This is a genomic window from Blastococcus brunescens, from assembly GCF_035320885.1.
Taxonomy (GTDB): Bacteria; Actinomycetota; Actinomycetes; order Mycobacteriales; family Geodermatophilaceae; genus Blastococcus_B; species Blastococcus_B brunescens.
Genome location: NZ_CP141261.1, coordinates 2,626,585 through 2,680,631, shown reverse-complemented (window position 1 = coordinate 2,680,631; position 54,047 = coordinate 2,626,585). Strand labels below are relative to the sequence as shown.

Sequence of the window (54,047 nt, the reverse complement as noted above, 5' to 3'; positions counted from 1 at the left end):
GCGCCCGCGCCGACCAGGTGCCCGAGCGGCTCTCCGGCGGCGAGCAGCAGCGGGTGGCCATCGCGCGCGCCCTCGTCCGGGGGCCCCGCGTCGTCCTGGCCGACGAGCCCACCGGCGCCCTCGACGTCGAGACCGGCGCCCAGGTCATGGCCCTGCTCGCGCAGGCCACCGCCGAGAACGGCGCCGCGCTGGTCACCATCACCCACGACCTGTCCGTGGCCGCGCTGGCCGCCCGCCGGTTCCGGCTGGACCGGGGTGTGCTCGCCGCTGGTCGCCGCGGGCGCGCTCGGGGCGGCGACGTCGGACCGGGGGCCGGCATGACCGGCGTCCTGGGCACCCTCGCCGAGGCGTGGGACGAGGTCCGGGTGCACAAGACCCGGGTGCTGCTGTCGCTGGTCGGCGTCTTCCTGGCGGTCTTCGCGATGACCAGCGTGACCGCCCTCGGACTCATGGTCGCCCAGGTCCAGCAGGAGGTCGGCGAGCGCTCCGGCGGCCGGGCGGCGACGGTCGCCGTCAGCGCGTACGACCCGATGACCGGCATGCCGCCCGACGCGGCCCGGTGGGATGCCGCCGTCGCCGACCTGGTCGAGCGGTACGACATCGCGACGGCGGCCACGATCGCCTGGGGCGAGACGCGCTTCCGCATGCCCGGCGGCACGATGGCCGTGCAGACCCGCCGCGTCTCCCCGAACTACGGCGACCTGCACCGCATCGAGCCGATCGAGGGCCGCTGGCTCCGCGACGGCGACCGGCAGAGCCTCTCGCCCGCCGTCGTGGTCAACGAGGCGTTCATGAGCGCGCTCGGTGCGCCGGACCTGGCCGCGCGGCCGACCGTCGTGATCGGCGGGCCGACCCCGTGACCGCGACCATCGTCGGCGTCGTCCGCGAGGGCTACGGGGAGGAGCTCGTGGCCTACCGGGTGGACCGCTCGGCCGGGCCCTGGGACGCCGCCGTGGCCGTGGACCCGGCGACGGCGATGTACGCGGGACCGAGCACCCTCGAGCTCTGGGTGCCGGCGGACCAGGCCGACCAGGTGATGGAGACGGTCGCGCACGACCTCGGTCTCGCCCTCGGCGGCCTGCAGGTCGACACCTACCGCGCCGATCCGCAGGGGGCCGAGGAGACCATCGCGATGCTGCGGCTCGCCATCCGCGGCGCCGGGGTGGTGGTGCTCGTCCTCGGTGGGCTCGGCGTGCTCAACATCGGCCTGGTCACCGTCCGGCAGCGGATCCGCGAGATCGGCGTCCGCCGCAGCTTCGGCGCGACGTCGGGCCGCATCTTCTCCGCGGTGATGCTGGAGAGCGTCTGCGCCACCGCGCTGGCCGGGCTGCTGGCGGTCGGGGCGGCGATCGTGCTGGTCCGCAACCTGCCGCTGGAGCAGCTGCTGAACAACGGCATCCCGATCGCGGACATGCCGGGCTTCCCGGTCGCCGCCGCGGTCGAGGGCATGATCGCCGCGACCGCCGTCGGGGCGCTGGCCGGCCTGCTGCCCGCGATCATCGCCGTCCGCGCCAAGGTGATCGACGCGATCCGCTTCTGACCCCGCGGGCGACGGTGGGCGCGGATGTGCAGCTCCCGGGTCGGGACGTGTGCATCCGCGCCCACTGTCGGGGCGACCGGTGGGGTTACACGGTCAGCGTCTGGCCCACCTGGATCAGGTCCGGGTCGGCCACGGTGTCGCGGTTGAGGGCCCAGAGGGCCTCCCAGCCGCCGGCGACGCCCTGAGCGGCGGCGATCCTCGACAGGGTGTCACCCGGCTTGACGGTGTAGCTCGCGCCCGTCGACGGCGCCGCGGCAGCCGGTGCCGGTGCCGGGGCCGGGGCGGGCGCCGGTGCCGCGGCTGCGGGGGTCGTTCCGGGGCGGAGGAGCGTGCCGCAGGTAGGCCAGGCGCCGGCACCCTGGGTGAGCAGGACCCGCTCCGCGACCGCGATCTGCTGCGCGGGCGTGGCCAGGTCGGCGCGCGGAGCGAACTCCGCCCCGCCGTGGCCCAGCCAGGTGGGGGAGCTGAACTGCAGGCCGCCGTAGTAACCGTTGCCGGTGTTGATGCTCCAGTTGCCGCTGGATTCGCACTGGGCGACTGCGGACCAGTCGTAGTGGTCCGCGGAGGCCGGCGTGGCCAGGGCGCCGACGCCGATTGCAGCGGCGCCGATGACGACGGCGCTCCCGCGGAGGGCCTCGGCTGCGGACGCGCGTCGTCGAGGGTGCGTGGACATGGGTGATCCTCCGATCACCGCCGGCGAGGTGAGCTGTCGGGTTCGGGCGAATCGGTGCCCGGCCGCCGTGCCTGTGTGCTGCACGCGCGGCTTCACCCCGAGGCGCGCGTACGCGCCGGGACGTGGGTCCCCCGCCCCCGTCCTGGGTGGGTCGGAGTCAGGCGCCGGCGGACGGGGTTGGGCGGTCCGGTGCCTCGCGCCCGGCCGGGCAGGCCCGGACGCCCGGACGACGTTAGGTCGCGAGCGGGCGAGCCGCGCGCCCAACGGAACGAGTTCGGGCGTTTTCCTCGCACGGGCGCCGCCACGCCGGACCACGACCCCGGGGCGTCCCCGTCCGACCGCGCTCCGTCGGCGTCATGAGAGACCGGCGGGCTCAGGCGCGGACGAGCAGGGCCACGGGCAGGCGGGTCAGCAGGGCCTCGACGGCGACGCCGCCCATGTCGGAGACGGCCCGCTCGCCGGTGAGCAGGTCGCGCCAGGCACCGGTGAGCAGCTTCAGGGCCGTGTCGCCCCAGCCGTCCGCGGCGAGTCCGGCCGGCAGGCGGGTCGCCACCGCGACGACGCCCCCACGGTCGAAGGCGACGACGTGCTCGGCGGCCGACCCGGTGGCCTCGACGGGGTCGTACCCGGCGAACCACTCGGGGTGGTCTCGGCGGGCCCGCAGCACCCGCGAGACCACGAGCAGCTTGGCGGCGCCGGTCTCGTCGACCGCGGGGATCTCCCCGCCGTCGATCGCCGCGAGCAACGTCCGGCGCAGCGCGTAGTCGACCGGTCGGCGGTTGTCCGGGTCGACGAGGAGAAGTCCCAGAGCTCGGTGCCCTGGTAGACGTCCGGGACGCCGGGCATCGTCAGCTGCAGCTGCTTCTGGCTCAGCGAGTTCGACCAGCCGAACGGGGCGATCCGCTCGACGAGCTCCTGGATCCGGGCCGCCGTCGCCTCGTCGTCGAAGGCGGCGTCGACGAGGGCGTGCAGCCGGCCCTCGAACTCCTCGTCCGGGGCGGTCCAGGTGGTCGACGTCCCCGCCTCACGGGCCGCCTTCTCGACGTAGGCGTGCGCGCGCTCCGCGACAGCGGCCACGCCCCGACCAGGTTCTGCCACACCAGGTGCGCCAGCGGTCGATCGGCCAGCGGGTGCCGGGAGAGCAGGAAGCGGACCAGGTCCGCCCACTCGGTCGGGATCTCGGCGAGCACCGCGAGCCGGGCCCGCACGTCCTCGCTGCGCTTGGTGTCGTGCGTCGACAGCGTCGTCATCGACTCGGGGTAGCGCTCGGCACGGCGCCGCTGGGCGGCGTGGAACTCCTCGACCGTGCTGCCGAAGCGCGCCGGGTCGCCGCCCACCTCGTTGAGCGCCACGAACCGCGCCCACCGGTAGTAGGCGCTGTCCTCGACGCCCTTGGCCATGACCGGCCCGCTGGTCTGCTCGAACCGGGTCGCCGCTTCTGACCCCGAGGCCGACAGCACCGAGTGCAGGGCGTCGACCGCGGGAACGAGGTCGGGACGCCGGGTACGGACGGCGGTCACGGTGGCGTCAAGGTGCTCGCGGCCGTCGGGCAGGTAGCTGCGGTAGACGGGGAACGTGGCCAGGAGCTCGGCCAGCGCCTCGGTCTGCTGCGTGGCGTCGATGCCGGGGAGCTCCCCGATCACCCGGACCAGGCGGGCGACCTCGGAGCCGAGCATCCCGTCGGTGACCTCGCGCTTGCAGTCGTGGACGAGCTGTTCGTAGTCGACGGCCTTGCCGGTCAGCTCGGTGTCCAGCGCGGTGAGCGGGCCCGCGCCGGCGGGGTCGACGAGCACCTCGTCCACCTCGGACAGCGCGTCGTAGCCCGTCGTCCCGGCGGTCCGCCACGACTGGGGCAGGTCCTCGCCGGGCTCGAGGATCTTCTCGACGACGGTCCAGCTGTTCCCGGAGGCGTCCGCGAGCCGGTCGAGGTAGCCCTTCGGGTCGGCCAGGCCGTCGGGGTGGTCGATCCGCAGACCGTCGACCACGCCGTCCCGGACCAGCTGGAGGACCAGCTCGTGCGTGGCGTCGAAGATCGCCGGGTCCTCGACGCGCAGCCCGGCGAGGGTGTTGATCGCGAAGAAGCGGCGGTAGTTGAGGTCGCCGTCGGCGCGCCGCCAGTCGACCAGCTCGTAGTGCTGACGGGCGTGCACCTCCTGCGGGGTGCCGTCGCCGGTGCCCGGCGCGATGGGGAAGCGGTTGTCGTGGTACCGCAGCTCGGCGCCGTCCGGTCCGTCCACGATCTCGAGCTCCTGGACGTCGTCGGCGGCTCCGAGGACCGGGATGCGCACCTTGCCGCCCCCGAAGTCCCAGTCGATGTCGAACGCTCGGGAATGAGCGCTGGTGGGCCCATGCTGCAGGACGTCCCACCACCACGGGGCGGCCGACGGGTCGTCCACGCCCATGTGGTTGGGCACCAGGTCGAGCACGAGACCCAGACCGTGCTGGTGCAGCGCGGCGACGAACCGGTCGAGACCCGCGCGGCCGCCTCGGGCCTCGTCGATGTGGGCGTGGTCGACGGTGTCGTAGCCGTGGTTGCTGCCCTCGGCCGAGCGCAGCAGCGGGGACGAGTAGGCGTGGGTCACCCCGAGGTCGGCCAGGTAGTCCGCTACCTCGGCGGCGTCCTGGAGCCGGAAGCCGGCATGCACCTGCAGCCGGTAGGTGGCGGCCGGCACCGGCCGGCGGTCGGGCGTGGTCACCGGGCGGGTCCGGTGAGGACGACGATCGAGCGCCCCTGGACCGTCACCGTGTCGCCCGGCTTCACCTCGACCGGCTCCACCTCGTTCATCTCCGCCGTGTCGAGGACCGTCGTCCAGCTCTGCGAGTAGTCGTCGCTGGGCAGGGTGAACTCGAGCGGCTCGTGGGAGGCGTTGTAGGCCAGGTAGAAGTGGTCGTCGGTGACGTACTCACCCCGTTCGTCCATCTCCCGGATGCCGACGCCGTTGAGGTACACGGCCAGGGACTTGGCGTAGGCGGAGCCCCAGTCCTCGTCGGCCATCTCCTCGCCGGCCGGGGTCAGCCAGGCGATGTCGGGCACCGGGTCGCCCAGGCCGCGGCGCACCGGACGGCCGTGGAAGAACCGGCGACGGCGGAACGTCGGGTGGTCGCAGCGGAGCCTGGTGACCTTCTTCGTGAACTCCAGCAGCCCCTCGTCGACGTTCTCCCAGTCGATCCAGGTGAGCTCGGAGTCCTGGCAGTAGCCGTTGTTGTTGCCGCGCTGCGTCCGCCCCAGCTCGTCGCCGTGCAGGAGCATCGGCACGCCCTGGCTGAGCATCATCGTGGCGATGAAGTTGCGCCGCTGCTGAGCGCGCAGCTGCAGGACCTCCGGGTCGTCGGTCTCGCCCTCGACGCCGTGGTTCCAGCTGCGGTTGTGGCTCTCGCCGTCGTTGTTGCCCTCGCCGTTGGCCTCGTTGTGCTTCTCGTTGTAGGAGACCAGGTCGTTGAGGGTGAAGCCGTCGTGCGCGGTGACGAAGTTGATGCTCGCCACCGGACGGCGGCCGGAGTGCTGGTACAGGTCGGCCGAGCCGGTGATCCGGCTGGCGAACTCACCCACGGTGGCGTCCTCGCCCCGCCAGAAGTCGCGGACGGTGTCGCGGTACTTGCCGTTCCACTCGGTCCACAGGGCCGGGAAGTTCCCCACCTGGTAGCCGCCCTCGCCGACGTCCCACGGCTCGGCGATCAGCTTCACCTGGCTGACGACCGGGTCCTGGTGGACGAGGTCGAAGAAGGTCGCCAGCCGGTCGACGGCGTGCAGCTCGCGGGCCAGCGCGGAGGCGAGGTCGAAGCGGAAGCCGTCGACGTGCATCTCGGTGACCCAGTAGCGCAGCGAGTCCATGATCAGTTGCAGCGACTGCGGCGTCCGGACGTTGAGGGTGTTCCCGGTGCCGGTGAAGTCCATGTAGTACCGCTCGTCGCCCTCGACGAGCTTGTAGTACGTGCGGTTGTCGATGCCGCGGAAGGACAGCGTCGGGCCGTTGTGGTTGCCCTCGGCGGTGTGGTTGTAGACGACGTCGAGGATGACCTCGATGCCCGCCTCGTGCAGCGCCCGCACCATCCCCTTGAACTCCTGGACGTGCTGCCCGGCCGTGGTGTTGCTGGCGTACTCGCCGTGCGGGGCGAAGAAGCCGATCGTGTTGTAGCCCCAGTAGTTGCGCAGGCCCTTCTGCTGCAGGGTGTCGTCCTGCACGAACTGGTGCACCGGGAGCAGCTCGATGGCGGTGATGCCCAGGTCGGTGAGGTGCTCGATCGTCGCCGGGTGCGCGATGCCGGCGTAGGTGCCGCGCAGCTCCTCGGGGATGCGCGGGTTGGTCATCGTCAGGCCCTTGACGTGGGCCTCGTAGATGACCGTCTTGTTGTAGGGCGTCTTCGGCGGCCGGTCCACGCCCCAGTCGAAGAACGGGTTGACGACGACGGACTTGGGCATGTGCGCCGCGGAGTCCCCGTCGTTGCGCTCCTTGGTCTCGAAGTCGTAGCCGAAGACCGACGGGTCCCAGGTGATCTGCCCGTCGATGGCCTTCGCGTACGGGTCCAGGAGCAGCTTGTTCGGGTTGCAGCGCAGGCCCTGGGCCGGGTCGTAGGGCCCGTGCACCCGGAAGCCGTACTTCTGCCCGGGGTGGATCCCGGGAGGAAGGCGTGCCAGACGTAGCCGTCCATCTCGGGGAGCCGGATGCGCTCCTCGTTGCCGGCCTCGTCGAAGAGGCACAGCTCGACCTTCTCGGCGACCTCGCTGAAGATCGCGAAGTTCGTGCCGGTGCCGTCGTACGTGGCCCCGAGGGGATAGGCACTGCCGGGCCAGACCTGCGTCATGCTGGGAATTCCTCCTGCGCTGTGCCCCGATCCCCGGGGCAGGGGTGCATCTCCGGCGATCTTCGCGGAGGACGTCGTCTGCTGCGACCGTGGACGGGTGCCCGGGGAGAACCTCTCGCACACGTGACTTCGATGTGAGTCCGGCCGCCTCGCGCGGACCGCGTGCGGCAACGACGACGCCCCCGTGGCGGACCGCGGGGGCGTCGTGCGCAGGCCCCGGGCCCGAGTCCGCGGCGGGCGGCCAGGCACCGGGCGGTGTGCGATGGGCGACCCTGGTGGGGGCCGGACCCGCGATCCGGGGTCCGACCTCGCCCGGGAGTCCGGGTGGCGCTGGTCCCCGGTGCGGAACCGCTCCTGCGACCAGGCACGCTAGGCGGGGGCACCGTCGAGGACAAGTAGCGGATGCGTTCCGTTCTCCCCGGGTTCACCAGTCGGCCCATCCGGCCGCTCGGGCCCGTTCTGTCACACCGCCGTCGTACCGTTCTCCCGTGCCCACATCCACGGAGATCCGGCCCACGCAGGGCCGGTTCGAGGTCGTCAGCGAGTTCGAGCCCTCGGGCGACCAGCCCGCGGCGATCACGGCCCTCGCCGAGAAGGTCAACTCGGGGAGAAGGACGTCGTCCTGCTCGGTGCCACCGGTACCGGCAAGTCGGCGACGACGGCCTGGCTGATCGAGCAGGTGCAGCGCCCCACCCTGGTGATGGCGCCCAACAAGACCCTCGCGGCGCAGCTGGCGAACGAGTTCCGCGAGCTGCTGCCGAACAACGCCGTCGAGTACTTCGTCTCCTACTACGACTACTACCAGCCCGAGGCCTACGTCCCGCAGACGGACACCTACATCGAGAAGGACTCGTCGGTCAACGACGAGGTCGAGCGCCTCCGGCACTCCGCCACCAACAGCCTGCTCACCCGGCGCGACGTCGTGGTCGTGGCCACCGTCTCCTGCATCTACGGCCTGGGCACGCCGCAGGAGTACGTGGAGCGGGCGCTGAAGATCAAGCTGGGGAGACCCGCGACCGGGACGACCTGCTGCGCACCCTGGTCACCGAGCAGTACACCCGCAACGACCTGTCCTTCACGCGTGGCACCTTCCGGGTACGGGGCGACACGATCGAGGTCTTCCCGGTCTACGAAGAGCTGGCCTGCCGGATCGAGATGTTCGGTGACGAGGTCGAGCGGCTGTACTACCTGCACCCGCTCACCGGCGAGGTGGTCCGCGAGGTCGAGGAGCTGTTCGTCTTCCCGGCCAGCCACTACGTCGCCGGCCCCGACCGGATGGAGCGCGCGATCCGCGGCATCGAGGCGGAGCTCGAGGGGCGGCTGGCGGAGCTGGAGCGCCAGGGAAGCTGCTGGAGGCCCAGCGGCTGCGCATGCGCACGACCTACGACATCGAGATGATGCGCCAGGTCGGGTTCTGCTCCGGCATCGAGAACTACTCGAGGCACATCGACGGCCGTGCCCCCGGCAGCGCCGGCAGCTGCCTCATCGACTACTTCCCGGACGACTTCATGCTCGTCATCGACGAGTCGCACGTGACCGTGCCGCAGATCGGCGGCATGTACGAGGGCGACATGAGCCGCAAGCGGACCCTGGTCGACCACGGCTTCCGGCTGCCCTCGGCGATGGACAACCGCCCGCTGAAGTGGGAGGAGTTCACCGACCGCATCGGCCAGACCGTCTACCTGTCGGCCACGCCGGGGAAGTACGAACTCGGCCGCACCGGGGGCGAGTTCGTCGAGCAGGTCATCCGGCCGACCGGCCTGGTCGACCCGGAGGTCGTGGTGAAGCCCACCAAGGGCCAGATCGACGACCTGGTGCACGAGATCCGCATCCGGACGGAGAAGGACGAGCGGATCCTGGTCACCACGTTGACCAAGAAGATGGCCGAGGACCTCACCGACTACCTGCTCGAGCTCGGCATCAAGGTCCGGTACCTGCACTCGGAGGTCGACACCCTGCGCCGCGTGGAGCTGCTGCGCGAGCTGCGGCAGGGCGAGTACGACGTGCTGGTCGGCATCAACCTGCTGCGCGAGGGTCTCGACCTGCCCGAGGTCTCCCTGGTCGCCATCCTCGACGCCGACAAGGAGGGCTTCCTCCGGTCCGGGACGTCGCTGATCCAGACCATCGGCCGGGCGGCGCGCAACGTCTCCGGCCAGGTGCACATGTACGCGGACAAGATCACCCCGTCGATGGCCCAGGCGATCGAGGAGACCGACCGGCGCCGCGAGAAGCAGGTCGCCTACAACCTCGAGCGCGGGGTCGACCCGCAGCCGCTGCGCAAGAAGATCGTCGACATCCTGGAGGGCATCTACCGCGAGGCGGAGGACTCCGACGCCGCGGAACTCATCGGTGGGTCCGGTCGGCAGCAGTCGCGGGGCAAGGCGCCGGTGCCGGGGCTGTCCTCGAAGAAGAAGCCCGGCAAGGCCGGCGCGATCGACACCGAGGGTCTGCCGCGCAACGAGCTGGCCGACCTGATCACCCAGATGAACGACCAGATGCTCGCCGCCGCCCGGGAGCTGCAGTTCGAGGTCGCCGCCCGGCTGCGCGACGAGCTGAGCGAGCTGAAGAAGGAGCTGCGCCAGCTCGACGCCGCGCACGCCTGACGCGCGCCGGCGATGTGCGGCCCTGGTGCCTTTGCGACACGGAACGTGCCACCACTGCACATGGCCGTCGCCGGAAGCCGGAATCACGCCGAGCCGGAGGGACGGCCGGTACGGCTGGAACTCCGTCGACTGGACCGGTCCGGTGCCCGACGACGAGGTCCGCGAGCTGACCGACGCCTCCTACGACGCCGCCCTCACCGCGTTGCCGAAGAGCCGCCGTCCCGGCTGAGGGTCGGTCGGTGTGACGCCCGTCTCCACGACGATGGCAGCACCCGGGAACTCCTCGTCGGCCAGAGCCGTTGCACCGGACGGACCACGCGACCCGGCGACGGGCACGTGGTCCTGCTGTGGAGGGAGTATCCCGCCGCGGCAGCGTCGTCAGTACGGGGTCCCCACGGACCTCCGGCGCTGCCGGTCGCCACGCCAGGCGATGGGAGAGACCTCCGGATCCGACCCTGTGCGGCGCCGCGTGCGCCGCCGAGTCTCCGGAGGACTGAACCCTTGGACGTGCCCTTCTGGGTGTGGGCTGTCACGGTCGCCGCGATCGTCGGCATGCTCGTCTTCGATCTCGTCGGTCACGTGCGCACGCCGCACGCACCGACGCTCCGCGAGTCCGCGATGTGGTCGGCGGCCTACGTCGGCATCGCGATCGTCTTCGGCTTCCTCGTCTGGTGGGGCTGGGGAGCCGGCTTCGCCGGCGAGTACTTCGCCGGGTACGTCACCGAGAAGAGCCTGTCGGTCGACAACCTCTTCGTCTTCGTGCTGATCATGGCCGCCTTCGGCGTCCCGCGGGAGCTGCAGCAGAAGGTGCTGCTCTTCGGCATCACGTTCGCGCTGGTCCTGCGGACGGTCTTCATCCTCGTCGGCGCGGCGGCCATCGCGAACTTCAGCTGGGTCTTCTACCTGTTCGGCGCGATCCTCATCTACACCGCCTGGGTGCAGGCCCGCAGCGGCGGCCACGAGGACGAGGACGACTACAAGGAGAACGCCGTCCTCCGGTTCGCCCGCAAGCGCCTGCGGACGACGGACGAGTACCACTCCGACCGGATGACCGTGACGCTGGACGGCAAGCGGTTCCTCACCCCGCTGGCCATCGCGCTCATCGCGATCGGCACGGCCGACGTCATCTTCGCCGTCGACTCCATCCCGGCGATCTTCGGCCTGACCCAGGAGACGTTCCTGGTGTTCGCCGCCAACGCGTTCTCCCTGCTGGGGCTGCGGCAGCTGTTCTTCCTCATCGACGGGCTGCTCGACCGGCTGGTGTACCTGTCCTACGGCCTGGCCGTGATCCTCGGCTTCATCGGCGTCAAGCTCGTCATCCACGCCCTGCACGAGAACGAGCTGCCCTTCATCAACGGTGGTGAGCACGTCACCGTGATCCCCGAGGTGCCCATCACCGTCTCCCTGCTGGTCATCCTCGCCACACTGGTGGTGACGACGCTGGCCAGCCTCTGGCGGGTGCGCCGCGACCGGCGCGAGCACCTCGCCGCCGAGGCGGCAGCGACCGACCCGACCTCGCTGTCGGCCGGCGACGGGACGCCGGCGGACGTCGTCCCGACGTCCAACGCGTCCGACGCCGACCGAGCAGGTAGCGTGAGCGCCGCGAACCCGGGCCGACGCGAACACTGACGATCGCGGCCGCCGGGGGATGCGAAGGAGGGAGTATCCCCCGCGGCAGCGTCGTCATCACGAGGTCCCATGGCCTCCGGTGCTGCCGGTCGTGCGCCTGCCGGCGTGCGGTGGGAGAGACCTCCGGTGCTGAGACTTGCTTGTCCCCCGGAGGAAACCGCCGCATGGAGCTACCCGTCTGGTTCGAGATCACGACGTTCGTGGGGCTCACGGTCCTGCTGCTCGCGGATCTCGCCATCGTCGCTCGTCGCCCCCACGAGCCCTCCATCAAGGAGGCCAGTCTCTGGGTCGGCTTCTACGTGAGCCTGGCGCTGATCTTCGGCGTGCTGATGCTGGCGTTCACCAACGGCACCTACGCCACGGAGTTCTACGCGGGCTGGCTCACCGAGTACTCGCTCTCGGTCGACAACCTCTTCGTCTTCGTGATCATCATGGCGCGCTTCCAGGTGCCACGGAAGTATCAGCAGGAAGCGCTGATGATCGGCATCATCATCGCCCTGGTCCTGCGCGGGATCTTCATCCTGATCGGCGCCGTGGTCATCGAGCGGTTCGTCTGGGTCTTCTACATCTTCGGCGTCTTCCTGATCTACACCGCGATCAACCTCGTCAAGCACCGCGGCGAGGACGAGGACTACGAGGAGAACGCCTTCATCCGGCGGATGCGCAAGATCCTGCCGATCACGAAGGACTACCACGGCGCGAAGATCCGGGTCAGCGAGAACGGCAAGAAGATGTGGACGCCGATGATCGTGGTGATCCTCGCTCTCGGCACGACGGACCTGATCTTCGCGTTGGACAGCATCCCGGCGATCTTCGGCCTGACCCGGGAGCCGTTCATCGTCTTCACGGCGAACGTCTTCGCCCTCATGGGTCTGCGCCAGCTCTACTTCCTGCTCGGCGGCCTGCTGAAGCGGCTGGTGTACCTCTCCCTCGGGCTGGCGGTCATCCTGGCCTTCATCGGCGTCAAGCTGATCCTCGAGGCGCTGCACGAGAACCAGCTGCCGTTCGCGGGCGAGCGCGAGCCCATCGACAGCATCCCCGAGATCCCGATCTGGCTCTCGCTGTCGATCATCCTGGGCGTGCTGGTCGTCGCCACGGTGGCCAGCCTGGTGAAGACCCGTGGTCAGTTCGCCGCCCCCGGGCCGCCGGACGTCGACGCCGAGACGGCGAAGTCGGTCCCCACGGGTGGGCCCGAGGCGGCGGCCGCCGCCGAGGCGCGGATCGCCGAGGAGTCGGACGAGGATTCCGCCCGCCGCTGACGGACGGCGGAACAGACGGCGACGCCGCCCGGTTGAGCCCCTTCGTGGGGGAGCAGACGGACGCCGGGCGCGTCGCCGGGCTCGTCGGGCTGCTCTTCGGCCTCGCCGGGATGGGGAGCGCGGCCGTGGCGGTCACGCTGCCGTCGATCGCGGCCGACCTGGACCTCACCACCGGTGGGGTCTCGTGGGTCATCAGCCTCTACGCCCTGATGCTCGCGGTGGCGACCGCGGTCTACGGCCGGGCCGCCGACCTGGCGGGCATCCGCCTCCCCTGCTCGTGGGGGTGGGCCTGATGGCCGGCAGCGCCGTCCTCGGCGGCTTCGCACCCAGCGTCGAGGTGCTGCTGGCGGCCCGGGTGCTGCAGGGCATGGGAGCGGCCGCGGTGCCGGTCCTCGGCATGGCCATCGTCAGCGCCCGCTACGAGGGCGCCGTCCGCACCACCGCTCTCGGGCAGGTGGCCGGCACGGCGGCCGCCGTGAGCGCCCTCGGGCCGCTCGCGGGCGGCCTGGTGGCCGACCTGGCCGGCTGGCGGGCGGTCGTCGCGCTCCCCGCACTCGGGCTCCTGGTGGTCCCCGCGCTGTGGCGGGCGCTGCCGACGCAGGGAACCGGCGCCCGGCTCGACGTCCTGGGCGCGGTGCTCGTGGCCGCCACGGCGGCTGGGCTGGTACTGCTCGTGCAGTCGCCGGCCTCCGGTGTCCTGGTGGCGACGGCGGGCGCCCTGCTGCTCGGTCTCGGCGTCCCCGCCGTCGCGGCGCGGGTGCGCCGCCGCCCGGAGGGGTTCCTCCCGCGCAGGGTCATCCGCAACTCCGTCGTCGTCCGCAGCGCGCTGGCCGCGTCCGCCGTGCCGGCGGCCTGGTTCGCCCTGCTGATCGCCGTCCCGGCCGTCCTCGCCATCCGCGGGTGGACGCCGCTGGAGGTCGGCCTGGCCCTCGTACCGAGTGCCGTCACCGGCTTTCTCGCCCCGCGTCTCGCGGGTCCGCTCCTCGCGCGGCTCGGCCCGGGCCGGTCCTCGTGGTCTCCGACGCGACGGCAGCGGTGGCGCTGGTCGTCGCCGCGGTGGGAGCGGCGCGCGGTTCCGCGGCCGTGCTCGTGACGGCGGTCGTCCTCGTCACCCTGGCCTTCGGCCTCGGCCAGCCGGCCCTCATGGCCGCGGTGGGCGGTGCCGTCCCGGCGGACGTCCGAGGCGTGGCACTGGGCATCGCCACGCTGGTCTTCCTCGTCGGCGGGGTGTGGGCTCCGCCGTCGTCGGTGGGATGGGCGAGGTGCTGGGCCTCGATCGGAGCCTGGTGATCCTCGCGGGGCTGCCCCTGCTGGGCAGCCTGGCGCTGGTGAGCACGATCCGCCGGCGGACGATCGCGGCCTGAGCGCACGGGTGCGGCTCCGGAGGGCACGGCCCGGCCCGCGCCCCGGACGGACTAGCGTCGCAGGCCATGCGCCCTGACGATCTCGCGCTCCTGCGCACGCCCGGCGCGCCGACGGTGTCGCCGGACGGCCGGATGGCCGTCGTCGCGGTCGCCCGGCCGGACGTCGAGGCCGACGAGTACCGCAGCCAGCTGTGGGCCGTGCCGACCGACGGCTCGGCGCCGGCGCGTCCGGTGACCTCCGGTTCCCGCGACAGCGCCCCGGCCTACTCGCCGGACGGCCGCTGGCTGGCCTTCCTCAGCGCCGAGCCCGGCGGGCGGCCGCAGGTCGCGCTGCTGCCGACGGCGGGAGGGGAGCCGCGCACGCTCACCGGCCACCGCCTGGGCGCGGGCGCGCCGGTCTGGTCCCCGGACTCCCGGCGCCTGGCCTACGTCGCGCGGGTTCCCGAGCAGGGGCGGTACGGCACCGTCGACGGCGTGGGTGCCGAGGCGGAACCGCCCCGGCTGATCACGTCGCTGCAGTACCGGCGCGACGGCGTCGGCTTCCTGGCCGACAAGCCCAGCCAGGTGTTCGTGCTGGACCTGCCGGCGGACTTCGCCGACGACACCGCGCCGCTGCCGGAACCGGAGCAGGTGACCACCGGCGACGCGGACTGCGAGGACGTCGCCTGGGGACCGGACGGCGAGGAGCTCGTGTTCGTGTCCGCGCGCCACCCCGGGCCGACCGGGATCTCGTGCGGGACGTGTACGCGGTCCGCCCGGACGGCTCCGGGCTGCGGCGGGTGACCGCGTCCCGGGGGACTGCGCGCAGCCGGCGTACGCCGGCGACGAGCTGTACGTCACCGGTGTGCCGGACCTCGGTCCCGAGGGGACCGACTTCGTCGCCCGGCAGACGGTGCCCTGCCGGGTCGCCGGCGACGGCGTCCTGGAGCCGTTGCTCGATCCGGAGGAGCACCACCGCGGGGACGGGACACCGGCCACGGTGGTCGTGGACGGTGCGGTGCTGGTCGGCGTCGAACGGCGTGGCAGCGTCGAGCTGCTGCGGGTGCCGCTGGACGGCGGCGCCCCGGAAGTCCTGATCGGCGGGCCGTTCGCCGTCCACGCCGTCGCGGCCGCCGGGGAGTGGTCGTCGCCGTCGTCGCGCACGACCGGTCGGCGGGCGAGTTGCTCGCGCTCACCCAGGGACGGCGCCGGCTGCTCACCGCGTTCGGGCGACCGCTCGGGGAGACCGGCCGGGTGCACCGGATGGCGGAGCGGACGGCCGCGGCCCCGGACGGCCATCCCGTGCACGGCTGGATCACGACGCCGCCGGGTCCGGGCCCGCACCCCGTGCTGCTGACCATCCACGGCGGGCCGTTCGCGCAGTACGGCTGGTCGCTGTTCGACGAGACGCAGGTCTACGTCTCCGCGGGCTACGCGGTCGTCCAGTGCAATCCGCGTGGATCCTCCGGCTACGGGGCCGAGCACGGTCGGGCGATCCGCGGCGAATGGGGCGGGCACGACGCCGACGACGTCCTGGCCTTCCTCGACGCGGCGCTCCAGGATCCCGCGCTCGACGCCGACCGGGTCGGGGTCATGGGGGCTCCTACGGCGGGTACCTCACCGCCCTGCTCCTCGGGCGGACGAGCCGGTTCGCCGCGGCCGTCGTCGAGCGGGCCCTGACCGATCCGGTGAGCTTCGTCGGGTCCTCCGACATCGGCTGGGCCTTTCCCGACCAGTACCTCGGCACCGATCCGCAGCGGCTGGCCGCACAGAGCCCGATGACCCGCGCGTCCGAGATCACCACGCCGACCCTCGTCGTCCACTCCGAGGAGGACTGGCGCTGCCCGGTCGAGCAGGGCGCCCGGCTCTACGTCGAGCTCAAGCGTCGCGGCGTCCCCTCGGAGCTGCTGCTCTTCCCGGGTGAGGGCCACGAACTGAGCCGCACGGGACGGCCCCGGCACCGGCTGGCGCGCTTCGAGCACATCCTCCGCTGGTGGGCGCGGTGGCTGCCGACGCAGGAGAACCCCGGAGCAGGAGTGGCCGAACTGGTCGAGACCGAGCCGACCGCGGCGGACGGCCCCGGCCCGGCCGTGCTTCCCGCCGCGGCGGAGCCGCTCGCCGTGCGGTCCACCCGCGTCGGCTGACGGGGCGGCGCGGTCGCCGCCGGACGCTCCGTGGCCCTAGCGTGCTGCCATGGTGCTCATCTACCCCGTGCAGGCCGACGCCGCCGACTCCGACGACGACGCCGAACCGGCGTTCGCCGAACTCGCGGCGGACCTGTCCGACCAGTGGCTCGTCGAGGTCGACGTCGGCGAGGACGGCGACGACGGCTGCTTCGGCCCGCTGACCGCACGCGCGGCCTGGGACCTCGCCGTCGCCGTCGACGCCCGGCGACCGGAGTGGATGGTGTCGGTGGTCCCGCTGTACCTCCCGGGTACCGCCGACGAGGTGGTCGAGCTCTTCGACGACGAGTAGCGACGGGACGTCACCAGCCGCGGGCGCGCCACTCGTCCAGGTGGGGTCGTTCGGCACCGATGGTGGTGTCCTTGCCATGGCCGGGGTAGACCCACGCCTCGTCGGGAAGTGCGGCGAAGAGACGCTCCTCGACGTCGTCGATCAGGCTGCTGAACCGCGCCGGGTCCTGCTGGGTGCTGCCGACGCCGCCCGGGAGGGCGCGCACGGGGAGAAGTCGCAAGCTCGCTGTCTTGCGGGCCTCGAGAGATCCCTCACCGACACTGCCTCCGGGTCCGCGTACGGTTCGGCGCCAAGAGCACGGGCCTGCTGAGATATCCGGGCGTCGGTGGAGCAGCCTTGTGTCCCATCCGCGGCACACAGGGCACGCGTCATCCCGCCCCGCTTTTCGGATGACGGCGTTGCAGGGGGCCGCCTGAACCCCTCGCGCCGGCTGCGCGGGACTCCATCCAACTCGGCGACACGCGCGAGACCGGAGAGGATGAGCGCGTGCAGTACGGGCTGAACAGCCTCGGCCCGCAGCAGTTCGAGGACATGGTCCGTGCGCTCTGCCTCCACGAGTTCGGCCCAGGCGCCACCGTCTGCGGACGGGGCCGTGACGGGGGCGGGGAGGTGGCCTACAACGGCGAGCTGCGCATGGGCTCGGGGAGACCTGGACGGGCGTCCAGTCCGACCTGCAGCCGCTGTCGACCTGGCTGGTCGCGCCGACGTCCACCTCGGCACGAGCGGCCACCCACGGCGCACGCGCCACCGGATGACCCTTTCGGCGTCCCAGACTGCCCGTGCCGCAGAGCGTAGACCGGACTCGCGCCGTCAGCCTCGGCTCGCGGCGTCCCGCCCGGCTGCGATGCGCTCAGCCACCCGCCAGGCATTTGCCATGATGGTCAGCGTCGGGTTCGCGCCGGTACCAGTCGGGAACGGGCCGCCGTCGACGACGAACAGGTTGCTCACGGTGTGCGCCCGGCAGCCGCGGTCGAGCACCGAGGTGGCCGGGTCGTCGCCCATGCGTGTGGTCCCGTGCTGGTGGGAGCAGTTGCCGGTGATCCGGTCGGGGTAGACCTTCTGCACGCTGGTCGCGCCGGCCGCCTCGAGGATCTCCGCGCTGCGGTCGATGAGGAACCGTCCCATCGCGAGGTCATTCTCGTGAGGGGTGAGGGTGATCCGCGCAACGGGCAGTCCCCAGTCGTCGACGACGGTGTCGTCCAGGTCGACGCGGTTGTCGTGCTGGGGAGGTCGTGCAACACCATCGATGCTGCCATCGAGTGGTTGAAGAACGCTCGGTCGATGCGCTTGGCCTCCGCCCCCAGGTCGGACGGTCCGGCAGGGACCAGTTGATCGGCAGTGGGATGCCGACTCCGGACGTCGCCATGTGACCGCCGCCCGCGAACCCGCGGCTGTCGTCGTGGCCGTAGAACTCGAAGGAGCTCGCGCTGACGTAGCCGCCTCCCGCCCACGCGTAGATCGGGTCGTCGAAGATGCCTACGGCTGAGCTGAACTCGTGGAAGGTGACGTTGCGGCCGACGAGGTCGTTCTCGTTGGCCAGGCCGTGAGGATGCCGGGCCGAGGTGGACAGCAGCATCAGCCGCGCGGTCTCAACCGCGCCGCAGGCCAGGATGACGACATCGGCCTCCTGCTCGTGGAGCCGGCCGTCAGCGTCCTCGTAGACCGCACCCTTGGCTCGGCCGCGCTCGTCGGCGGTGATCTCCCGGACATAGCTATCCGGGCGCAGGTCGTACCGGCCGGTCGCGACCGCCTGGGGCACGAAGACGTTGAGGGCGCTCGACCGGGTGCCGGTCGGGTCGCCGTGCTGCTGCGCGAATGCGCTGATCACTGTCGCAGGCCGGCCGTCGAAGGGCTGGGAGAGGGCGGCCTGCGGGGTCGGGAACGAGTTCCAGCCCAGAGCCGACGCACCGGCGTGGTACTTCTCCGCGTACCGCGACATGGGCATCGGCGGGCACGGGTAGCCCTTGGACCGGAACGACTCGTAGCGGTTGGCCCCACCCTTGCCGGAGACACCGAAGGCCCATTCGACGGCTGTGTAGTACGGCTCGAGCTCGGCGTAGGTGATCGGCCAGTCGGCCAGAGAGGCGCCCGGGACGTCTCCCACGACGGTGTGGAAGCGGAAGTCATCCTCGGTGAAGCGGGGCAGCCAGCCCTGCCAGTGCACGGTGCCGCCGCCGACCATCTGCGGCACGGGGCAGAACAGCTCGGTGGTGGCCGGCCGGTCGACGGCCGTGCGGTGCGTCCGGGGGTTCAGCAGCGGGTCCGGCCAGAGGTCGTATCGGTTGATGCTGGCGAGCTCGTCACCGCCAAACGTCTCCTTGGTGCGCCACGGCCCCTTCTCGAGCGCTACGACTCGCAACCCCGCTCGGTGAGCACTTTCGCGGCCGTCGCGCCCGAGGCGCCGGCGCCGATGATGAGGACGTCCGTGCGATCGCGGCCGGTGGTCGTGGTCATGTCAGTCCTCCGTCCCGGGGTGCACCGGGTTCTCGGCGAAGTAGTCGATCGTCGTGTAGCGGCCCTGGTGCACCTCGGCGAGGCTGGCCGGCCCTGGGAAGCCGATGACCTGCCAGCCGATGTGGTCGCGGTTGCCGCCGTAGACCGGGTCGGCGTAGAAGCCCTGGCGGGTGTGCAGGGCGAGAAGCGGGATGAACCCGAGGTCGAGCTCGGCGTTGGTCTGCTGCAGGGCGGTTTCGACCGGGGCGCCGTACAGGGTCACTCGGCTGCGGGCAAGATCGGCTTCCTGCGAGCGACCCTCGGGACGCTCGAGCTCCCGGAGGACGTCGTCCCGGGCGTCAGCGTCGAGGCTGACGAAATCCGCCCCGCGCTTGCGGGCTGCGGCGTCCAGCGCCCGGACGCCGGCGACGTACCGTTCCCGGATCAGCTCGAGGCGGCGCGTCCAGGCGGCGAGCCGTCGCCCGGTCAGGGCCTCGAAGCCGCTGCCGTCCGGGCTCGCGTAGACATACCCAGGACCAGACAGATACCGCTCGAGGAAGTCGATCGTCCCGGCTTCCGCTGCGCCGGGCGCATCGTCTGTGGGAATCATCCGGGCCATCGCCGCGGCGATGGTCGCTCGCTGGTGCGCGTCGAAGAACGTGTCGCCGGTCATGCGGGTACCCCACCCAGGTCCGGGTGCGCGACGAGCGCAGCACCGCGTCGGTGATCCGAGCAGCGCGTGCGCCGTCGGCGAACGTCGGCAGGCCGGCTACGTGCTCCCCGCGGACCGAGCGTGAGACATCGAGGACGAAGGCGTCGAAGCTGTCCTGGTAGCCCTGCGGGTGCCCGGCCGGGACGACGGCGTAGCCGGCGGCTGCCGGGTCGAGCGCGGCGGGGTCGCGCAGGACTGTGCGGTTCCCGTCCGTGCCGCCGATCCACAGCTCCTCCGGCTGCTCCTGATTGAACGCCAAGGACGCGACCGTTCCGTCGAAGGAGAATGCCAGGCGGTTCTTGCGGCCGGGCGAAGCCTGGGACACGACGAGGGAGCCGGTGGCTCCCGGTCGGTCTCGAACACCACCGAGGCGCCGTCCTCCGTGGTCACCGCCTGACCTGCCCGCTCCGGGTGCACGACCGCTGTCCGTGCCGAAAGGGCGGTGATGCGGTGCCCTGTGACGAACTCCATGAGGTCGCACCAGTGGATGCCGACGTCACCGAACGCGCGGGACTCCCCGCCCCGTGCGGCGTCCACCCGCCAGTTCGTCCCGTCGGCAGCGGCAAGCCAGTCCTGCAGATAGGAGCCGTGCAGCAGCCACAACGTGCCTGCCTCGCCGCGGGCCACCATCGCGCGGGCGTGCCGGACGGTGGGGTAGAAGCGATAGACGAACGGGACGGCGGCAACCACGTTCGCCGCGGAGGCGAGCTCCGCGAGCGCGGAGGCCTCAGCCGGGTCGGTCGCGAGCGGCTTCTCGCACACGACGTGCTTGCCGGCCTCGAGCGCCAGGCGCGCGAGGGTCGCGTGGGTGTCGTTCGGCGTGCAGATGTGCACGACGTCGACCTCCGGCGAGGTCACGACCTCCGCCGCGTGCCCCGCCGCCGCCTCGGCGCCGAGGGACGCGAGAGCGGCCTGTCCGCGTTCCGGTGTGCTGCCCGCCACCAGGGCGACGACCGAGCCCGCCCGCCGCACCGCGCGGGCGTGCACGGTCGCCATGAATCCCGTGCCGACGATCCCGTGTCGCAGCGGCGCGTCGGTCACTTCCGCCTCGCCAGTGCGACGGCGAGAATGATGATCACGCCTCGGACGACTTGCTGCTGGCTGGTGTCCAGCCCGGCGAGCACCAGCCCGTTGTTGATGAGTCCGATGAGCAGAGCGCCCACCAGGGTGCCGACGACCGATCCGGCGCCTCCGAACAGGCTGGTGCCACCGAGGATCACCGCGGCGATCGCCGAGAGCTCGTCGCCAGTGCCCCACTGGAAGCGCCCCGACTCCAGCCGACCGGCGTAGAGCATGCCCGCCAGGGCGGCCAGCACGGACGAGATCACCAGGACCTGGAACTTGATCCGGCGGGTGTTGACCCCGGTGAAGTCCGCGGCCATGCGATTGCCGCCGGTGGCGAGGACCTGGCGCCCGAAGCGGGTCTTCGCCAGACCCACGGCACCGATGACGACGACGATGGCCATCCAGACGAGCAGGCCGGGGATCGGCCCGAAATTGCCGCCGCCGAAGACGAGGTTGTACGTCGGGTCGAGGATCGGCTGCGGCGCGGAGTCGGTGATCCACTGTGCGACCCCGACAGCGATACCGAGCATGCCGAGCGTGACCAGGAAGGACGGGATGTTGAGCATGCTCACCAACGCGCCGTTGATCGACCCCACCACGATGCCGACCAGGAGGCCCCCGGCGATGCCGGCCAGGAGGCCGTAGTTCGAGATCGCCATCGCGGTGATCACGCTGGCCAGGCCGGCGGTCGATCCCACGGACAGATCGATCTCCGCACAGGCGATGACGTACGTCATGCCGACGGCGATGATCGCGATGATCGCCGACTGCCGGACGATGTTGAGCAGGTTGTTCGCGGTGAGGAAGCCGTTGTCGCCGAGGGCCGCCGCGAAGGCGATGAAGACCAGGACAAAGCCGATGTAGATGATGTACCGGCGCCAGTCGAGCCCCGAGAGGAAGGAGCTGCGGCTCGCGCTGCCGCTGCCCATGTCGGCCGGAGGGGACGTGCTCATGGCCATGGGTCAGGCTCCTTGCACGGCTAGTTGGAGGGACTGCTCGTCGGGGATGTCGGCCCGCGCGAGGACGCGGTGCACCGCGCCGTTGCGCAGCACGACGACGCGATCGCTCACGGCGAGCAGCTCGGGGTACTCGGAAGAGATGACGAGGACCCCCATGCCCTCGTCGGCGAGACCGCGGATGGTGTCCAGGATCTCGGTCTTGGTGCCGATGTCGACCCCAGCCGTTGGCTCGTCCATGATCAGGACCGCGGGGTCGGTTCCCAGCCACTTGGCGATGACGACCTTCTGCTGGTTGCCCCCGAGAGCCGGCGGACGGCCTTGGCGTCGTCGGCCACCTTGACGCGGAACCGCTGGATGAGATCCCGGGCGACCCTTCGCGCTGCGCGGTCGTCGACGAGCGGGCCCCGCCGGAACCGTCGCAGCACCGGCAGCAGGAGGTTGTCCCGCACCGAGTGGTCGAGGACGAGTCCCTGGGCGCGCCGGTCCTCCGGGATCATCGCGATCCCGGCGGCGATGGCCTGCTTGGGGCTGGCGAGGCGTACGGCGCGGCCGTGGACGAGTACCTCGCCGGCTGTGATGGGGTCGATGCCGAAAAGCGCTCGGGCCAACTCCGTCCGCCCACTGCCCATCAGCCCCGCGAGCCCGACGATCTCCCGGGGGCGATGGAGAAGGAGATGCCCTGGACCCGTGGGCCAGCGGTCACGCCGCGCAGGTCGAGCACCGGGGCGACGTCGGCCCCGCCGCCCGCGGGCTCCCCTGAGCGGTGCGTTGCTTGTACTCCATTCCTCCTTCGATCTCCTGGCCGACGATCCCCTCCACCACCTGCGCCGGGGTGAGGTTGCTCAATCGCTCGGTGAGCAGACGACGGCCGTCACGCAGGATGGTGATGCGGTCGGCGATCCTGAAGACCTCGTCCATCCGGTGAGAGATGTAGACCACCGAGATCCCCTGCGCCTTGAGGCGTCCGACGAGCTCGAAGAGGTTGTCGGCCTCGTGCTTGGCCAGGCTGGCCGTGGGCTCGTCCATGATGAGGACGCGGGCGTCCTGAGCGAGCGCCTTGGCGATTTCCGTCAGTTGCCAGTACGCCGTGCCGAGCCGGCCGACGGTGGCGGTCGGGTCGACGTCGACGTCCATCTGTGCGAAGACGTCACGTGCCAGGGCGACGGCCTGCTTGTCCCGGATGAGTCCGGATGCGAGTGGCTCGACACCGAGGAAGATGTTCTGCGCCACCGTCAGGGTCGGGACCAGGCTGAACTCCTGGAACACCATGCCGATGCCCACGGCCCGCGCGTCGTGGGTGTTGGTCAGCTCGACCGTGCGTCCGTCCACCTCGATCTCGCCCGCGTCCTTGCCGTAGACGCCCTGCAGGATCTTCATCAGCGTCGACTTGCCGGCCCCGTTCCCCCGGCGAGGGCATGGATCTCGCCTCGCCGCACCTCGAAGTCGACGTCGGTCAGGACACGGACTCCGTCGAAGGACTTGGTGACCCCGTGCATCCGTACCGCAGGTGCTCCGGCGGCCGTGCCGCCTTCGCTGCCTCGGCTCATGTCGCTCCTTCGCGTCTGGGCCGTGCGTCGGTCGGGGTCGTCAGTCGACGTACGAGTCGACGAGCTCGGCGGGCGGGTCCTCTCCGTAGACCGTCTCCCACGCCTCCAGGACGTTCTCGTGCGAGACGCCGAGCGAGGGCAGGGCCACGTAGGCGGGGTCTCCTCGCCCAGCAACGCCAGGGCGGCCAGCCGGGCCTCGGTGACACCCTGCTGATAGGGCCGCTGGGCACCGAGCCCGACGACGTTCTCGTCCTGGGCCAGAGAGATGGCTACGTTCAGCCCGAGGTCCTGTGTCGCAACCTTGAGGTCGTCGCGTCCAGCGGCCCGCGCCGCGGCCAGCACGCCCTCGGCGGGGACGTCCCACACCGCCCACAGACCGTCGAGATCCGGGTTCTGGCTCAGCATCGCGTTGGCCGCCGTCTGCGCGTCCCCGGCGAAGTCCGGACCGGCGATGCCCTGCTCCTCGGCGATCTCGATGTCGGGGTATTCCTGCTCGATGGTCTGCTTGAAGCCGTCATACCGCTGCTGCGTCACGAAGAAGTCGGCCTCGTGGAAGATCAGGCCGATGGTGCCCTGACCGCCGAGCGACCGGGCCATCAGGTGCGCCGAGATGACGCCGTTGCCGAAGTTGTCCGCCGAGACCGCCGAGACGTAGTCCTCTCCGGCGACGAAACCTTCCGGGACGTTGTCCATGAACACGAGCTTCGTGCCTGCCTCGACCGCCGTCCGGTAGGCGCCTGCCGTCGCCACTGGGTCGGTGGGCAGCGAGACGATGACGTCGGGCTGCTGGGTGAGCGCGTTCTCGATGTCGGACACCTGCTGGGCCGGGTCGAAGTCGGCGTCCGTGACGGAGACGACCTCGATGCCGAGGCGCCCGAACTCGTCTCGCAGGCCCTCGATCTGCGAGGTGGACCAGTCGTCTCCCGCGTAGTGCATGACGACGGCCGCGCTCGCTCCGAGGGCCTGGACCCGCTCGACCTGCTCGTCCGTGAGCTCCGCCGCGTCCGCGGACTCGGGCTCCTCACCGTTCGGTCCGGTGCTGAGCACCTGCGACTCCACCTCAGCGAGCGCCGCGTCGACCTGCTCGAGGAAGGCGTCGTCGACCTCGCCCTCAGGGTCGGAGGCGCCCCCACCTGGAGCGGTGCAGGCCGTGAGGGCGAAGCAGAGCGTGGCGGGCACCGCGAGCAGACGGACGACGAAGCTGCGGCGGCCTGACAGGACTGACCTGGGCATGGAGAGACCTTTCGAAAGGGTTTCTGACGAGGGCTGGATCGAGCGCAGGAGGTAGTGCGTCAAGACGCGCCGACGAGCAGGTCGCGCAGGTACCCGAGGCTCGCCGCAGCGGCATCCCGGGGGCGCCCTCGCTGGAGTCGAGCTCGACGACGAGCCAGCTGTCGTAGCCGGCTTCCGCGACGGCACCGAGGATGTCGCCGAAGTCCAGGTCGCCCTGCCCGAGCGGCAGAAAGGTGCCCGTGGCGAGGTCGATGTCCTTCAGGTGGACGTGCTGTAGGCGCTCGGGATAGCGGCGGATCAACATGGCCGGGTCCCGCCGCCGGCGGCGAGGTGAGCGGTGTCCGGGCAGAAGCCGATGCGGGTCCGGGTCATGAGCCGGTCGAGCTCGTCCGGGGACTCCACGATGGTCGACAGGTGAGGGTGGTAGCTGGCTTCCAGCCCGTGCTCGGCCGCGAGGTCGACCACCGCGTCAAGTGCCGCGCCGAGCCGACCGTAGTCCCCTCCGGGGTGCCCATGGCCCGGCGCGCACCGCCGCCGACAACGAGGCGCGAGGCCCCGAACTGACGCGCCAACTCGCACGCCCTGCGCAGGCGCGCCATCTCATCGGGCAGCACGTCGGCGTACACGAAGTTGGCACCCGAGTAGACGCTGACCAGCTCCACGCCCGTCGCGGCGAGCGTGTCGAGGAAGGGCTGCGGGTCGTCGGCGATCGCGGCGAGGTTTCCGTCGAATACCTCGGTCCCCTCGTAGCCGACGGCGCCAATGTCCCGCACCGCCTCGATGATCGAGCCGTGGGACCGGTAGTAGAGGTCCTTGATGCTGGTCACTCCGGTGGGGTCCCCGACGACCCCGCCCCAGGTGATCGTGTGGTGAGCGATCCGCATCGTTGCGTCCTTCCACGTGTTGCGCTGCACAACTGCTCAGTCGTGATGTCGATTGACTCTTCGTCGCCCTGCGCGGCTAGCGGAGGGCTCGTTCTCTACCTGTCGACGACTTCCGGCCATCTCCAGCGGGCCGAGATCGTCGGCCACCGCCTCTGCCGCGCGAGGGCCGTCATGCGCAGGGTTGCGACCGGTCCGAGAGCAAGGACGCGCGATCTCAGCACGCCTGCGGACGCCCTTCGTGTCATGAATCCCTCGGGCCCGCGTTCCTCGGCAGGGTTGATGCAGCTCGACATGGACGGGCACGGCTGGCTGGTGCATCAGCCGAGCGAAATCCGGCCAGGTCTGCGCAAGATCGCAGATAGGTGCGTGTGCCCGACCCGCCTTGCACCTCCCGTTGCCGCCAGTCTGTGGGGCTAGTCACAGGGAGTGTGAACGTTCGCCCTAGAAGGCGTCAAGGGTTTGAGGCGAACGTTCGCCCAGCGATCGTGGCGTGGCCACCGACGGGCCCGTCAACTGCTGCTCGGTACCGGATCCGTGGTCAGCGGTGCGCGGTCGATCCCCGGACGATCAATTGGGGAATGGCGGGCGTCGTATCGACGTCTTCTCCCGCGATGAGACCGAGCAGGATCTCCATGCAGCGCGCGCCGACGGTCTGGAACGACTGCCGGACCGTGGTCAGTGGCGGATGCACCTGAGGCGCGAACTCGTTGTCGTCGAAGCCGACCACGGAGATGTCTCGAGGAACAGAGGCTCCGGCCTCGTACAGCGCGCGTAGGAAACCCAGGGCCATGAGGTCCGACGCGATGAAGATCGACGTCGGGAGGCCCTCGACAACCATCTCCTGGCCGATCCGGTACGCGCTCTCCCCAGACCAGTCGCAGTACCGGATGGGGCCGGGCCGGAGCCTGTGGGCCTCGAGCTCGGCCTGCCAGCCACGCAGCCGGACCTGACCGTCGAGCCACTCCTGGCTGCCGGCCAGGTGGGCGATCTCCCGGTGGCCCAGGCGGACGAGGTGACGGACCGCAAGGCGGGCTCCGAACTCCTGGTCCTCGAAGAAGACGGTGATCCCGGCGTGACTGGCCTCGCCCGGCGACAGCATCACCACGGGGAGGTCCGCGGAAGTCTCCTGGGCAACGTGAGCCATCGGCACGCGCGGAGCGATGACGACGATCCCCTCCACGCCGCGCTCGGTGAACTTGCCCAACGTGTCGGTCAACAGCTCCGGACCGGGGTTGCTCATCGTCGCCACCAGCGCCGAGTAGCCCGCCTTCCGGGCCGCCGATTCCACGGCGGCGAGTGTGCTCACCGGCCCGAATCGCGGCGAGGCGTCCGCGATCACGCCGATCGTGCGCGACCGGCTCGTCAGGAGCGCACGGGCGGCGTCGTTACGCCGGTAGCCCAGTTCGGCGATCACCGCCAGGACGCGGTCCCGGGTCGCGACGGAGACCCGGGGCCCGTTGTTGATGACGCGGGAGACCGTCTGGTGCGAGACCCCCGCCTCCCGGGCGACGTCCTTCAGCGACGGTGGCCTTACCCTGGACCTCACGCTGCTCCTCTGACCGCTCGACTGGCGAGGCGAGACTCGGGCAAGGATATCGGTACAGGTCAGCGCCGCTTCGCGGTCCAGCGCATCCGCGGTAGGCGGTCAGGGAGGGAGTCCCCTGGGGTGCTCGGATCAGGCCCGGGTGATCGTCGGTCACCGACGTGGTGGGCCACCGCGTGAGGCTTCGCGAGAACCCGCCGACTCGCAGAGGAGGACGCACATGATGGACGCGCCACGACCTCCCTGCGATTCCCGTCGATGGCCTCGACGCTCTCACCAACCTCGTGCGCGCCACTCGGGGATGTTCGGGCGTTCAGCGCCGAGGGTCGAGTCCTTTCCGTGGCCGGGGTAGAACCAGGTCTCGTCGTCCAGTCGACCGAAGATCCGCTCCTCCAGGTCGTCCATCAGTGACGTGAAGTCGGTGGGATCAGTTGTCCTCCCAGGACCGCCGGGGAAGAGGGAGTCGCCGGTGAACACGTGCACGCCGGCGTCCTCCGGACCACGCCAGACCAGCGCGATGCTGCCGGGCGTGTGGCCGCGCAGGTGCACCACCTCGAGGGTCTGGTCGCCGACCCGCACGGTGTCGCCGTGCTCGACGGTGCGCTGCACCGGCACCGGCAGATCCGCTGCGTCCGCGGTGCCGGCGACGGTGGTGGCGCCGGTGGCCGCGACGACCTCGGGGAGGGCCCGGTGGTGGTCCCAGTGCCCGTGCGTGGTGACGACGGTCCGCACCCCGCCGTCCCCGACGAGCGCCAGCAGGGCCCCGGGCTCGGCGGCCGCGTCGACGAGCAGCCCTCGCCGGTCGCCGTGCAGCGCAGGAGGTAGGCGTTGTTCGCCATCTCGCTGACCGCCAGCTTGCTGATGGTCAGCCCCGGAAGTTCGCGCACGTCGGCGGGGCCGCCGACCTCCACGTCGCCGGTGTAGGGCCGGTCCCCAGTCGGGGAGAGCTGGTCATCGGGACTCCGATCGGAAAGTGTCAGCGGCCGCCGTTACGGTCGGTGTCATGGACGCTAGCGGAGCTCTCGACAGTGACCGGCCCGCTCCGATGAGCCCAGCCGCCACCGTCGGGCTGCCGGCCACCGAGATCGCGACGCTGGTCCGCTCCGGGAGGTGACGGCGGTCGACGTCGTCCGCGCCCATCTCGACCACATCGACGCCGTCGACGCCCGCGTGGGTGCCTTCCGGGTGGTGCGCCGGGAGGCCGCGCTCGCCGAGGCACACGCGATCGACACGGCCCTCACCCGCTTCGCGCTGCCGCTGGCGGGCGTCCCGATCGCGGTCAAGGACAACGTCGCCGTCGCCGGCGAGGTGTGCACCGACGGCTCCCCGGCGTGCCGGTCGGGCCCCGAGCCCCGGGACCATCCGGTCGTGGCCAGGCTGCGCAAGGCCGGCGCGATCGTCGTGGGCATCACCCGCGCCCCCGAGCTGTGCCTCTACGGGACGACCGACGGCCCCGGCACGGTCAGCCGCAACCCCTGGGACACCGCACGGTCGCCGGCCGGGAGCTCGGGCGGCAGCGCTGCGGCCGTCGCATCGGGTTCGGTTCCGCTGGCGCACGGGAACGACGGCATGGGCTCCTCCGGCTGCCCGCCGCGGCGTGCGGGCTGGTCACGCTGAAGCCGGGAACGGGCGTGGTGCCGGCCGACATCGGGGCCGACAGTTGGTCGGGGATGGCGGTGAACGGCGCCCTCGCGACCACCGTGGCCGATCTGGTCGTCGCGCACTCGGTCATGGCGGGGGAGGAGCCGGTCCCTCCGGGCGCTCCCGACCGGCCGCTGCGCATCGCCCTCTCGACCCGCTCGCCCGTGCCCGGCGTGCGCGCCGACGCGGCCACCCGCGCGGCCGTGGACGACGTCGTCGCCCGCCTGCGGGCCGCGGGCCACACGGTGGTGCGCCGGGATCCGCCCATCTCGCTGGGCGCGGCCGCCGGCGCGCTGACCCGCTGGATGGTCGGCGCGCACGACGACGCCGAGCACCTGGGTCTCGACCGCCACGCCCTCCAGGCGCGCAGCCGCACCCACGCCCGCATCGGCCGCCTCGTGCGGCGGGCCGGGTTGGTGCGGCCGCGCACGGCGGTGCGGTTCCGCGAGCGGATGGAGGGCTTCTTCGGCGACGTCGACGTGCTGCTGAGCCCCGTGACCACCGGCCCGCCGCTGGCCGCCCGGCCGTGGCACGAGCGCGGGTTCCTGGCCAACATCACGGCGAACGCGCGCTGGGCGCCGTGGACGGCGGCCTGGAATTTGGCCGGCCTGCCGGCGAGCGTCGTCCCGGCCGGGATCCGGCCCGACGGACTGCCGGCGGCCGTCCAGTTCGTCGGTCCCCCGGCGCCGAAGGGCGACTACTCTGGCTGGCCGGAGAGCTGGAGCGTCTGCAGCCCTGGCGGCGCTACGCGCCCGTCTTCGACCCCACCGCACCCACCGATGCCGAGGCCCCTGCCTGAGCTCCGGTCCATGGCGGCCGGCGCCGCTCCCGGTGCGTGACGGGGGCGACAGCCGTGGCACGCCGGGGGACGGGAACAGCGACCCGAACCGGGGCCTTGGCCTCGATTGATGCACCTAGCCACAGCGACCGACAGGGATCACATGGACCGGCTCGTCGTCCGCGGCGCCCGCGAGCACAACCTCAAGGACGTCCACCTCGACCTGCCCCGTGACGCGCTGATCGTCTTCACGGGACTCTCCGGCTCGGGCAAGTCCAGCCTCGCCTTCGACACGATCTTCGCGGAGGGGCAGCGCCGCTACGTCGAGTCGCTGTCGGCCTACGCGCGCCAGTTCCTGGGGCAGATGGACAAGCCCGACGTCGACTTCATCGAGGGGCTGTCGCCGGCCGTCTCCATCGACCAGAAGTCGACCAACCGCAACCCCCGGTCCACGGTCGGCACGATCACCGAGGTCTACGACTACCTGCGGCTGCTCTACGCGCGGGCGGGCCAGCCGCACTGCCCGAACTGCGGCAAGCCGATCTCCCGGCAGACGCCCCAGCAGATCGTCGACCAGGTGCTCGGCATGGAGGAGGGCACCCGGTTCCAGGTGCTCGCGCCGGTCGTCCGCGCCCGCAAGGGCGAGTACGTCGACCTGTTCAGCTCGCTGCAGACCCAGGGCTTCTCCCGTGTCCGCGTCGACGGCGTCGTGCACCCGCTGACCGAGCCCCGAAGCTCAAGAAGCAGGAGAAGCACACGATCGAGGTGATCATCGACCGCCTCACCGTCAAGGAGAGCGCCAAGCGCCGGCTGACCGACTCGGTGGAGACCGCGCTCGGTCTGGCGGGCGGTCTCGTCGTGCTCGACTTCGTCGACCTGGACGAGAACGACCCGCTCCGCGAGCGCACCTTCTCCGAGCACCTGGCCTGCGTCGACGACGGGCTCTCGTTCGAGGCGCTCGAGCCGCGGTCCTTCTCGTTCAACTCGCCCTTCGGCGCCTGCCCCGAGTGCACCGGCATCGGCACCCGCAAGGAGGTGGACCCCGAGCTGGTCATCCCCGACCCGGAGAAGAGCCTCGGGCAGGGCGCGGTGGCGCCGTGGGCCGGGTCGATGAGCAACGAGTACTTCACCCGGCTGCTCACCGGCCTCTCGCAGATGCTCGGCTTCTCGATGGACACCCCGTGGGAGGACCTGCCGGCCAAGGTGCAGAAGGCCGTCCTGCACGGGTCCCCGGACCAGGTGCACGTCCGCTACAAGAACCGCTACGGCCGCGAGCGCAGCTACTACGCCGCGTTCGAGGGCGTGCTGCCGTTCCTGGAGCGCCGGCACGAGGACACCGACAGCGAGTACATGCGGGACAAGTACGAGGGCTACATGCGCGACGTGCCCTGCCCCGTCTGCCACGGCACGCGCCTCAAGCCCGAGATCCTCGCCGTCAAGCTCAACAGCCGTTCGATCGCCGACGTCACCAACCTGTCCATCGGCGAGGCGTCGGAGTGGCTGAACAGCCTCGAGCTGGGCGAGCGGGAGCGGGCCATCGCCGACCGCGTGCTCCGGGAGATCCAGGCCCGGCTCTCGTTCCTGGTCGACGTCGGCCTGGACTACCTCTCCCTCGACCGGCCGGCGGCGACCTCGCCGGCGGCGAGGCCCAGCGGATCCGGCTGGCCACGCAGATCGGATCCGGGCTGGTCGGCGTCCTCTACGTGCTGGACGAGCCCTCGATCGGGCTGCACCAGCGGGACAACACGCGGCTGATCGAGACCCTCGTGCGGCTGCGCGACATGGGCAACACGCTGATCGTGGTCGAGCACGACGAGGACACGATCAAGGTCGCCGACTGGATCGTCGACATCGGTCCCGGCGCGGGCGAGCACGGTGGCGAGATCGTGGTCAGCGGCAGCCTCGAGGACCTGATGGCGAGCGAGCGCTCCCTCACCGGCGCCTACCTGTCCGGGCGCATGGCCATCGAGATCCCGAAGGTCCGTCGCGAGCTCACACCGGGCCGCGAACTGGTCGTCAAGGGCGCCCGCGAGCACAACCTCAAGGGCGTCGACGTCACGTTCCCGCTCGGCTGCCTGGTCGCCGTCACCGGGGTGTCCGGGTCCGGCAAGTCCAGCCTGGTCAACGACATCCTCTACACGACCCTGGCCAACCAGTTGAACCGCGCCCGCATGGTTCCGGGCCGGCACCGCACCATCACCGGCCTGGAGCACCTGGACAAGGTGGTGCACGTCGACCAGTCGCCGATCGGCCGCACCCCGCGGTCGAACCCGGCCACCTACACCGGCGTCTGGGACCACGTCCGCAAGCTGTTCGCCAGCACCACCGAGGCGAAGATGCGGGGCTACCTGCCCGGCCGCTTCTCCTTCAACGTCAAGGGCGGCCGCTGCGAGGCGTGCTCCGGCGACGGCACGCTGAAGATCGAGATGAACTTCCTGCCGGACGTCTACGTCCCGTGCGAGGTGTGCAAGGGCGCCCGGTTCAACCGGGAGACCCTCGAGGTGCACTACAAGGGCAAGACCGTCGCCGAGGTCCTCGACATGCCGATCGAGGAGGCCGCGGACTTCTTCGCCGCCATCCCGGCGATCGCCCGCTACCTGCGCACGCTCACCGAGGTGGGGCTGGGCTACGTCCGGCTCGGCCAGCCGGCAACGACGCTCTCCGGCGGTGAGGCGCAGCGGGTGAAGCTGGCCAGCGAGCTGCAGAAGCGGTCCAACGGCCGCAGCATCTACGTCCTCGACGAGCCGACCACCGGCCTGCACTTCGAGGACATCCGCAAGCTGCTGCTGGTTCTGCAGGGTCTGGTCGACAAGGGCAACTCGGTCATCGTCATCGAGCACAACCTCGACGTCATCAAGAGCGCCGACTGGCTCATCGACATGGGCCCCGAGGGTGGCTTCCGCGGCGGGACGGTCGTGGCGGAGGGCCCGCCGGAGTTCCTCGCCACGGTCCCCGAGAGCCACACCGGCCGCTACCTGGCGACGATCCTCGACCCGGACGCCGTCGCGGCCGCGGCGGCCCCGAAGAAGCGGACCCGCAAGAAGGCCAGCTGACCGGTCGGCGGGCGGGATCGCCCGTCGACCGCAGGTGTCAGGCTGTCGGAGAGGGGCTGGGCCGTCCTGGTCGCCCGCCCAGTCGATCCGCGCGGCCTGGGCGCGCAGGCGCGTGCCGAAGGCCGGGTCGACCGAGGCCGCCCACGCCACCCGGCCGAGCACATGGTCGCGGAAGGTCGACGGGTCGCGGTCGCGCACCTGGGTGGCCCAGCCGTGCGTCGCGCAGTTGTGCAGCAGGGCGCGGAGGGCGTCCCGCTCCGGACGCGGCAGGGTCGGCCGGACGTTCACCACGGTCCCGAGCACCGACTGGCGCCGGGCCGACGACGTCGACCGCGTCTTCGGCTGGTTCAGCGCGAACCCCTCCTCGGCGACGATCTCCGCGGCCAGCCGCTCGAACCGGCCCCGGTCGATCCCCGGGTTCCCGCTGAAGGTCAGGTCGTCCACGTAGCGGGTGTAGGCGGCTCCGAACGACGCCGCCAGTCCGTCGAGGCGGCGGTCCAGCCGGAAGCACACCAGGTTCGCCAGGGCCGGTGAGGTGGGCGCCCCTGGGGCAGGTGCGGCACCGCCAGCCGCCGGCCCAGGCGGTGGTGCCGGTCGACAGCATCGGGCACATCGCCCGGCACCGGCATCCGCTGCCACACCGAGTGCGGCACGACGGTGGTCACCAGGCCGGTCACCGTGCGCGCCACCGGCTCGGGGAGTCCCCCACCGACCGCAACAGCGCGTGCACCCGTTCGGCGGCGATGCTCGCGAAGAACGACTCCAGGTCCAGTTGCAGCACCCGGGCGGCCCCGGCGTGCGGGATCACCGCCGTGCGCACCGATCGCCCCGGCACGGACCCGTGGGCCGACTCGTGCACCGGCAGGGGTCCGATCACGTGCCGCAGCAGCCGCCGCTGCGCCTCCTTGAGCCGCGGCTTGGGCGCCGCGAGCAGTCGGCCTCCGACCGCCGTCCACCGGTAGTGCCGCAGCGGCTCGGGCACCGTGCGCTCGAGCCGGTGGGTGTCGGCGAACCAGGCCAGCTCGCCGGCGTCCAGGTCGAGCAGCCGGGCCAGCGCCGCCGGGTCGGGGAGGTCGGCGACCCCGTACGGGCGGCGGACGGCCGCGGTGGGAGTCGGCTGCCAGCGGACGATCCGCGGCTGAGGGACGACGGTCCACCCGCGCGCCCACCCTCCGTCGTCCGGACGAAGCCGGCGAGCTCCCGCGGCCGGTCCACCGGCGCGTCGCGGTAGGCGGCCAACACCTCGCCGACCAGCGTGCCCACCCAGCGAGGGGCCCGGGCCAGCCCGAGGGCGACCGCCGTGCGGCGGACCATCTCCTTGCGGCGCCAGCGTCCCGCCAGCAGCGCGGTGGCGATGCCCGCTGCCGTTCCGGCGGCCCGTCGCTCGGTCGGTGCGGTCACCGGGAACGTGCGCGGCGGAGCGGGCAGCCAGCCCCTGATCGAGGCGCCATCAGGTGCGCGGAGCGCACGGCCTGGCGGTTGACGAGATGCTCGGGAACAGTGCGATCCCCGGGGTTGCCCCGGGTGAACCGGTCTTCACCGGTCGTCCTGCCCGCCCCGCCGCGCACCCGGCCACCGTAGGGGTTCGGCCCTGCTGTCCGCAGCCACCGTGGGCGGCGGTGCGATGGCCCGTACGGGCGAGCTCTTGAGCTGCGACCGGTCGGACGCCTATGGTCGTGTGACCGACATCACCCTGGGTCGCCGACCGGTGGCCGTGAGGAGGCAGCTCATGACCGCGCTCACGCCCGGCTGCGACCCCGACATGTCGGTCACCGGAGCGCCCTTCGGACCGGTGTCCGGTGGCGGTCCGCGCCTGCGCTCCGGAGTGGTCCTGCTCGCCGCCGTCGGCGTCGCCGTCCTCGTCGCCCTCACCGATGCGGTGCCCGGGCTGATCGCCGTCCCGCTGCTGGTCGTCGGGGTGCTCTGCGCGGTGGCCCTGGTGGCGCGAGGGGTCCGGCTCGGGCAGCGCGCCGGCTCGGCCGCCGCGTCCTCGGCCGCGCGGGCGCTGCACCGCCCACGTCCGCTGCCCACCGCGGTGCCCTGACCCGCGACGGATCGCACGCCCCGTCGCCGGCGCTGAGGCGGACGCGTCCGGTGCCCGACGGCCTGTCGGTGCCGCGACCTAATGTGGGGGCATGGCCGATCCGTCCACGTACCGCCCGGCGGTCGGCAGCATCCCCGAGTCCCCGGGTGTGTACCGGTTCCGCGACCCCAGCGGCCGGGTCATCTACGTCGGCAAGGCCAAGAGCCTCCGGCAGCGGCTGAACAGCTACTTCGCCGACGTCGCGGGCCTGCACCCGCGCACCCGCCAGATGGTCACCACCGCGGCGAGCGTGGACTGGACCGTCGTCGGCACCGAGGTCGAGGCCCTCCAGCTCGAGTACAACTGGATCAAGGAGTTCGACCCCGCTTCAACGTCCGGTACCGGGACGACAAGAGCTACCCCTCGCTGGCCGTGACCCTGAACGAGGAGTACCCGCGGCTGCAGGTCATGCGGGGCCCCAAGCGCAAGGGCGTCCGCTACTTCGGCCCCTACGCGCACGCGTGGGCCATCCGCGAGACGCTCGACACGCTCACCCGCGTCTTCCCGGCCCGGACCTGCTCCAACGGGGTGTTCAAGCGGGCCGGCCAGATCGGTCGCCCTTGCCTGCTCGGCTACATCGGCAAGTGCTCGGCGCCCTGCGTGGGCCGGGTCAGCGCCGACGAGCACCGCGACATCGTCGACGACTTCTGCGACTTCATGGCCGGCAAGACCGAGTCGATGATGAAGCGGCTCGAGCGGGAGATGACGGCGGCGTCGGAGGCGCTGGAGTTCGAGAAGGCGGCGCGGCTGCGCGACGACCTCGGCGCGCTGCGGCGGGCGCTGGAGAAGCAGGCCGTCGTCCTCGGTGACGGCACGGACGCCGACGTCGTCGCCTTCGCCCAGGACGAGCTGGAGGCCGCGGTCCAGGTCTTCCACGTCCGGGGTGGGCGGGTGCGCGGTCAGCGCGGCTGGATCGTGGACAAGGTCGAGGCGGTCACCACCGGCGAGCTGGTCGAGCAGTTCCTGCTCCAGGTCTACGGCGGCGTCGACGAGCAGACCGGTGTGGGGAGGCCGGGGAGGCGGTGCCGCGCGAGGTGCTCGTCCCGGAGCTGCCGGACGACGCCGACGTGTACGTCGAGCTGCTGGAGGAACTGCGGGGCGGCCGGGTGTCCCTCCGGGTGCCCCAACGAGGCGACAAGCGGAGCCTGCTGGAGACCGTGGAGCGCAACGCCAAGGAGGCGTTCGCCCGGCACCGGGTGAAACGGGCCAGCGACCTCACCGCCCGCTCCCTGGCGCTCGCGGAGCTGCAGGAGGCGCTCGAGCTGCCCGACGCGCCGTTGCGCATCGAGTGCATCGACATCTCGCACGTCCAGGGCACCAACGTGGTGGCCAGCATGGTGGTCTTCGAGGACGGGCTGGCCAAGAAGTCCGACTACCGGCGGTTCTCCGTGGCCCAGGGAACCGACGACACCGCCGCCATGGCCGAGGTGGTCCGCCGCCGGTTCGCCCGCCACCTCAAGGAAGAGGCCGACCGCCGCGACGAGCAGGGGATCGCGGCGGAGGAGGGCAGGCCGCGGCGGTTCGCCTACCCGCCGAACCTCCTGGTGGTCGACGGCGGCGCACCCCAGGTGGCGGCGGCCAGCAGGTCACTGACGGAACTCGGCATCGTGGACGTCGCCGTCTGCGGGCTGGCCAAGCGCATGGAGGAGGTGTGGCTGCCCGGGGACAGCGATCCGGTGATCCTGCCCCGCACCTCCGAGGCGCTCTACCTCCTCCAGCGGGTCCGGGACGAGGCGCATAGGTTCGCGATCACGTACCACCGGCAGAAGCGGTCCACCAGCATGCTGGTGTCGATGTTGGACGACGTCCCCGGCCTGGGGAGTCGCGGCGGAAGGCGCTGATGAAGCAGTTCGGTTCGCTCAAGCGGCTGCGGGCCGCCACCGTCGAGGAGCTGACGGCGGTGCCCGGCATCGGACGGCGCACGGCCGAGGCGGTGCAGGCGGCCATCGCGCTCCCGGCGGGCGAGGACCCGGCCCAGGTCGGGACGGACGACCTCGCGGAGACCACGACCGCGCCCCAGGGGCCCGCCGAGCGGGGCGCCGCCCGCGACGGCTCCGGCCACACCGCCGAGGTCGGTCGGGTTGCCTCGTGACGCCTGACGGCGCACCGCAGACCCACGTCGCCGGCGCCGGTGAACCCGCCGGGCCGCAGAGCGACGTCGCACCCGGCCTCGACCAGGCGACGACGGAGGTGCAGCCCCTGGAGGTCGTCGTCGTCACCGGGCTCTCCGGCGCGGGGAAGCTCAGCGCCGGCCGGGTCCTGGAGGACCTCGGCTGGTTCGTGGTCGACAACCTCCCGCCGGCGCTGCTCCAGCCGATGGTCGAGCTGGGTGCGCGCGGCGACATCCGCCGCTTCGCGGCCGTCGTGGATGTCCGCAGCCGTGCCTTCTCGAGCGACCTCCAGGAGTCGATCCGGGTGCTGGCCGATGCGGGCAACCGGCCCCGGGTGATCTACGTGCACGCCCGGGACGAGGTCCTGGTGCGCCGCTACGAGTCCGTCCGGCGCGAGCACCCGCTGCAGGGCAACGGGACGCTGATCGACGGGATCTCCGCCGAGCGCACGCTGCTCACCGGGATCGCCGGCGACGCGGACCTGTGGGTGGACACCAGCGACCTCAACGTCCACCAGCTGCGCGCGACCCTGGAGAACGCCTTCGCCCGCGAGGGGCGCACGCAGCCGCTGACGGCGACGGTCATGAGCTTCGGCTTCAAGTACGGCCTGCCGCTCGACGCCGACCTCGTCATCGATGCCCGGTTCCTGCCGAACCCGCACTGGATCCCCGAGCTGCGCCCGAAGACCGGCCAGGACGCCGAGGTCAGCGCCTACGTGCTGGGTCAGGACGACGCGGGGAGTTCCTGGACCGCTACACCGACGTGCTGCGGCTGCTGATCCCCGGGTACCGCCGCGAGGGAAGCGCTATCTCACCCTCGCCGTGGGCTGCACCGGCGGCAAGCACCGCAGCGTGGCGATCGCGGAGGAGTTCGCCCGCCGGCTCGCCGGGGAGGGGCTGACCGCCGCGGCCCGGCACCGCGACCTGGGCCGCGAGTGACGGGCGGGGAGCCCCGTGTCGTCGCCTTCGGCGGCGGTCACGGGCTGGCCGCGGCCCTGGCGGCGTGGCGGCGGATCACCACCGAGCTGACCGCCGTGGTCACCGTCGCCGACGACGGCGGCTCCTCCGGCCGGATCCGGCGCGAGATGCCCGTGCTGCCGCCCGGCGACCTGCGGATGGCCCTGGCGGCCCTGGCCGGCGACAGCCCACGGACGGTGGAGCTGGCCGCGCTCCTGCAGCACCGGCTGGGCGGCACCGGCGTCCTGGCGGGGCATCCGGTGGGCAACCTCATGCTCACCGGACTGGCCGAGATGCACCGCGGGGACGTCACCCGGGCCCTCGACGAGCTCGGCGAGCTGCTCGGCTGCGCCGGTCGGGTGCTGCCGATGGCCGACGTGCCGCTCGACCTCGTGGCCCGGGTGGAGACCACCGACCCCGACGACCCGGAGCGCAGCCGCACCATCCGGGGACAGGTCGCCATCGCTGCCACCCCGGGACGCGTTCGCGAGATCCTCGTCTCCCCGCCGGACCCGCCGGTGCACCCTGCCGTGCTCGAGGCGATCGCGGCGGCGGACGTCGTCTCGCTCGGCCCGGGTTCCTGGTACACCTCCGTGCTGCCGCACCTCCTCGTCCCGAAGCTGCGTGCGGCGCTGGCTGCCGCCCAGGCCCGCGTCGTGGTGGTGCTGAACCTGGTGCCCCAGCCGGGCGAGACCGACGGCTTTTCACCGGAGGAGCACCTGACCGTGCTGCGAGCACATCTGGGCGGGGTGGCGTTGCACACGGTGATCGCGGATGCTGACTCGGTGGTTGACCGTCGTGGTCTCCTGTCTGCGGTGCGCGAGTGCGGCGCCGAGCTGGTTCTGGCTCCGGTCGCCGAGCTCGACGGCGCACCACGGCACGATCCCGCGCGACTGTCCGCTGCGCTGGCCTCCGTGGTCGGCGCACGGTGAGGGAGTACGGGTGTCCGATCGGGTATCGGAACTGACGGCGACAGCTTTCGATCCTGGGCGGTCGGTACAAGGGGAAGGGGACGCCGAACATGGCGATGACCGCAATGGTCAAGGACGAGCTCTCACGGGTCGAGTGCACGAAGACCTCGGAGCGCAAAGCGGAGGTCACCGCGTTGCTGCGCTTCTCGGGGGCCTGCACATCGTGGGCGGGCGAGTGGTCATCGAGGCCGAGCTCGACACGGGCTCGGTGGCCAGACGCCTGCGCCGCGACATCAGCGAGGTCTACGGCTACACGAGCGGGGTGAGCGTGCTGGCCGGCGGCAACATCCGCCGCGGCGTGCGCTACCTCGTGCGGATCGCCAAGCACGGGGAAGGGCTGGCCCGCCAGACCGGGCTGGTCGACCAGCGCGGCCGGCCGGTCCGCGGACTGCCGCCCTCGGTCGTCTCGGGTGGCATCAACGACGCCGAGGCCGCCTGGCGCGGAGCGTTCCTGGCGCACGGCTCGCTCACCGAGCCCGGCCGGTCCTCCTCGCTGGAGGTCACCTGCCCCGGTCCCGAGGCCGCCATGGCGCTCGTCGGCGCCGCCCGCCGCCTGGGCATCCCGGCGAAGGCCCGCGAGGTCCGCGGCGCCGACCGGGTCGTCATCCGGGACGGCGACGCGATCAGCGCGCTGCTGACCCGTATGGGCGCCCACGACGCCGTCCTGGCCTGGGAGGAGCGGCGGATGCGCCGCGAGGTCCGGGCCACGGCCAACCGGCTGGCGAACTTCGACGACGCCAACCTGCGTCGTTCCGCCCGCGCCGCGGTGGCAGCCAGCGCCCGCGTGGAGCGCGCCCTGGAGATCCTCGCCAACGACGCCCCGGAGCACCTGCTCGTCGCCGGGCGCCTGCGGCTGGAGTTCGGCCAGGCCTCGCTGGAGGAGCTCGGGCAGCGCGCCGATCCGCCGATGACCAAGGACGCTGTTGCCGGGCGCATACGGCGTCTGCTCGCGATGGCCGACAAGCGCGCCAAGGACCTCGGCATCCCGGACACCGAATCCGTCGTCACCGACGACATGCTCGCCCAGTAGCAGCGAAGGGCCACGCTTTCCCCACGCCTCGCACGCTCGGCGCGGGCCCTTGAAGCGTGGCCGCTCCAGCACCTCGCGTGCGGACAGGCCCGTCGCCCTCCGGGGGTGACGGGCCTGTTCCGTCCCGGGTGCGGGCCGCCCGTCCGACGTCCTACCTCACGGTTCGGGGACCTCCCTCGCGGTCGACCATGAGGGAGCCCCCATGTTGATCAGGGAACCTGATCATCATGGGGGCTCCTCGGTCGACTGGGCGGCGGGAGCCTCGTCGGGCGCGGACCGATAGGGTTTCCGGTGAGCGAGGCCGCACCCCCGACGCGCGGCCCTGACGACGTGGAGGCTGTTGTGACGGTCCGGGTAGGCATCAACGGATTCGGCCGGATCGGCCGCAACTTCTGGCGGGCCGCCGAGGCCAGCGGCCAGGACATCGAGATCGTGGCGGTCAACGACCTGACCAGCAACGAGGCCCTGGCCCACCTGCTCAAGTACGACAGCATCCTGGGCGTCCTCAAGCAGGACGTCGCCGCCGACGGCGACGGCATCACCATCGGCGGCACCAAGATGACGGTGCTCTCCGAGCGCGACCCCGCGAACCTGCCCTGGGCCGACCTCGGTGTCGACGTCGTCGTCGAGTCCACCGGCTTCTTCACCAAGGCCGCCGACGCCCGCAAGCACGTCGACGCCGGCGGTGCCAAGAAGGTCATCATCTCCGCCCCCGCCAGCGACGACGACATCACCATCGTCATGGGCGTCAACGACGACCTCTACGACGGCTCGCAGACGATCATCAGCAACGCGTCCTGCACCACGAACTGCCTGGCGCCACTGGCCAAGGTCCTCAACGACGCGTTCGGCATCGAGCGCGGCCTGATGACCACGATCCACGCCTACACCGCCGACCAGAACCTGCAGGACGGCCCGCACAAGGACCTGCGCCGCGCCCGCGCCGCCGCCCTCAACATGGTTCCGACCTCGACCGGTGCCGCGAAGGCGATCGGCCTGGTCCTGCCCGAGCTCAAGGGCAAGCTCGACGGCTACGCGATCCGCGTCCCCGTGCCCACCGGCTCGGCCACCGATCTCACCGTCCAGCTGACCCGCGAGGCGTCGGCCGAGGAGATCGACGCCGCCTACCGCGAGGCCGCCGCCGGGCCGCTCGGGAAGTACCTGACCTACACCGACGCCCCGATCGTCTCCTCCGACATCGTCACCGACCCGTCGTCCTGCATCTACGACGCGAAGCTGACGAAGGTCTTCGGCAACATGGCCAAGGTGCTCGGCTGGTACGACAACGAGTGGGGCTACTCCAACCGGCTCGTCGACCTCACGACCCTGGTGGGCTCGAAGCTCTGATGCGGAGCGTCGACGACCTCATCGCCGAGGGCGTCTCGGGTCGGCGCGTGCTCCTGCGCGCCGACCTGAACGTCCCGCTGGACAAGCAGACCGGCGCGATCACCGACGACGGCCGGATCCGTGCGAGCCTGCCGACGTTGCAGGCGCTCCGCGAGGCCGGCGCCCGGGTCGCGGTCGCCGCGCACCTCGGCCGGCCCAAGGGCGCGCCCGATCCGCAGTTCTCCCTCGCGCCGGTCGCGGCGCGGCTCGGTGAGCTGCTGGATGCCTCCGTGCCGCTGGCCGCCGACGTCGCCGGCGACGACGCGCGCGCCAAGGCGGCGGCGCTCGCCGACGGCGACGTGCTGCTGCTGGAGAACGTCCGCTTCGAGGCCGCCGAGACGTCGAAGGACGACGCCGAGCGGGGCGAGCTCGCCGACCGGCTGGCCGCCCTCGCGGACGTCTACGTCGACGACGCCTTCGGGGCGGTGCACCGCAAGCACGCCTCGGTGTTCGACGTCGCGCAGCGGCTGCCGCACGTGGCCGGCCGCCTGGTCGCCCGCGAGCTCGAGGTCCTCACCCGCCTGACGACGGACCCGGAGCGGCCCTACGTGGTCGTCCTCGGCGGTTCCAAGGTCAGCGACAAGCTCGCCGTCATCGAGGCCCTGCTGCCAAAGGTCGACCGGCTGCTGGTCGGCGGCGGCATGTGCTTCACGTTCCTGGCCGCCCAGGGCCACGGTGTAGGGACGTCCCTCCTCGAGGCCGACCAGGTGGACACCTGCCGGCGGCTCCTTGCCGACGCGGGCGACCGCATCGTGCTGCCGGTCGACGTGGTGTGCGCTCCCGAGTTCAGCGCCGATGTCGAGACCACCGTCGTCCCGGTCGACGCGATCCCGGACGACCAGATGGGCCTGGACGTCGGCCCGCGCACCGTCGAGCTGTTCGGCTCGACGCTGGGCGATGCCCGCACCGTCTTCTGGAACGGCCCGATGGGCGTCTTCGAGCTCGCCCCTTCCAGGCCGGGACCCGGGGCGTCGCCCAGGCCGTCGCTGCCGTGGCCGGACTCTCGGTCGTCGGTGGCGGTGACTCCGCCGCCGCGGTCCGGCAGCTGGGGCTGGACGAGGAGAGCTACGGGCACATCAGCACCGGCGGCGGCGCGTCGCTGGAGTACCTCGAGGGCCGGGAGCTCCCGGGCCTCGCGGTCCTGGCCGACGGATCGGGGCAGTGATGGCGCGCAAGGGCTCGGCCCCGAAGCGGGGGCCTTCCAGGGCGGTGACCGGCGCACGCTCATCGCCGGCAACTGGAAGATGAACATGACCCACCTCGAGGCCATCGGTCTCGTGCAGAAGCTCGCCTTCACCATCCGCGGCCCGGTGCTCGACACCGCCGAGGTCGTCGTCCTGCCGCCGTTCACCGCGCTGCGCAGCGTGCAGACGCTGGTGACCGGCGACAAGCTCGACGTCGGTTTCGGGGCGCAGGACCTGTCGGCCCACGACTCCGGTGCCTACACCGGGGAGGTCAGCGGGGCGATGCTCGCCGCACTGGCCTGCCAGTACGTCACCGTCGGCCACCCGAGCGCCGCGCCCTGCACGCCGAGGACGATGCCGTCGTCGCCACCAAGGCGCAGGCCGCCCTGCGCCACGGGATCGTCCCGATCGTGTGCGTCGGGGAGGGGCTGGAGATCCGTCAGGCGGAGGAGCACGTCCTGTACTGCACGGCACAGCTGGACGCCTCGCTGGAGGGGCTGACCGCCGAGCAGGTCGCGGGGCTGGTCGTCGCCTACGAGCCGGTCTGGGCGATCGGTACCGGCGAGGTGGCCACGCCGGACGATGCGCAGGAGGTCTGCGGGGCACTCCGGTCGCGGCTCGCCGAGCGGTTCGGCCCGGAGACGGCCGCTTCCGTCCGTATCCTCTACGGCGGGTCGGTGAAGGCCGCGAGCACGGCCGGGATCCTGGCCGGGCCGGACATCGACGGTGCCCTTGTCGGCGGCGCCAGCCTGGACGCCGACGAGTTCGCGCAGATCTGTCGGATCGCCGCCGACGGCAGCTGAGCCCCGCTGCCGCCGCCGGCGGCAACGAGTGGGGGCGGGCAGCAGGCAGTGGAGAGCACCCAGGAGCGGCGGAGCGGCCGGCTCCCGGCGTGGGCCCGCGGGTGGTCCCGCCGGCGCATCCTCGCCGCGGCCGCCGTCGTGCTGCTGGTGGTCGTCGTCGCGGTCAGTTGCGGTGGCGGGGCCGGCGGCCGGGCGGACGTCCCGATCGTCGAGGGGAGTCCGGACGCCGGGGTGACCGGCGTGCGGGCGCCGTCGACCGAGTCGGGTGGAACGCTGCGGGCGGTGTCGGCCGAGATCGACAGCCTGGACCCGCAACGGTCCTACCTGCCGGGTGTGTGGAACCTGATGCGGCTCTACACCCGCACCCTGGTGACCTACTCGTCCGAGCCGGGCCGCACCGACGAGGTGGTGCCGGACCTGGCCACCGACCTCGGCACGGTGTCGGAGGACGGTCTGAGCTGGACGTTCACCCTGCGCGAGGGCGTGCTGTTCGAGAACGGGCGGCCGATCACCGCGCAGGACGTCAAGTACGGGATCCAGCGGTCGTTCGCCTCGGACGTGGTCGTCGGTGGCCCCACCTACGTCGTCGACCTGTTCGACGACCCGGCCAACCCGTACCCGGGGCCCTACTCCACCGAGGAGGACGACCCCGACCTCACCTCCATCGAGACCCCGGACGAGCGGACGATCGTCTTCCGGCTCCGGGCGCCGCAGCCGGACCTGCCGTTCGTCCTGGCGCTGCCCTCCAGCAGTCCGGTGCCTGCGGAGGCCGACACGCGCGGTGACTACGGCGCCGACCCGGTGTCCTCGGGTCCGTACGCGATCACCTCCGTCGACCCGGCCACGGGGATCCTGCTCGAGCGCAACCCGCACTGGAACGCCGACACCGACGACGTCCGCACCGCGCTGCCCGACCGGGTCGTCGTCCGCACGGGGTTGAACGGTGTCGAGCGGGACCAGGCCCTGCTGGCCGGGTCCGCCGACATGGACATCACCGGGACCGGCGTCCAGCCGGCCACGACGTCCCGGCTCGCGGCCGACGAGGACCACCCCGTGCGCGACCGCATCGACGACACGACCACCGGCGCGCTGCGGTTCCTGGCCATGCCGACGGACGTGGCGCCGATGGGCAACGCCGACTGCCGGGCGGCGGTCGCCGCGGCCGTGGACCGTGCCGCGGTGCAGCGGGAGCTCGGCGGAGCGGTCAACGCGGTGCGGCGCTCGGTCCTGTGGCCGCGCGGTCTGGACGGCGGGCCCGAGGACCCCGACCCTCGGCCCGACCTCGCCGCCGCCCGGGCGTCACTGGCGGCGTGCGGCCAGGCGGACGGGTTCAGCACCGTCCTGGCCGTGGCCGACACGCCGTCCGGCGTCCAGGTCGCCGATCTCATCGCCGGGCAGCTCAGCGAGATCGGGATCCAGGTGGAGGTCCGGCCGCTGAGCGCGACCAGCTTCTACGCCACGGACGTCGGCGATCCCGGCAGCGTGGCCGCCAACGGCTACGGGCTCGTCCTCGCCACCTGGGCGGCGGACTTCCCGACGCCGGCGTCGTTCCTGGTGCCGCTCGTCGACGGCCGCAGCATCCGTGCCGTGGGCAACACGAACTACGCCCGCCTCGACGACCCGAACATCAACGCACTCGTGGACGCCGCCCGGGGGCCGGTGACCCCGCCGCCTGGGGGAGGTCGCCGCCGCTGCCGGCGCGACGTCGGTGTACGTGCCGCTGGCGGAGACGCGGATCCAGCTGCTGGCCGGTCAGCGCCTGCGCAACGGCGTGCTGATGCAGCCGTACAGCGGCTACGACCTCGCCACCGCCGGCGTCCAGTGAGCGTCGGATAGGCTCGCAGACCAGAGTCCGGTGTCGTCCTGCCGGCCGCCTAGCCTGGAGAAATTCGTCATGGAGCTGGTCCTCAACGTGCTGCTGGTGCTCACCAGCGTGCTCCTCATCGTCCTGATCCTGCTGCACCGGGGCAAGGGCGGTGGGCTGTCGTCCATGTTCGGGGGCGGTGTCGTCGTCGCTGAGCGGCTCCTCCGTGGTCGAGAAGAACCTGAACCGGCTCACCGTGTTCTGCGCGCTCATCTGGACCGTCTGCATCATCGGGCTGGGGATCCTGCTCAAGGTCGGCTGAGAAGGGGCGCTACCGCCCCGTACGAGCACGTGGCCCCATCCGGAGCGAAAACGTGATCGGAAAAGGCCTGCCCAGGCCCTAGACTGCCCGGGCGGCCGTGATCTGCCGCACTCCGGTGTCGATGCAGGGGGCGCTCGTGGCTGGTGGAAACGCGATCCGGGGCACCCGGGTCGGAGCAGGTCCGATGGGTGAGGCGGAGCGCGGCGAGGCCGCACCCCGCAACCGCATCCCGTTCTGGTGCGCGAACCTGCACGAGACGCGGGTCGCCTTCGCCTCGGACGCCGACGTCCCGGAACTGTGGGACTGCCCCCGCTGCGGGCTCCCGGCCGGGCAGGACCGGCAGAACCCGCCGCCGGCGCCGCGGACCGAGCCGTACAAGACCCACCTTGCCTACGTCCGTGAGCGGCGCAGCGACGCCGACGGTGACGCGCTCCTCGAGGAAGCCCTCACCCGGCTGCACCAGCGCCGCGGCGCCTGACCGGTACCGACCGCAGCCGAGCCGTCAGGCCCGGCGCTGTCCGGGGACCGGTGACCGCGTGACCCACCGGGCGGTGTGCACGTCCCAGTACTCCGTGGCCGGCCGGGTGCGGCGGCCCGACTGCTGCCCCGGCCAGGCGCCGTTGCGGGCCGGCTCGGTGCGGGGCCCCGGGATCGCGCCGGTCGACCGGCTCTCCCGGGTGGTGTCGTGGTCGACGGTCATCAGGCGCTCCTGGCTGGGACGGCGACCCCGTTCGCGCGGGGCCGGCGGCAGCATCCCGCCGCTCGCCGGGCAGCGGAGCCCCGCGCGGCACCGGGACACGTGCACATCGCGCTGGGGGCCGCCGGTCGCTACCCGGTGTGCACGCCGAGCTCCACCCGGGCGAGGTGATCGGCGGTCAGGAAGGCGCGGCGCAGCTCGGGGCTGAGTCCGTCGAACGGCGACACCTGCGATCGGTGTTCGGCGATGGCTGCCTCCCGCCGGTCCAGCACCGCGCTGGTGTCAAGGACGTCGGTGATGTCGGCGTCGTCCCGGCCGAGCGTCGCCGGGTCCAGTGCGTGGTAGGCGGTGTCCGGGCGCACGGCTTGCATCTCCGCCAGCCACCGGCGGAGCAGCCCGTTGGGCAGGCAGTGCTCGACCAGCAGGGGACGGCCGTCAGCCCGTCGGTGGGCCGCCACGGCCTGCCGTGCGGCGGCACGGATGAGCACGTGGTCGCGGTGCCCGTCGCTGCCGTCGAGGACGAGCACCACCTCCGGGTCCACCTCCCGCAGCAGATCGGTGAGGACGCCGGCCACCTCGTCCAGAGGCGTGGCGCAGAGCGAGCCGGTGGGAGGGGCGCCGTCGAACCCCGAGTCGCGGTAGCCGAGCAGCTCCACCCGGGCGATCCCGAGCCGCGTGGCCGCGCGGTGCAGCTCGCCTTCCCGGACCACTCCGAGGTCGACCCCGTCCGCGGAGCCGGGAACCGGCTCGCCGGCCTCGCCTCGCGTCGCGCAGGCCAGCGTCACCTGGGCGCCGTGCACCGCCGCGTACGCGATGGCGGAGCCACATCCGAAGGACTCGTCGTCGGGGTGCGCGACGGCGACCAGCCACCGGTCGCCGCTGCGGACGTCGACCAGCGCATCTCGGGTGTCGGCCATCGGACCTCCGCAGCAGATCCCGGGGCCGACCTACGCCGGTCAGCCGGGTGGTGCCGGGAGCCTGCTCGCCGCGGCGCTGTCGAGCAACCACCTGGTCGCCCGCAGGCCGCGGACGCCCGCCGCCGGGAGGCGCCCGGGCTCTGTTCCTTCGCGCAGTGCCTCGGCGACCGCGGGGGCCTTGGCCTCGCCGGAGACCAGCAGCCACACCTCCTCGGCGGCGTTGATGGCCGGGAAGCCCAGGCTCACCCGGGTCGGCGGGGGCTTGGGGCAGTCGCGCACCGCGAGCACTGGTCGTTCGTCCCGGACGGCGGGGAGTCGGGGAAGATCGACGCGACGTGCCCTTCCGGGCCCATGCCGAGGAGCAGGACATCGAGTCGAGGGAAGGCGTGCCCCTCGGGCGCGGCGGCGGACAGCTCCGCGGCGTACCAGGCCGCGGCCTCCTCCGGCTCCGCGAACTCCCCGTCCGACGGCGGCATGGCATGCACCTGCCCGGCCGGTACCCCGACGGCGTCCAGCAGGGCGCGACGGGCGGCCTTCTCGTTGCGTTCGTCGTCGTCGGCCGGCACGAACCGCTCATCGCCCCACCAGACCTGCACCGCCGTCCAGTCGACGGCCTCCCGCACGGGCTCGGCGGCCAGGCCGGCGACCTGCTCCAGGACCGCGGTCCCGATGCCCCCTCCGGTCAGCACGACCGACGCCGACCCGCGCACGGCCTGCGCCGCCGCCAGGCGGGCCACCAGGGCCTCGGCGACCGTCCGCGCCAGGTGCTCGGCGTCCGGCACGACCACGACGTCCGGTTCGGGAAGGCTCACGAGTCGCCGGCCGGCTTCGCCGCGCGCTTGCGGGGCCGTGGGCCGTCGCCGTCCGGGGGATCGGCCGGGTCGAACCAGACGTGCTCCCGGTCGGGCGACCGGGCTGCCAGCCCGGTGGCGCCGGTCGCGGTCTCGAGCGCCTCGCTGTAGGGCTCGTCGCGGTCCAGCCGGCGCAGCTCCTCGCTGAGCAGGTCACCGAGCGGCCGGTCGGGGAGCGCGACGCCCGCGTCGGGCCGGTAGGGCTGGGTGATGACCGCCCCGCCCTTGCGGTCGGCGCGGATCTGCACCTCTTCGTCCTGGTCCAGCTGCAGGGCCACGGAGTCCACGCCGCTGGACCCGGGCTTGCGACCGCCGTCCTCGACGGTGATGGGGCAGCCGCACCGCGAGGAGAGCCAGCCGGCCAGCAGCTGCGCGGTCGGGTTGGTCGAATCGCCCTCGATCCGCCCACCGTGCACGTGCACCGGTTCGTTGCGCCGCCCGGACACCGAGTCGAGGGTCGAGGCGAGCGTCGTGCGCCACGGGGTGCTGCGGGTCCAGGCGAGGTCGGTGTCACCGGGTGCGTAGTCCTCGGCGCGGGTCTTCAGGGCGGCGAGCGGGTCGTCGGCGAGCGAGGTGTCGGTGATCCGCCGGTGAGCGAAGACCGCCAGCGCGTCGGTGGCCAGCCGGTCCGGGGAGCGGCGTGCCACCAGGCGACGACGGGGGCGTCGGCGGCCAGCAGCGGCAGGACGACGGACTCCGCGTGCAGGCCGAGCCGCCCGTACATCCGCATCACCACGGCCTCGCCGGGTCCGAGCCGCCCACCGATGAGCACCTCGGCGTCCAGGCGGGGGCCGGCGCCTCGAGCTGGCGGCGGACGACGACCAGCAGCCGGCAGGGGTGGGCCTCGGCCGCGTGGGTCGCGGCCTCCTCGGCCTCGGTCACGCGGCTCTCGTCGGCGATCACGACCAGGGTCAGGGCCACGCCGGAGAGCACGGCCCCGCCGGTGCGCCGCTGCGCGGCCAGCTCCTTCACGACGGCCGAGCCGGTGGTGTCCCAGAGCGTCGTCATGGCGTCTCCTCGGGTCGCTCGGTCGGTGGGGAAGTGTCTCGGCGGGAGGGTGGGAGAGGGTCCCGCCTCATGGTCGGCGCCACCGGCGACCCTCGGCGTCGAGCATCTCCTCGGCCGCCCGCGGTCCCCACTCGCCGGCCCGGTAGGAGTGGGGCGTGGTGCCCGCCCAGAACTCCTCGAGCGGGTCGATCACCGCCCAGGAGGCCTCGACCTCGGCGTTCCGGGGGAACAGCGTCGCGTCGCCCAGCAGGACGTCGAGCAGCAGGCGCTCGTACGCCTCCGGACTGGTCTCGGTGAACTGCTCGCCGTACAGGAAGTCCATCGAGACGTCGCGGACCTCCATGACGCTGCCCGGAACCTTCGACCCGAACTTGAGGGTGACCCCTTCGTCGGGCTGCACCCGCACGACGAGCTGGTTGTTGCCCAGCTCCTCGGTGTCCGTCGCGGCGAACGGCAGGTGCGGCGCGCGCTTGAAGACCAGCGCGATCTCGGTGACCCGGCGGGGAGCCGCTTGCCGGTGCGCAGGTAGAAGGGCACCCCGGCCCAGCGACGCGTCTCCACACCGAGCCGGACGGCGGCGAACGTCTCGGTCGTGGAGTCGGGGTCGACGCCTTCCTCCTGGCGGTACCCGTTCACCCGCTCCCCGGCCAGCCAGCCCTGCTCGTACTGACCCCGGACCGCGAACGCGCCGAGGTCCTCGGGGATCGAGATGGCCCGCAGCACCTTGAGCTTCTCGGTGCGGATCTCCTCGGCGGAGAACTCGACCGGCTCCTCCATGGCGGTCAGCGCGAGGAGCTGGAGCAGGTGGTTCTGCAGCACGTCGCGGGCGGCGCCGGTCTTCTCGTAGAACTGCGCCCGGCCGCCGATCCCCACGTCCTCGGCCATGGTGATCTGCACGGAGTCGACGTTCTGCGCGTTCCAGATCGGCTCGAACAGGCTGTTGGCGAAGCGCAGCGCCAACAGGTTCTGGACGGTCTCCTTGCCCAGGTAGTGGTCGATGCGGAAGACGTCCTCGGCGCTGAAGACGGAGTCCACCAGCTCGTTGAGCTCGCGGCTCGACGGCAGGTCCTCCCGAAGGGCTTCTCGACCACCACCCGCCGCCACCGGTCCGGCGTGCTCTCGGCCATCCCGGTGCGCTGCATCTGCTTGAGCACGGTCGGGAACATGGCCGGCGGGATGGACAGGTAGAAGGCGGCGTTGCCCCCGATGCCGTGCGAGCCCTCCAGCTCGCCGAGGGTGGCGGCCAGCTGGTCGAAGGCGTCGTCGTCGTCGAACGAGCCCTGCACGAAGGTGATGTCGGCAGCCAGCTGCTCCCACACGTCCTCGCGCCAGGGGTGCGGGCGTGCTGGCGGGCGGCGTCGCGGGACAGCTCGGCGAAGTCCTGGTCGTCCCAGTCGCGGCGGGCGAAGCCGAGCAGGGCGAAGTTGGTGGGCAGCAGCCCCCGGTTGGCCAGGTCGTACACCGCCGGCAGCAGCTTCTTGCGGGCGAGGTCACCGGTGATGCCGAAGACCACGAGCGCGCACGGCTCCGGCACGCGGGGCAGCCGCCGGTCCCGCGGGTCGCGCAACGGGTTGGGGATCATCTCGGGCCGCGGAGCGGGACGGAATCATGTCGGTCCTCGAGGTCGGAGGGGATCGCCGTCGTCCGGCCCGGCGATGGGCCGGACGACGGGGATCAGGACTCGGGTCGTGCGGCTGTAACCATGGTGCTCGATCCCCGGTGGTCTCAGCCGAGCGCCGACAGCAGCTGGCCGATCCCGGCGGCGCGGTCGGTCAGGTGCAGGTGCAGCAGCGGACGGTCGCGGTCGGCCAGCGCCTTGCGGTCGCCGGCGGCCTGGGCGGCCTGGAGCGTCCCGAACGTGAACGGCTGGCCGGGCACGGGCAGGTCACCATCGACGACCCCGGTGAGCTGGAGGAAGGCGCCGACCTGTGGCCCACCCTTGTGGTACTGCCCGGTGGAGTGCAGGAAACGCGGGCCCCAGCCGAAGGTGACGGCCCGCTCGGCCCGCCCGGCGAGCGTGGCCCGCAGGTTCTCGGCGCTCGCGTCCTGCTGACGGTCGAGGTAGGCCATGACGGCCAGGTAGCCGCGCGGGGGATGGCGGCCAGCAGGGCGTCGACCGCGAGGGAGACCCCGTCGTGCGAGGACAGGTCGACGCCGTCCAGCACGCCACCGCTGCCGCGGACCTCGATCGCGCCGATCGTCGCAGCGGGCTGCTCGTCGGGCAGGCCGTCGCCGAGGATCCGCTGGGTGTTCTCCTTGCTCTCGGTGACGTTGGGCTGGTCGAAGGGGTTGATCCCGAGGATCCGGCCGGCCACCGCGGTGGCGTACTCCCAGCCGAGGAACTGCGCACCCAGCGGTCCGGCGACCGTCAGCGAGGGCTCGGTGCCCGGGGCGTCGGAGCCGACGACCGCGAGCAGGACGTCGGGGCCCGAGGAGCCCGGCGCGTCGACGGACTCGAGGACGACCGGCAGGATCCCGCGCCCCTCCTTGCCGGTGGACTCGGCGATCAGCTGCTCGGCCCAGTCGCCGAAGCCCGGCAGGTCGGCCCCGGCGCTCTCGCCACCGGCACCGGCCAGCGCCAGCTTGTCGCGGCCCGCGCGGAAGCCCGCTCCCAGCGCGATCCCGAGCTCCAGCGCCGCGTTGCCCGGGTCGGCGAGCGTCCCGGCCAGCTCCTCCGCCTCGTCGAGCAGCGCGCCGACGTCGACGCCGGCGAGGGCCGACGGCACCAGCCCGAAGGCCGACAGCGCGCTGTAGCGGCCACCGACGTTCGGGTCGGCGAGGAACACCGCGCGGGCGCCCATCGCCGAGGCCGTCTCGGAGAGGGGAGTCGGGATCGGTGACGACGACGAAGCGCCGGCCGACCTCCTTCTCGTCCAGGCCGGACTCGGCGAACGCGGCCATGAACGCCCGACGCTGGCTGTCGGTCTCCACCGTGCCGCCGGACTTGGAGCTGACGACGACCACGGTGCGGTCCAGGTCCGCCATCGCCGCGGTCACCTGGCCGGGGTCGGTGGTGTCCAGGACGACCAGGGGGACACCCGCCGTCCGGCAGATGACCTCGGGCGCCAGCGAGGAGCCGCCCATGCCGCAGAGGACGATCCGGTCCAGGCCCTCGCCGGCCAGCTCCGCCCGCAGGTCCGCCAGCCGGGAGACGAGCTCGCGGGAGGTGGCCGGCAGGTCCAGCCAGCCGAGGCGGATCGCCGACTCGCTCTCGGCTTCCGGACCCCACAGGGTGGCGTCCTTGCCGACCAGCCGCGCCGCGACGTCGTCCTCGGTGAGCGGGCCGCGGACGGAGTCGGGGACGTCCAGGCCCCGGACGCTGACCGACAGGCTCATGCCTTGTCCTCGAGCTCCGTGCGCACCGACTCGGTCAGCTCGTCCCAGGAGTCGACGAACTTCTGCACGCCCTCCTCCTCCAGGACCCGGAAGACCTCGTCGAGGTCGACGCCGGCGTCCGCGACGGCCGTCATGACGGCCGTCGCGTCGTCGTAGGCCTTCTGCACCGGCGTTCCGGCGGCGCCGTGGTCGGCGTAGGCCATCATCGTCTTCTCGGGCATGGTGTTGACCGTGCCGGGGGCGATGAGCTCGCTGATGTACATCGTGTCGGAGTACTCAGGGTTCTTCACCCCGGTCGACGCCCACAGCGGCCGCTGCCGCGCCGCTCCCTGGGCCTCCAGCGCCCGCCAGCGGTCGGAGGAGAAGACCTCCTCGTACGCCTGGTAGGCCAGCTGCGCATTGGCGATGCCGGCCTTGCCCTTCAGCGACGCGTCAGCGCCGGCCTTGTCCAGGCGCTTGTCGATCTCGGAGTCGACCCGGGAGACGAAGAACGACGCCACCGACGCGATGCCCTCCAGCGAGCCACCCTCTGCTGCCCGCTTCTCCAGGCCGGAGAGGTAGGCGTCCATCACCGCGCGGTAGCGCTCGAGGCTGAAGATCAAGGTGACGTTGACACTGATGCCGTTGGCGATCGACTCGGTGATCGCGGGCAGACCCGCCTCCGTCGCCGGGATCTTGATGTACAGGTTCGGCCGGTCGACCAGCCACCACAGGTGCCCGGCCTCGGCGGCCGTGGCGTCGGTGTCGTGCGCCAGGCCCGGGGCCACCTCGAGGGAGACCCGGCCGTCGCCGGGGAGGCCTCGGCCACGGGGGCCAGCAGGTCGCAGGCGTCCCGGACGTCGGCGGCGGTGATCGTCCGCAGGGCCTCCTCGACGCTCACCTTGCGGACCGCGAGGGCGTGCAGCTGGTCGTCGTAGGAGTCCGACCCGCTGATCGCCGCGGCGAAGATGGTCGGGTTCGTCGTGACGCCGACGACGGAGTACTCGTCGACGAGGGACTGCAGGTTGCCGCTGCGGATGCGGTCCCGGGAGAGGTCGTCCAGCCAGACGGCCACCCCTGCCTCGGAGAGCTCGGCCAGATTCGGGTTCTGTGCCATGTCACTGCCTTTCGGGCTGGGTGGTGCGGGGTTAGCGGTCGCCGGTGGGGTGCGGGAGTCCGCCGGTTGCGCGGACGGGGCCCGCCGGGACGCCGGGACCGGACGCGGCGGCCTCGATGCTCTCGCGGGCGGCGGCCACGACGGCTTCGTCGGTGAGGCCGAACTTCTCGTAGAGGACGGTGTAGGGGGCGCTGGCGCCGTAGTGGGTGAGTCCCACGATCCGGCCGGCATCGCCGACGAACTCGCGCCAGCCCATCGGCACGCCGGCCTCCACGCTGACGCGGGCGCGGACGGTGGGCGGGAACACCTCGTTCTTGTAGGCGTCGTCCTGCTCGGCGAACCACTCGACGCAGGGCACCGAGACCACCCGCGTGGGGATTCCGTCGGCCTCGAGCCGGTCACGGGCGGCCATGGCGATCTGCACCTCGGAGCCGGTCCCCATCAGGATCACCTCGGGGGTGCCGCCGGAGGCCTCGTTGGATGCAGGGGCCAGGACGTAGGCGCCGCGGGCCACGCCCTCGGCGGAGCCGGCGTCGCCGCGGTCGAAGACCGGCAGGTTCTGCCGGGACAGCAGCAGCCCCGCCGGGCGGTCGTTGTTCTCCAGGACCGTGCGCCAGGCGACGGCGACCTCGTTGGCGTCCGCGGGGCGGACGACGTCCAGGCCGGGGATGGCGCGCAGCGCGGCGAAGTGCTCGATGGGCTGGTGCGTCGGGCCGTCCTCGCCGAGGCCGATCGAGTCGTGCGTCCAGACGTAGGTGACCGGCAGCTGCATCAGCGCTGCCAGACGCACGGCGCCGCGCATGTAGTCGGAGAAGGTCAGGAACGTGCCGCCGTAGACACGGGTGCCACCGTGCAGCGCGATGCCGTTCATGATCGCGCCCATGGCGTGCTCGCGGACGCCGAAGTGGAGGATGCGGCCGTAGGGCCCGCCGCTCCACATCTTGGTCTGGCGACTGGCGGGCACGAACGACGGTTCGCCCTTGACGGCGGTGTTGTTGCTCTCGGCCAGGTCGGCCGACCCGCCCCACAGCTCGGGGAGCTCGGGGAACAGCGCCGCGAGCACCTCGCCGGACGCCTTGCGCGTGGCCACGCCCTTCCGATCGGCGTCCCACGACGGCAGCTTCTGGGCGAAGCCCTCCGGCAGGCTCCGGGTCGTCATCCGCTCCAGCAGCGCGGCGCGGTCCGGGTTGGACTGCTGCCAGGCGTCGAAGTCCTCCTGCCAGGCGGCGTGGGCCTCCTGGCCGCGGTCGACGGCCGTGCGGGCGTGCTCGATGACCTCGGGCGCCACCTCGAAGGTCTGCTCGGGGTCGAAGCCGAGG

60 protein-coding genes, 13 pseudogenes and 1 riboswitch (2 of these 74 only partly in view) are annotated in these 54,047 nt (G+C 72.3%); of the genes and pseudogenes, 37 read left to right on the top strand and 36 right to left on the bottom strand.

What is annotated here, in order from left to right; translation table 11 throughout:
• Together U6N30_RS17845 and U6N30_RS17840 are read left to right on the top strand one after the other, a co-directional pair.
• Positions 1–860, top strand: partial view of an ABC transporter ATP-binding protein/permease gene (locus U6N30_RS17845; protein ID WP_324273309.1) — the 3' portion only. Its footprint begins 406 nt before the window's first position; only the last 860 of its 1,266 coding nucleotides appear in the window; its start codon lies off the left edge, out of view; it ends in the stop codon at positions 858–860.
• Positions 857–1,540: an ABC transporter permease gene (locus tag U6N30_RS17840; RefSeq protein WP_324273308.1), complete on the top strand. Its 684-nt coding sequence runs from the start codon at positions 857–859 to the stop codon at positions 1,538–1,540. The genes U6N30_RS17845 and U6N30_RS17840 overlap by 4 nt, the downstream gene beginning before the upstream one ends.
• Positions 1,541–1,625: 85 nt before the next feature.
• Here U6N30_RS17840 and U6N30_RS17835 read toward each other — a convergent pair whose 3' ends face one another.
• The 5 genes and pseudogenes from U6N30_RS17835 to U6N30_RS35545 all read right to left on the bottom strand — a co-directional run.
• Complete coding sequence (locus U6N30_RS17835; RefSeq protein ID WP_324273307.1) at positions 1,626–2,213, bottom strand: transglycosylase family protein; 588 nt, start codon at positions 2,211–2,213, stop codon at positions 1,626–1,628.
• Positions 2,214–2,216: 3 nt separating this feature from the next.
• Positions 2,217–2,377, bottom strand: a riboswitch (cyclic di-AMP (ydaO/yuaA leader).
• A gap of 209 nt (positions 2,378–2,586) precedes the next feature.
• Positions 2,587–2,958 carry a hypothetical protein gene (locus tag U6N30_RS17830; RefSeq protein WP_324273306.1) on the bottom strand — a complete coding sequence of 124 codons (372 nt, stop codon included), beginning with the start codon at positions 2,956–2,958 and terminating at the stop codon, positions 2,587–2,589.
• Between the two features lie 124 nt (positions 2,959–3,082).
• On the bottom strand, positions 3,083–4,909 hold the full coding sequence (gene treY / locus U6N30_RS17825) for a malto-oligosyltrehalose synthase (protein WP_324273305.1): 1,827 nt from the start codon (positions 4,907–4,909) through the stop codon (positions 3,083–3,085).
• Positions 4,906–6,798 carry a glycogen debranching protein GlgX gene (glgX, locus tag U6N30_RS17820; RefSeq protein ID WP_479690517.1) on the bottom strand — a complete coding sequence of 631 codons (1,893 nt, stop codon included), beginning with the start codon at positions 6,796–6,798 and terminating at the stop codon, positions 4,906–4,908. The genes treY and glgX overlap by 4 nt, the downstream gene beginning before the upstream one ends.
• Before the next feature lie 80 nt (positions 6,799–6,878).
• A pseudogene (locus tag U6N30_RS35545) lies at positions 6,879–7,016 on the bottom strand (hypothetical protein); the annotation flags it as partial.
• A 496-nt stretch (positions 7,017–7,512) separates the two neighbouring features.
• Between U6N30_RS35545 and U6N30_RS17815 the strand changes: the two are divergent.
• The 13 genes and pseudogenes from U6N30_RS17815 to U6N30_RS17750 form a co-directional block, all read left to right on the top strand.
• A pseudogene (locus U6N30_RS17815) lies at positions 7,513–7,731 on the top strand (hypothetical protein); the annotation flags it as partial.
• A complete protein-coding gene (locus U6N30_RS17810) occupies positions 7,680–8,414 on the top strand; it encodes a hypothetical protein (protein WP_324278360.1) in 735 nt (244 codons plus the stop codon). The pseudogene U6N30_RS17815 and the gene U6N30_RS17810, both read left to right, overlap by 52 nt.
• On the top strand, positions 8,387–9,619 hold the full coding sequence (locus tag U6N30_RS17805) for a helicase-related protein (RefSeq protein ID WP_324273304.1): 1,233 nt from the start codon (positions 8,387–8,389) through the stop codon (positions 9,617–9,619). The genes U6N30_RS17810 and U6N30_RS17805 overlap by 28 nt, the downstream gene beginning before the upstream one ends.
• 25 nt (positions 9,620–9,644) lie before the next feature.
• Positions 9,645–9,848: an MmcQ/YjbR family DNA-binding protein gene (locus tag U6N30_RS17800; protein ID WP_324273303.1), complete on the top strand. Its 204-nt coding sequence runs from the start codon at positions 9,645–9,647 to the stop codon at positions 9,846–9,848.
• Positions 9,849–10,126: 278 nt separating this feature from the next.
• A complete protein-coding gene (locus U6N30_RS17795) occupies positions 10,127–11,248 on the top strand; it encodes a TerC family protein (RefSeq protein ID WP_324278359.1) in 1,122 nt (373 codons plus the stop codon).
• 164 nt (positions 11,249–11,412) lie between these two features.
• Positions 11,413–12,507, top strand: coding sequence for a TerC family protein (locus U6N30_RS17790; RefSeq protein WP_324273302.1), 1,095 nt, complete (start codon positions 11,413–11,415; stop codon positions 12,505–12,507).
• Positions 12,508–12,539: 32 nt separating this feature from the next.
• Positions 12,540–12,800, top strand: coding sequence for a hypothetical protein (locus U6N30_RS17785; protein ID WP_324273301.1), 261 nt, complete (start codon positions 12,540–12,542; stop codon positions 12,798–12,800).
• A complete protein-coding gene (locus U6N30_RS17780) occupies positions 12,800–13,600 on the top strand; it encodes an MFS transporter (protein ID WP_324278358.1) in 801 nt (266 codons plus the stop codon). The genes U6N30_RS17785 and U6N30_RS17780 overlap by 1 nt, the downstream gene beginning before the upstream one ends.
• Entirely contained in the window at positions 13,591–13,797 is a 207-nt protein-coding gene (locus tag U6N30_RS17775) for a hypothetical protein (RefSeq protein ID WP_324273300.1), read from the top strand. The genes U6N30_RS17780 and U6N30_RS17775 overlap by 10 nt, the downstream gene beginning before the upstream one ends.
• A 140-nt stretch (positions 13,798–13,937) precedes the next feature.
• On the top strand, positions 13,938–14,654 hold the full coding sequence (locus U6N30_RS17770; protein ID WP_324273299.1) for a TolB family protein: 717 nt from the start codon (positions 13,938–13,940) through the stop codon (positions 14,652–14,654).
• A gap of 61 nt (positions 14,655–14,715) precedes the next feature.
• Positions 14,716–15,207, top strand: coding sequence for a hypothetical protein (locus tag U6N30_RS17765; protein WP_324273298.1), 492 nt, complete (start codon positions 14,716–14,718; stop codon positions 15,205–15,207).
• Positions 15,114–15,994, top strand: a pseudogene (locus U6N30_RS34120) (alpha/beta hydrolase family protein). The gene U6N30_RS17765 and the pseudogene U6N30_RS34120 overlap by 94 nt, the downstream one beginning before the upstream one ends.
• Positions 15,995–16,043: 49 nt before the next feature.
• Positions 16,044–16,325, top strand: a complete 282-nt coding sequence (locus tag U6N30_RS17750; RefSeq protein WP_324273296.1) for a hypothetical protein — start codon at positions 16,044–16,046, stop codon at positions 16,323–16,325.
• Positions 16,326–16,335: 10 nt separating this feature from the next.
• Here U6N30_RS17750 and U6N30_RS17745 read toward each other — a convergent pair whose 3' ends face one another.
• The 15 genes and pseudogenes from U6N30_RS17745 to U6N30_RS17680 all read right to left on the bottom strand — a co-directional run bounded on the left by U6N30_RS17745 (position 16,336) and on the right by U6N30_RS17680 (position 27,457).
• Positions 16,336–16,530, bottom strand: a complete 195-nt coding sequence (locus U6N30_RS17745) for an MBL fold metallo-hydrolase (RefSeq protein WP_324273295.1) — start codon at positions 16,528–16,530, stop codon at positions 16,336–16,338.
• 605 nt (positions 16,531–17,135) lie between these two features.
• A complete protein-coding gene (locus U6N30_RS17740; protein ID WP_324278356.1) occupies positions 17,136–17,498 on the bottom strand; it encodes a GMC family oxidoreductase in 363 nt (120 codons plus the stop codon).
• On the bottom strand, positions 17,458–18,684 hold the full coding sequence (locus tag U6N30_RS17735; RefSeq protein ID WP_324273294.1) for a GMC family oxidoreductase N-terminal domain-containing protein: 1,227 nt from the start codon (positions 18,682–18,684) through the stop codon (positions 17,458–17,460). Before U6N30_RS17735 ends, U6N30_RS17740 begins: the two co-directional genes overlap by 41 nt.
• Positions 18,672–18,779 (bottom strand): FAD-dependent monooxygenase, encoded by a 108-nt coding sequence (locus U6N30_RS17730; protein WP_324273293.1) that lies wholly within the window; start codon positions 18,777–18,779, stop codon positions 18,672–18,674. The genes U6N30_RS17735 and U6N30_RS17730 overlap by 13 nt, the downstream gene beginning before the upstream one ends.
• A 1-nt stretch (position 18,780) precedes the next feature.
• Entirely contained in the window at positions 18,781–19,431 is a 651-nt protein-coding gene (locus U6N30_RS17725; RefSeq protein ID WP_324273292.1) for a gluconate 2-dehydrogenase subunit 3 family protein, read from the bottom strand.
• A 96-nt stretch (positions 19,432–19,527) separates the two neighbouring features.
• On the bottom strand, positions 19,528–20,511 hold the full coding sequence (locus U6N30_RS17720) for a Gfo/Idh/MocA family protein (RefSeq protein WP_324273291.1): 984 nt from the start codon (positions 20,509–20,511) through the stop codon (positions 19,528–19,530).
• Positions 20,508–21,488: an ABC transporter permease gene (locus U6N30_RS17715; RefSeq protein ID WP_324273290.1), complete on the bottom strand. Its 981-nt coding sequence runs from the start codon at positions 21,486–21,488 to the stop codon at positions 20,508–20,510. Before U6N30_RS17715 ends, U6N30_RS17720 begins: the two co-directional genes overlap by 4 nt.
• Positions 21,489–21,497: 9 nt before the next feature.
• Entirely contained in the window at positions 21,498–21,731 is a 234-nt protein-coding gene (locus U6N30_RS17710; RefSeq protein WP_324273289.1) for a hypothetical protein, read from the bottom strand.
• A gap of 2 nt (positions 21,732–21,733) precedes the next feature.
• Complete coding sequence (locus U6N30_RS17705) at positions 21,734–22,144, bottom strand: ATP-binding cassette domain-containing protein (protein ID WP_324278355.1); 411 nt, start codon at positions 22,142–22,144, stop codon at positions 21,734–21,736.
• A 49-nt stretch (positions 22,145–22,193) separates the two neighbouring features.
• Entirely contained in the window at positions 22,194–22,871 is a 678-nt protein-coding gene (locus U6N30_RS17700) for an ATP-binding cassette domain-containing protein (protein WP_324273288.1), read from the bottom strand.
• The gene (locus tag U6N30_RS17695) at positions 22,871–24,274 is read right to left on the bottom strand and encodes a substrate-binding domain-containing protein (protein ID WP_324273287.1); all 1,404 of its coding nucleotides are present in this window, start codon (positions 24,272–24,274) and stop codon (positions 22,871–22,873) included. The genes U6N30_RS17700 and U6N30_RS17695 overlap by 1 nt, the downstream gene beginning before the upstream one ends.
• 139 nt (positions 24,275–24,413) lie before the next feature.
• Positions 24,414–24,578: pseudogene (locus U6N30_RS34115) on the bottom strand (sugar phosphate isomerase/epimerase family protein); the annotation flags it as partial.
• A 64-nt stretch (positions 24,579–24,642) separates the two neighbouring features.
• Positions 24,643–25,158, bottom strand: coding sequence for a sugar phosphate isomerase/epimerase family protein (locus U6N30_RS17690; protein WP_324273286.1), 516 nt, complete (start codon positions 25,156–25,158; stop codon positions 24,643–24,645).
• Between the two features lie 538 nt (positions 25,159–25,696).
• Positions 25,697–26,704, bottom strand: coding sequence for a LacI family DNA-binding transcriptional regulator (locus U6N30_RS17685; protein ID WP_324273285.1), 1,008 nt, complete (start codon positions 26,702–26,704; stop codon positions 25,697–25,699).
• 270 nt (positions 26,705–26,974) lie between these two features.
• Positions 26,975–27,457, bottom strand: a complete 483-nt coding sequence (locus U6N30_RS17680; RefSeq protein ID WP_324278354.1) for an MBL fold metallo-hydrolase — start codon at positions 27,455–27,457, stop codon at positions 26,975–26,977.
• Between the two features lie 354 nt (positions 27,458–27,811).
• Here U6N30_RS17680 and U6N30_RS34110 point away from each other — a divergent pair.
• From U6N30_RS34110 to U6N30_RS17650, 5 genes and pseudogenes are all read left to right on the top strand, one after another.
• Positions 27,812–29,181: pseudogene (locus U6N30_RS34110) on the top strand (amidase).
• Between the two features lie 69 nt (positions 29,182–29,250).
• Positions 29,251–29,930: pseudogene (locus U6N30_RS35540) on the top strand (excinuclease ABC subunit UvrA); the annotation flags it as partial.
• Between the two features lie 12 nt (positions 29,931–29,942).
• Positions 29,943–30,875: a hypothetical protein gene (locus U6N30_RS35535; protein WP_479690618.1), complete on the top strand. Its 933-nt coding sequence runs from the start codon at positions 29,943–29,945 to the stop codon at positions 30,873–30,875.
• Positions 30,776–32,173, top strand: coding sequence for an excinuclease ABC subunit UvrA (gene uvrA, locus U6N30_RS35530; protein WP_324278353.1), 1,398 nt, complete (start codon positions 30,776–30,778; stop codon positions 32,171–32,173). The genes U6N30_RS35535 and uvrA overlap by 100 nt, the downstream gene beginning before the upstream one ends.
• A gap of 112 nt (positions 32,174–32,285) precedes the next feature.
• On the top strand, positions 32,286–32,621 hold the full coding sequence (locus U6N30_RS17650; protein WP_324273280.1) for a hypothetical protein: 336 nt from the start codon (positions 32,286–32,288) through the stop codon (positions 32,619–32,621).
• Here the strand turns inward: U6N30_RS17650 and U6N30_RS17645 are convergent.
• From U6N30_RS17645 to U6N30_RS17635, 3 genes are read right to left on the bottom strand one after another with little or no spacing between them, the layout of a single operon-like run.
• Positions 32,605–32,862 carry a hypothetical protein gene (locus U6N30_RS17645; protein ID WP_324273279.1) on the bottom strand — a complete coding sequence of 86 codons (258 nt, stop codon included), beginning with the start codon at positions 32,860–32,862 and terminating at the stop codon, positions 32,605–32,607. The two genes, U6N30_RS17650 and U6N30_RS17645, sit on opposite strands and share 17 nt — an antisense overlap.
• Entirely contained in the window at positions 32,847–33,050 is a 204-nt protein-coding gene (locus U6N30_RS17640; protein ID WP_324273278.1) for an RNA-dependent RNA polymerase family protein, read from the bottom strand. The genes U6N30_RS17645 and U6N30_RS17640 overlap by 16 nt, the downstream gene beginning before the upstream one ends.
• Entirely contained in the window at positions 33,047–33,574 is a 528-nt protein-coding gene (locus tag U6N30_RS17635) for a hypothetical protein (RefSeq protein WP_324273277.1), read from the bottom strand. Before U6N30_RS17635 ends, U6N30_RS17640 begins: the two co-directional genes overlap by 4 nt.
• A 328-nt stretch (positions 33,575–33,902) precedes the next feature.
• On the opposite strand from U6N30_RS17635, the gene U6N30_RS17630 reads away from it, so the two are divergent.
• From U6N30_RS17630 to U6N30_RS17555, 17 genes and pseudogenes are all read left to right on the top strand, one after another.
• Positions 33,903–34,217 carry a hypothetical protein gene (locus U6N30_RS17630; protein WP_324273276.1) on the top strand — a complete coding sequence of 105 codons (315 nt, stop codon included), beginning with the start codon at positions 33,903–33,905 and terminating at the stop codon, positions 34,215–34,217.
• 91 nt (positions 34,218–34,308) lie between these two features.
• Positions 34,309–34,632 carry a GIY-YIG nuclease family protein gene (locus U6N30_RS17625; protein ID WP_324273275.1) on the top strand — a complete coding sequence of 108 codons (324 nt, stop codon included), beginning with the start codon at positions 34,309–34,311 and terminating at the stop codon, positions 34,630–34,632.
• 32 nt (positions 34,633–34,664) lie between these two features.
• A pseudogene (locus U6N30_RS34100) lies at positions 34,665–35,180 on the top strand (UvrB/UvrC motif-containing protein); the annotation flags it as partial.
• Between the two features lie 98 nt (positions 35,181–35,278).
• Positions 35,279–35,389: pseudogene (locus U6N30_RS34095) on the top strand (hypothetical protein); the annotation flags it as partial.
• A 24-nt stretch (positions 35,390–35,413) separates the two neighbouring features.
• Positions 35,414–36,097 carry an excinuclease ABC subunit UvrC gene (locus U6N30_RS17615; RefSeq protein ID WP_324273273.1) on the top strand — a complete coding sequence of 228 codons (684 nt, stop codon included), beginning with the start codon at positions 35,414–35,416 and terminating at the stop codon, positions 36,095–36,097.
• A complete protein-coding gene (locus U6N30_RS17610) occupies positions 36,097–36,348 on the top strand; it encodes a helix-hairpin-helix domain-containing protein (RefSeq protein ID WP_324273272.1) in 252 nt (83 codons plus the stop codon). Before U6N30_RS17615 ends, U6N30_RS17610 begins: the two co-directional genes overlap by 1 nt.
• Entirely contained in the window at positions 36,345–37,145 is an 801-nt protein-coding gene (gene rapZ / locus U6N30_RS17605) for an RNase adapter RapZ (protein ID WP_324273271.1), read from the top strand. Before U6N30_RS17610 ends, rapZ begins: the two co-directional genes overlap by 4 nt.
• Before the next feature lie 43 nt (positions 37,146–37,188).
• Positions 37,189–37,305 (top strand): RapZ C-terminal domain-containing protein, encoded by a 117-nt coding sequence (locus U6N30_RS17600; RefSeq protein ID WP_324273270.1) that lies wholly within the window; start codon positions 37,189–37,191, stop codon positions 37,303–37,305.
• Entirely contained in the window at positions 37,302–38,255 is a 954-nt protein-coding gene (locus tag U6N30_RS17595; RefSeq protein WP_324273269.1) for a gluconeogenesis factor YvcK family protein, read from the top strand. Before U6N30_RS17600 ends, U6N30_RS17595 begins: the two co-directional genes overlap by 4 nt.
• Before the next feature lie 202 nt (positions 38,256–38,457).
• Positions 38,458–39,324: a DNA-binding protein WhiA gene (gene whiA, locus U6N30_RS17590; RefSeq protein ID WP_324273268.1), complete on the top strand. Its 867-nt coding sequence runs from the start codon at positions 38,458–38,460 to the stop codon at positions 39,322–39,324.
• Between the two features lie 342 nt (positions 39,325–39,666).
• Positions 39,667–40,671, top strand: coding sequence for a type I glyceraldehyde-3-phosphate dehydrogenase (gene gap, locus U6N30_RS17585; protein ID WP_324273267.1), 1,005 nt, complete (start codon positions 39,667–39,669; stop codon positions 40,669–40,671).
• Positions 40,671–41,875 (top strand): annotated as a pseudogene (locus U6N30_RS17580) (phosphoglycerate kinase). The gene gap and the pseudogene U6N30_RS17580 overlap by 1 nt, the downstream one beginning before the upstream one ends.
• Before the next feature lie 79 nt (positions 41,876–41,954).
• Positions 41,955–42,395, top strand: coding sequence for a triose-phosphate isomerase (locus U6N30_RS17575; RefSeq protein WP_324273266.1), 441 nt, complete (start codon positions 41,955–41,957; stop codon positions 42,393–42,395).
• Positions 42,281–42,697 carry a triose-phosphate isomerase family protein gene (locus U6N30_RS17570; protein ID WP_324278352.1) on the top strand — a complete coding sequence of 139 codons (417 nt, stop codon included), beginning with the start codon at positions 42,281–42,283 and terminating at the stop codon, positions 42,695–42,697. The genes U6N30_RS17575 and U6N30_RS17570 overlap by 115 nt, the downstream gene beginning before the upstream one ends.
• Before the next feature lie 48 nt (positions 42,698–42,745).
• Entirely contained in the window at positions 42,746–44,533 is a 1,788-nt protein-coding gene (locus U6N30_RS17565) for an ABC transporter substrate-binding protein (RefSeq protein WP_324273265.1), read from the top strand.
• A gap of 58 nt (positions 44,534–44,591) precedes the next feature.
• A pseudogene (gene secG, locus U6N30_RS35525) lies at positions 44,592–44,823 on the top strand (preprotein translocase subunit SecG).
• Positions 44,824–44,944: 121 nt separating this feature from the next.
• Entirely contained in the window at positions 44,945–45,301 is a 357-nt protein-coding gene (locus tag U6N30_RS17555) for an RNA polymerase-binding protein RbpA (protein WP_479690617.1), read from the top strand.
• A gap of 24 nt (positions 45,302–45,325) precedes the next feature.
• On the opposite strand, the gene U6N30_RS17550 is transcribed toward U6N30_RS17555, so the two are convergent.
• The 13 genes and pseudogenes from U6N30_RS17550 to U6N30_RS17495 form a co-directional block, all read right to left on the bottom strand.
• Positions 45,326–45,523 carry a hypothetical protein gene (locus U6N30_RS17550; RefSeq protein ID WP_324273264.1) on the bottom strand — a complete coding sequence of 66 codons (198 nt, stop codon included), beginning with the start codon at positions 45,521–45,523 and terminating at the stop codon, positions 45,326–45,328.
• A 128-nt stretch (positions 45,524–45,651) separates the two neighbouring features.
• Positions 45,652–46,437, bottom strand: a complete 786-nt coding sequence (locus U6N30_RS17545) for a PIG-L deacetylase family protein (RefSeq protein WP_324273263.1) — start codon at positions 46,435–46,437, stop codon at positions 45,652–45,654.
• A gap of 39 nt (positions 46,438–46,476) precedes the next feature.
• Positions 46,477–46,716: a 6-phosphogluconolactonase gene (locus U6N30_RS35520; RefSeq protein ID WP_479690516.1), complete on the bottom strand. Its 240-nt coding sequence runs from the start codon at positions 46,714–46,716 to the stop codon at positions 46,477–46,479.
• The gene (gene pgl / locus U6N30_RS17540; RefSeq protein ID WP_479690515.1) at positions 46,680–47,249 is read right to left on the bottom strand and encodes a 6-phosphogluconolactonase; all 570 of its coding nucleotides are present in this window, start codon (positions 47,247–47,249) and stop codon (positions 46,680–46,682) included. Before pgl ends, U6N30_RS35520 begins: the two co-directional genes overlap by 37 nt.
• Complete coding sequence (locus U6N30_RS17535) at positions 47,246–47,935, bottom strand: glucose-6-phosphate dehydrogenase assembly protein OpcA (protein WP_324273262.1); 690 nt, start codon at positions 47,933–47,935, stop codon at positions 47,246–47,248. The genes pgl and U6N30_RS17535 overlap by 4 nt, the downstream gene beginning before the upstream one ends.
• Complete coding sequence (locus tag U6N30_RS17530) at positions 47,830–48,060, bottom strand: glucose-6-phosphate dehydrogenase assembly protein OpcA (protein ID WP_324273261.1); 231 nt, start codon at positions 48,058–48,060, stop codon at positions 47,830–47,832. The genes U6N30_RS17535 and U6N30_RS17530 overlap by 106 nt, the downstream gene beginning before the upstream one ends.
• Positions 48,018–48,296: a hypothetical protein gene (locus U6N30_RS17525; protein ID WP_324273260.1), complete on the bottom strand. Its 279-nt coding sequence runs from the start codon at positions 48,294–48,296 to the stop codon at positions 48,018–48,020. Before U6N30_RS17525 ends, U6N30_RS17530 begins: the two co-directional genes overlap by 43 nt.
• A 67-nt stretch (positions 48,297–48,363) precedes the next feature.
• A pseudogene (zwf, locus tag U6N30_RS17520) lies at positions 48,364–49,582 on the bottom strand (glucose-6-phosphate dehydrogenase).
• A 113-nt stretch (positions 49,583–49,695) separates the two neighbouring features.
• A pseudogene (locus tag U6N30_RS17515) lies at positions 49,696–49,878 on the bottom strand (glucose-6-phosphate dehydrogenase); the annotation flags it as partial.
• 190 nt (positions 49,879–50,068) lie between these two features.
• Positions 50,069–51,097: a hypothetical protein gene (locus U6N30_RS17510; RefSeq protein WP_324273259.1), complete on the bottom strand. Its 1,029-nt coding sequence runs from the start codon at positions 51,095–51,097 to the stop codon at positions 50,069–50,071.
• A 531-nt stretch (positions 51,098–51,628) separates the two neighbouring features.
• Positions 51,629–52,399, bottom strand: coding sequence for a transaldolase (gene tal, locus U6N30_RS17505; protein ID WP_324273258.1), 771 nt, complete (start codon positions 52,397–52,399; stop codon positions 51,629–51,631).
• 107 nt (positions 52,400–52,506) lie between these two features.
• Positions 52,507–52,728, bottom strand: a pseudogene (locus U6N30_RS17500) (transaldolase family protein); the annotation flags it as partial.
• Positions 52,729–52,759: 31 nt separating this feature from the next.
• Positions 52,760–54,047: the 3' portion of a transketolase family protein gene (locus U6N30_RS17495; protein WP_324278350.1), read on the bottom strand. Its footprint extends 383 nt past the window's final position; only the last 1,288 of its 1,671 coding nucleotides appear in the window; its start codon lies beyond the right edge, outside the window; it ends in the stop codon at positions 52,760–52,762.

What these genes read in the sequence shown, in the direction of transcription:
- U6N30_RS17835 (WP_324273307.1), bottom strand. Translation starts at nt 2,213, where the DNA reads ATGTCCACGCACCCTCGACGACGCGCGTCCGCAGCCGAGGCCCTCCGC.
- U6N30_RS17805 (WP_324273304.1), top strand. Translation starts at nt 8,387, where the DNA reads ATGCGCACGACCTACGACATCGAGATGATGCGCCAGGTCGGGTTCTGC.
- U6N30_RS17790 (WP_324273302.1), top strand. Translation starts at nt 11,413, where the DNA reads ATGGAGCTACCCGTCTGGTTCGAGATCACGACGTTCGTGGGGCTCACG.
- U6N30_RS17780 (WP_324278358.1), top strand. Translation starts at nt 12,800, where the DNA reads ATGGCCGGCAGCGCCGTCCTCGGCGGCTTCGCACCCAGCGTCGAGGTG.
- U6N30_RS17770 (WP_324273299.1), top strand. Translation starts at nt 13,938, where the DNA reads ATGCGCCCTGACGATCTCGCGCTCCTGCGCACGCCCGGCGCGCCGACG.
- U6N30_RS17750 (WP_324273296.1), top strand. Translation starts at nt 16,044, where the DNA reads ATGGTGCTCATCTACCCCGTGCAGGCCGACGCCGCCGACTCCGACGAC.
- U6N30_RS17730 (WP_324273293.1), bottom strand. Translation starts at nt 18,779, where the DNA reads ATGACCACGACCACCGGCCGCGATCGCACGGACGTCCTCATCATCGGC.
- U6N30_RS17725 (WP_324273292.1), bottom strand. Translation starts at nt 19,431, where the DNA reads ATGACCGGCGACACGTTCTTCGACGCGCACCAGCGAGCGACCATCGCC.
- U6N30_RS17715 (WP_324273290.1), bottom strand. Translation starts at nt 21,488, where the DNA reads ATGAGCACGTCCCCTCCGGCCGACATGGGCAGCGGCAGCGCGAGCCGC.
- U6N30_RS17710 (WP_324273289.1), bottom strand. Translation starts at nt 21,731, where the DNA reads ATGGACGAGCCAACGGCTGGGGTCGACATCGGCACCAAGACCGAGATC.
- U6N30_RS17700 (WP_324273288.1), bottom strand. Translation starts at nt 22,871, where the DNA reads ATGAAGATCCTGCAGGGCGTCTACGGCAAGGACGCGGGCGAGATCGAG.
- U6N30_RS17695 (WP_324273287.1), bottom strand. Translation starts at nt 24,274, where the DNA reads ATGCCCAGGTCAGTCCTGTCAGGCCGCCGCAGCTTCGTCGTCCGTCTG.
- U6N30_RS17690 (WP_324273286.1), bottom strand. Translation starts at nt 25,158, where the DNA reads ATGCGGATCGCTCACCACACGATCACCTGGGGCGGGGTCGTCGGGGAC.
- U6N30_RS17630 (WP_324273276.1), top strand. Translation starts at nt 33,903, where the DNA reads ATGACCGCGCTCACGCCCGGCTGCGACCCCGACATGTCGGTCACCGGA.
- U6N30_RS17625 (WP_324273275.1), top strand. Translation starts at nt 34,309, where the DNA reads ATGGCCGATCCGTCCACGTACCGCCCGGCGGTCGGCAGCATCCCCGAG.
- U6N30_RS17610 (WP_324273272.1), top strand. Translation starts at nt 36,097, where the DNA reads ATGAAGCAGTTCGGTTCGCTCAAGCGGCTGCGGGCCGCCACCGTCGAG.
- U6N30_RS17575 (WP_324273266.1), top strand. Translation starts at nt 41,955, where the DNA reads ATGAACATGACCCACCTCGAGGCCATCGGTCTCGTGCAGAAGCTCGCC.
- U6N30_RS17555 (WP_479690617.1), top strand. Translation starts at nt 44,945, where the DNA reads ATGCAGGGGGCGCTCGTGGCTGGTGGAAACGCGATCCGGGGCACCCGG.
- U6N30_RS17550 (WP_324273264.1), bottom strand. Translation starts at nt 45,523, where the DNA reads ATGACCGTCGACCACGACACCACCCGGGAGAGCCGGTCGACCGGCGCG.
- U6N30_RS17545 (WP_324273263.1), bottom strand. Translation starts at nt 46,437, where the DNA reads ATGGCCGACACCCGAGATGCGCTGGTCGACGTCCGCAGCGGCGACCGG.
- U6N30_RS17525 (WP_324273260.1), bottom strand. Translation starts at nt 48,296, where the DNA reads ATGACGACGCTCTGGGACACCACCGGCTCGGCCGTCGTGAAGGAGCTG.
- U6N30_RS17510 (WP_324273259.1), bottom strand. Translation starts at nt 51,097, where the DNA reads ATGGGCGCCCGCGCGGTGTTCCTCGCCGACCCGAACGTCGGTGGCCGC.